Genomic DNA, 57,671 nt, shown 5'->3' with positions numbered 1-57,671 from the left:
TCCGTGCACAACCTGGACCGCGAGGCCCTGCTCCAGATCCTCATCGAGCCGCGCAACGCGCTGGTCAAGCAGTACCAGCGGCTCTTCGAACTCGACGGTGTCGAGCTGGACTTCGAGCGCGAGGCTCTCGAAGCCATCGCCGACCAGGCGATCCTCCGCCAGACGGGCGCGCGCGGCCTGCGCGCCATCATGGAGGAGGTCCTGATGTCGGTGATGTACGAGGTCCCGTCCCGCAAGGACGTGGCCCGCGTGGTCATCACCGCGGACGTGGTCCGCTCCAACGTCAACCCGACGCTGGTCCCCCGCATCGTCCCGAAGGACCAGGGCCCGCAGGAGAAGTCGGCGTAGCCGTCCAGACCGAGCAGAAGGGGCGCCCCCATCGGGGGCGCCCCTTCTTGCGTGTCCCGTGAGCCGCTACTTCTTGACGCGGGCGGTGTTGTAGAGCTTCGCGGCGAGGTCCGCGGCCTGCTCCTGGGTGTAGCCCGGCTTGCCGGCCAGGACGGAGGCCACGTCCGTGGCGCTGATCATGCTCAGCGTGCTGTAGTCACCCCAGATGCAGAACGGGAGAGTGGCCTCCTTCGGCCCCTTGGTGGTCGTGTCCTTCGAGGAGAACTTGATGTCCTGGCACTTCATGACGGCACCCTTGAAACCGGCCGGGCTCATCGTCTTGGGGCTGCCGATGAGTTCGACTTCGGACTTGCCGTCTTTGCCGGCCTCCAGCTTGGCCAAGGCGAAGTACGCGTCCACGGCCTTCTCCGGGTCAGCGATCTCGCCGTAGACGCCCGAGAAGTTGAGGCTCTTGGCCGACAGCGGGTTCTTCGGGTCGCCGGCCTGGTAGTCCATGCTCACCTGGGTGGGGTTCTTGACGCCCACACCCTCGGCTTCCTTCTTGTCCTTGTCGGAGAACTCCTTGGCCTTGTGCTTCGGGTTCTTCTTGAAGTCGTCCACCGACTCCGGGGCGACCAGCTTGTAGCCCTTGGTGTCGGACGCGATCGCGCTGCCCGAACCGCCGCCCTTCGTGAAGTACCAGCCCGCGCCCGCGACCACCGCTACCGCGACGACCACGCCGATGATGACGCCGGCCTTGGACTTCTTCGGCGGCTGCCCGCCGTACGGAGGCTGCTGCGGGTAGCCGTACGCCGGCGTCGGAGGCTGCTGCGGGTATCCCTGCGGCGGTACGCCCGGCTGCTGCGGGTAGCCGTACCCGGGCTGAGGGGCGGGCTGGCCGTACGGGCCGGGCGGCGGCGGGGGCTGCTGCCCGTACGGTCCCGGCTGCTGCGGCTGCTGCCCGTACGGTCCCGGCTGGTTGTAGCTCATCCCGCTGTCCCCCCATGAGGTTGCTTATACGTTCCACACATCCTGGCGGAAGGCGATGGCGACCGGGGCGGCGGGCCCCCTCATTACTGGTTTCATGACTGGACTGTTACGGCCGTAAACTGTGGCCCGTGACCGAGAACACGCAGACACCCAGCAGCCCCAACTCCGAACTGCCGACCGCCTACGCGCCGGCCGAGGTAGAGGGGAAGCTCTACGAGCGCTGGGTAGAGCGTGGGTATTTCGAGGCCGACGCGAAGAGCGAGAAGCCGCCGTACACCATCGTCATCCCGCCGCCGAACGTCACGGGCTCGCTCCACCTGGGGCACGCCTTCGAGCACACGCTCATCGACGCCCTGACCCGTCGCAAGCGCATGCAGGGCTTCGAGACGCTGTGGCAGCCCGGCATGGACCACGCCGGTATCGCCACCCAGAACGTCGTCGAGCGCGAGCTCGCCAAGGAGGGCAAGTCGCGCCACGACCTGGGCCGTGAGGCCTTCGTCGAGCGCGTCTGGCAGTGGAAGGGCGAGTCCGGCGGGCAGATCTCCGGCCAGATGCGCCGTCTCGGCGACGGCGTCGACTGGTCGCGTGAGCGCTTCACCATGGACGAGGGCCTCTCCGAGGCCGTCCAGACGATCTTCAAGAGGCTCTACGACGACGAGCTGATCTACCGCGCCGAGCGCATCATCAACTGGTGCCCGCGCTGCCTCACCGCGATCTCCGACATCGAGGTCGAGTACCAGGACGACGACGGTGAGCTCGTCTCCATCCGGTACGGGGAAGGTGACGCCTCGATCGTCGTCGCGACGACGCGCGCCGAGACGATGCTGGGTGACACGGCCGTCGCCGTCCACCCGGAGGACGAGCGGTACAAGCACCTCGTCGGCCGGGAGATCGAGCTGCCGCTGACCGGCCGCCGCATCCCGGTCGTCGCGGACGAGCACGTCGACCCCGAGTTCGGCACCGGCGCCGTCAAGGTGACGCCCGCGCACGACCCGAACGACTTCGAGATCGGCCAGCGCCACAACCTGCCGAACCTCGCCGTCATGGACGAGCACGCCATCATCACGGCCCACGGCCCCTTCCAGGGCCTGGACCGCCTGGAGGCCCGTTCCGCCATCGTCGCCGCGCTGCGCGCCGACGGCCGGATCGTCGCCGAGAAGCGCCCGTACACCCACTCCGTCGGCCACTGCTCGCGCTGCAAGACCACCATCGAGCCGCGCCTGTCCATGCAGTGGTGGGTCAAGGTCGGCCCGCTCGCGAAGGCCGCCGGTGACGCGGTCCGCGACGGCAAGGTCAAGATCCACCCGCAGGAGATGGAGAAGCGGTACTTCGACTGGGTCGACAACCTCCACGACTGGTGCATCTCGCGCCAGCTGTGGTGGGGCCACCGCATCCCCGTCTGGTACGGCCCGAACGGCGAGGTCGTCTGCGTCGGACCGGACGAGCAGCCGCCCACGGGCGAGGGCTGGACCCAGGACACCGACGTCCTCGACACCTGGTTCTCCTCGGGCCTGTGGCCCTTCTCCACGCTCGGCTGGCCGCGGCAGACCGAGAGCCTGGCGAAGTTCTACCCGAACTCCGTCCTGGTCACCGGCTACGACATCCTCTTCTTCTGGGTCGCCCGGATGATGATGTTCGGCCTGTACGCGATGGACGGCACCCCGCCGTTCCACACCATCGCCCTGCACGGCATGGTCCGTGACGAGCGCGGCAAGAAGATGTCGAAGTCCTTCGGCAACGCGGTCAACCCGCTGGACTGGATGGACAAGTACGGTTCCGACGCGGTCCGCTTCACCCTGGCGCGCGGCGCCAACCCGGGTGTCGACGTCCCGATCGGCGAGGACTGGGTCCAGGCGTCCAGCAAGTTCGCCAACAAGATCTGGAACGCCACCCGCTTCGCGCTCATGAACGGCGCGACCATCGAGGGCGACCTGCCGCCGGTCGAGCAGATGTCGGCCACCGACCGCTGGATCCTGTCGCGGCTGAACAAGACCGTGGCCGAGGTCGACGCGTTCTACGACGACTACCAGTTCTCGAAGCTGTCGGACGCGCTGTACCACTTCGCGTGGGACGAGGTCTTCGACTGGTACGTCGAGCTGTCGAAGACGACGTTCTTCGCGGGCGGCGAGGGCGCCAAGGTCTCCGGCCGGGTCCTGGGTGAGGTGCTCGACACCACCCTGCGCCTGCTGCACCCCGTGGTCCCCTTCGTCACCGAGACCCTGTGGACCACGCTGACCGGGCGCGAGTCCCTCGTGATCGCCGAGTGGCCCACGGACAGCGGCTTCCGCGACGAGGCCGCCGAGGCCGAGGTCGGCAGCGTCCAGGCGGTCGTCACCGAGGTCCGCCGGTTCCGCAAGGAGCAGGGGCTGCAGGACAACCAGAAGGTCCCGGCCCGCCTGGACCTCGGCGGGACCGCGCTGGTCGCGCACGAGGCCGCCATCCGGCAGCTGCTGCGTCTGCAGCCGGAGGGCGACTCCTTCAGCGCCACCGCGTCCCTCCCGGTCGCCGGCGCCACGGTCTCGCTCGACCTGTCGGGCACCATCGACGTGGCCGCCGAGCGCAAGCGCCTCTCCAAGGACCTCGGCGCCGCCGAGAAGGAGAAGCAGCAGGCGGAGGCGAAGCTCGGGAACGAGGCGTTCATCGCCAAGGCCCCCGACAACGTCGTGGACAAGATCAAGGGCCGTCTCACCAAGGCCGAGGCGGACATCGCCCGGATCCAGGCCCAGCTGGACGCGCTGCCGCCCGCGTAGCCGCCCGTGAGCGTGCGAAGGCCCCCACACCGTCGGTCGGTTTGGGGGCCTTCCCCGTATGCCCCATGCCCTCGCTGGACGTGCTCACGGCGCTCGGCTGCCTCGGTGTCGCCGGGGCCGGAGCCGGAGCCGGCAGGCCGCCCCGGGGTGGTCTCGGGACACCCGGGTCGGAAGTCCTGGGTGTCCGCGTCCGTAGACTGGCCTCGTGAGTGAGCAGCAGCCCGAGAGCCACGACCGCGACGACAGCGACGACCTCGCCGGCACCTTCGACGAGTTCGATCAGATCGTGGCGGAAGAGTCCGACCGCGACCCCGACCTGGCGGTGATCGAGGCCGGCAGCCGCACCCTGCGCGCCCAGGCCGGACCGCCCCAGGGCGACCCGGTACCCGCCCGGCCCCTCGACCCGGAGGTCGCGAAGGCGCTGCTGGAGGTGGAGCAGGAGCTCGCCACGCGCTGGGGCGAGACCAAGCTGGAGCCTTCGGTGTCGCGGATCGCGGCGCTGATGGACGTGCTGGGCGAGCCGCAGCGCGCGTACCCCTCCATCCACGTCACCGGCACCAACGGCAAGACCAGCACGGCCCGCATGATCGAGTGCCTGCTGAACGCCTTCGAGCTGCGCACCGGGCGCTACACCAGCCCGCACGTGCAGTCGATCACCGAGCGGATCAGCCTCGACGGGGCGCCGATCAGCGCCGAGCGGTTCGTCGAGACGTACCACGACATCAAGCCGTACGTGGAGATGGTCGACGCCGCCGAGGAGTTCCGGCTGTCGTTCTTCGAGGTGCTCACCGGGATGGCCTACGCGGCCTTCGCGGACGCCCCCGTGGACGTGGCCGTGGTCGAGGTCGGCATGGGCGGCAGCTGGGACGCGACGAACGTCATCGACGCCTCCGTCGCGGTGATCACCCCGATCAGCCTGGACCACACCGACCGGCTCGGCTCCACGCCCGGCGAGATCGCCCAGGAGAAGGGCGGCGTCATCAAGCAGGGCGCCACCGTGATCCTGGCGCAGCAGCCGGTGGACGCGGCGCAGGTGCTGCTGAAGAAGGCCGTGGAGGTCGATGCCACGGTGGCCCGCGAGGGCATGGAGTTCGGGGTCGTCGCGCGCGAGGTCGCGGTCGGCGGGCAGCAGCTGACGCTGCGCGGTGTGGGCGGGGAGTACGACGACATCTTCCTGCCGCTGTACGGCGCCCACATGGCGCACAACGCGGCGGTGGCGCTGGCCGCCGTCGAGGCCTTCTTCGGGATCGGCCAGGAGGGCGCCCGGGTCCTGGACCTGGACACCGTACGCAGGGCCTTCGCCTCGGTGACCTCGCCGGGCCGCATGGAGGTCGTGCGGCGCAGTCCGACGGTGGTCCTGGACGCGGCGCACAACCCGGCGGGCGCGGCGGCCACCGCGGAGGCGGTCACCGAGTCGTTCGGCTTCAGCCGGCTGATCGGGGTCGTGGCCGCGAGCGAGGGCAAGGACGTGCGCGGGGTGCTGGAGGCGTTCGAGCCGATCTTCGCGGAGGTGGTGGTGACGGAGAACTCCAGCCACCGGGCGATGGGCGCGGACGAGCTGGCGGCGGTCGCGGTCGAGGTCTTCGGCGTGGACCGGGTACAGGTGGAGCCGCGGCTGGACGACGCCCTGGAGGCGGCGATCACCCTGGCGGAGGAAGAGGCGGAGTACGGAGGGGCCGGGGTCCTGGTGACCGGTTCCGTGATCACGGTGGGCGAGGCCCGCCTGCTGCTGAAGAGGGGCTGAGGGATGCGCACGCTGTGTGCGAGCACGCTGATCGGCGAGTTCTTCGTGATCGGCTTCGCGGGGCTGGTGGCGATGAAGAACCCCGATCTGACCCAGGCCACGGTCTGGACGGTGTGCGGGGTGACGATGCTGCTGTCGGTGCTGCTGTGCGGGATGCTGTCGCGTCCCGGGGCGGTCCCGCTGGGCTGGGCCCTGCAGATCGGCCTGATCGCGAGCGGGTTCGTCGTGCCGACGATGTTCTTCCTCGGCGCGGTGTTCGCCGCCCTGTGGTGGTGCTCGGTGCACTACGGCCGCAAGATCGACGCGGTCAAGGCGCGCTGGGCGGCCGCGCAGGAGGCGTCCGGGGCACCCGGGGCGCCTGACGCCGCGTGACGGCTCGCCGGGGACCCGCCCGGCCGGTCGGGTCGGCGGGTCGGGCAGGGCCGCCCGGGCCGCCCGGGCCGACCGGCCGGGCAGGTCCGAATGGCCCTGTAGATTCGTCCTACCGCACCCGTATGCCGCAAGGAGCCGCAACATGACCCAGCGCACCCTCGTCCTGCTCAAGCCCGACGCCGTCCGTCGCGGTCTGATCGGCGAGATCATCGGCCGCATCGAGCGGAAGGCCGGCTGGACCATCCCCGCGCTGGAGCTGCGCACGCTGGACCAGGAGACCCTGGAGGCGCACTACGGCGAGCACAAGGGCAAGCCGTTCTACGAGCCCCTCATGGGCTTCATGGCCAGTGGTCCGATCGTGGCCCTGGTCGTCGAAGGGGAACGCGTGATCGAGGGTGTCCGCCAGCTGGCGGGACCCACTGACCCGATCGCCGCCGCGCCGGGCTCCATCCGGGGGGACTTCGGGACCATCGTCCGGGAGAACCTGATCCACGCCTCGGACTCGGAGGAGTCCGCCGAGCGGGAGCTGAAGCTCTTCTTCCCCGCTCTCTGAGCCACTCGGAGCATTCCTTCCTGACGCGACATCAGCCAAATAGCGCTCATGACCTGGGGCGACCGAAGTAATTTCGGTCGCCCTTCGGTATTTCCGGGCGAGAGCGGGAACGCCTGGCAAGGACAAGTCGTCACCACTAAGGGGGCGGGTATCCATTCCGGCGCGATTGCCGGAGTCCCGTCGCGCGGTGTCCGTACTCCCGGCACTACGATGGGGCCTCCACCCACACACCCACCTCGCCGACCTGACAGCAGCCGCTATCAACTGGAAGGCCAGACGCTCCTCATGGGGAACAAGGGGAACAACATGTCGTTCATCGGCCGTGACATGGCGATCGACCTCGGGACCGCCAACACGCTGGTGTACGTGAGGGGCCGGGGGATCGTCCTGAACGAGCCGTCCGTGGTCGCCATCAACACGAACACCGGCGGCATTCTGGCGGTCGGCTCGGAGGCGAAGAAGATGATCGGGCGCACGCCCGGCAACATCGTCGCCGTACGGCCCCTCAAGGACGGCGTGATCGCCGACTTCGAGATCACCGAGCGTATGCTCCGGTACTTCATCCTCAAGATCCACAAGCGCCGTTACCTGGCCCGCCCGCGGGTGGTGGTCTGCGTTCCCTCCGGTATCACCGGAGTCGAGCGCCGCGCCGTCATCGAGGCGTCCACGCAGGCCGGCGCCCGCCAGGTGCACATCATCGAGGAGCCCATGGCCGCCGCCATCGGCTCGGGCCTGCCCGTCCACGAGGCCACCGGCAACATGGTCGTGGACATCGGCGGCGGCACCACCGAGGTCGCCGTCATCTCCCTCGGTGGAATCGTCACGGCGCAGTCCATCCGGGTGGCCGGTGACGAGCTCGACAACGCGATCATCCAGCACATCAAGAAGGAGTACTCGCTCCTCCTCGGCGAGCGGACGGCCGAGCAGATCAAGATCACCATCGGGTCGGCCTACGACCTCGACAAGGACGAGCACACCGAGATCCGCGGTCGCGACCTGGTCTCCGGCCTGCCCAAGACGGTCGTCATCTCGGCCGCCGAGGTCCGCAAGGCCATCGAGGAGCCGGTCAACGCCATCGTCGACGCGGTCAAGACCACGCTCGACAAGTGTCCGCCGGAACTCTCCGGCGACATCATGGACCGCGGCATCGTCCTGACCGGCGGCGGCGCCCTCCTGCGCGGCCTCGACGAGCGGCTGCGCCGGGAGACCGGCATGCCGATCCACATCGCCGAGGACCCGCTCGACTCCGTCGCGCTCGGCTCCGGCAAGTGCGTCGAGGAGTTCGAGGCCCTCCAGCAGGTCCTGGACGCCCAGCCCCGTCGCTGACACACACCCCTCCCTGCCGGGAGGGGTCATGCGGAACACCAAGGATCCGCCGTACGGGTGCTACCGGGCCCGTGCGGCGGATCGTTGATATACAGGCAAAAGAGAATTCCGACGAGGAAGGCACGGCCGCCGCACGTGAGGGACACACGAGAAAGCCGGCTGCTGCTGGTGCTTCTGATCGCCATCGCGTTCGCATTGATCACGGTGGACATCAGGGCAGGCGAGGAGTCGCCGGTCGACGGTGCCCGGCAGGCCGCCGCAGCGGTCTTCGGGCCGGTCGAGAAGGGTGTGGCGACCGCGGTCGATCCCGTCGCCAACGCCATAGGGGCGGTACGGGACTCCGGCGAGCGCCACAACCGCATCGCCACGCTGGAGCGCGAGAACGCGGCCCTGAAGGTCAAGCTGGGCAGCGACGAGCAGACCCGCAGCCGCATCCACGAGCTCGACGAGATGCTCAAGCGGGCCGGCGCCGGGCAGTACGGCATCAAGGGCGCCGAGGTCATCGCGATAGGAGCGGCCCAGGGCTTCTCCTGGACCGTCACCATCGACGCCGGCAGCAAGGACGGCATCGAACGCGACATGACCGTCCTCAACGGGGACGGGCTCGTCGGCCGGGTCAGCACCGTCGGCCCCGACACGGCCACGGTCGTCCTCGCCAACGACCCCGACTTCACCGTCGGTACCCGCCTGGAGAAGACCGGCGAACTCGGCTTCGCCACCGGCCAGGGCGACCGCGCTCTGTCCGTCCAGATGCTCAACGGCAAGGCCAAGATCAGCCCCGGCGACCGGCTCGTCACCTTCGGCTCGCGCGGCAACAAGCCCTTCGTGCCCGGCGTGCCGATCGGCGAGGTGGTCAAGGTCGACCCCTCGCGCGGCGACCTGACCCGCACCGTCTGGGTGCGCCCGTTCGTCGGCTTCTCCCGCCTGGACATCGTCGGCGTCGTCGTGATGCCGCCGCGCGAGGACCCGCGCGACGCCGTGCTGCCGCCCAAGCCCGAGGCCCCCAAGCCCATTCCGACGGTCACCGTCACGGTCACCCCGTCGGGATCCGCCAGCGTGCCCGGCAAGCCGGACGACGAGTAGGAGCAGACCGCCCATGCCCTTCAACCGGATCCTGCTCTCGGCCACGCTCGTCGTGGTCGCCCTCGTCGTCCAGGTCACCGTCCTGGGCCGGCTCCAACTGCCCGGCGCCGTACCCGATCTGCTGCTGCTCACCGTCGTCGCCCTCGCACTCGTGTACGGGCACGTCAGTGGCGCCCTCATCGGATTCGCCGCCGGCCTCGTCGCCGACCTGGCCCCGCCCGCCGACCACGCCGCCGGCCGCTACGCACTCGTGCTCTGCGTCATCGGCTACCTCGTCGGCCTGGTCCGCCCCGACAACGGGCGCTTCCGCTCCGCCTGGGGCCCGATGCTCACCGTCGTCGCCGCCGCGATCGGCTCCACCCTGCTCTACGCGGGCGTAGGCGCCCTCGTCGGCGACACCGCCGCCCGCCACGTGGGTCTGACCGGGCTGCTGTTCACCGCGACCCTCTACGACCTGCTGCTCGCGCCGTTCACCGTGCCGTTCATCATGGCCCTGGCCCGGCGCGCCGAGAACGACCCGATGGCCGTCGAGGCCGGCGGCGGCCCCACCAACAAGGCCGCCGACGTCTCCGCCGGCTGGCTGGCCGGCGGTACGGGCCTGCGCATCGGCAGCCAGCGCGGCGGCCTGCGGATGAGGACCGCGCGTTCCCGGGCCAACAAGGCGGGCCGCATAAAGGGCGTCAAGGCCGTCAAGGGTGTGAAGAGCGTCAAAAAGCTGTGAGGGAGGAGCAGGCGTGACCAACGTTCCGGAGACCGGCCGCACCTCCCGGGTGCAGATCCGCCTCGTCATCATGCAGGTGCTCGTCCTCTCGATGCTGGTCACCCTCGGCGGCCGGCTCTGGTACCTCCAGATCCGCAACGGCGCGGAGTACTACCACGAGGCGAAGAGCAACCACGTCCAGCGAGTCGTACAGCCCGCGGTGCGCGGCTCGATCCTCGACGCCCGCGGGGTCCCGCTCGCCGACAACGAGACCCGTCTCGTCGTCTCGGCCAGCCGCACCGCGCTGATGAAGATGAAGGACAGGGGCAAGGCCGTCATGACGCGCCTCGCCGGCGTCCTGGACATGAGCCCCAAGGAGGTCATGGACAAGGTCCGCCTCTGCGACTCCCAGACCCCCAAGCCCTGCTGGAACGGCTCCCCGTACCAGCCGATTCCGGTGACCCTCGAAGCCACCACGCAGCAGGCGCTGCAACTGCGCGAACGCCCCGAGGACTTTCCCGGCATCACCGCGGAGCCCACCGCCGTCCGCCGCTACCCGGCCCCCGGCGGGGCCCGCACCGCACAGGTGCTCGGCTACCTCTCGCCGGTCACCGACGAGGAGATCCAGAAGGCGAAGGACACCGACTCGCCGCATCTGCGCTCCGATCAGGTCGGCCGCTCCGGACTCGAACGCACCTATGACAAGCAGTTGCGGGGCAAGGCGACGGTCACCTCGTACGAGGTCGACAACCTCGGCCGGGTCATGGGTCAGACCAAGTCCGACCCGGGCGTGCCCGGGTCCACCCTCGTCACCAGCATCGACGCCCGGGTCCAGTCCGTCGCCGAGTACGAGCTCCAGCAGGCGATGAAGACCGTCCGTCAGGAGACCGACCGGATCACCGGCCGCAAGTACGAGGCCGACTCGGGCGCCGTCGTCGTCATGGAGGCCAAGACCGGCCGCATCGTCGCGATGGCCTCCCAGCCCGACTACGACCCCAACGCCTGGGTCGGCGGCATCTCCGCCAAGGACTACGCCGCTCTCACCAGCAAGAACTCCAACTACCCGCTGCTCAACCGGGCCATCCAGGGCCAGGCCCCCGCCGGCTCCATCTTCAAGGTGGTGTCGGCGAGCGCGGCCGTGCGGGCCGGCTACGCCTTCGACAGCCACTACAACTGCAGCGCCTCCTACAACATGGGCGGCCGGAGCTTCGCGAACTTCGAGTCCAAGGGCCACGGCCCCATCACCCTCGCCGACGCGCTCAAGTTCTCCTGCAACACCGTCTTCTACGCCCTCGGGCACAAGGAGTGGCAGCGCGACGGCGGCCTCAAGCCCAAGAAGGACGCCCACGACTGGTTCTACCGGACCGCCCGCGAATTCGGACTCGGCTCCGAGACGGGGATCGACCTGCCGAACGAGGTCACCGGCCGCATCCCCGACCGCCAGTGGAAGAAGAGCTTCTGGGCGGCCAACAAGGACTCCTGGTGCAAGCAGGGCAAGAAGGGCGGCACCTACGTCGAGCAGATCGCCTACGAGAGCTGCCTCGAAGGCAACCAGCTGAAGGCGTTCGACAGCATCAACTTCGCCATCGGCCAGGGCGACGTCCTCGTCACCCCCATCCAGATGGCCACCGCCTACTCCGCCATCAGCAACGGGGGCACCCTCTACGACCCCACGATCGGCAAGGCCGTGATCAGCCCCGACGGCAAGCGCGTCGACATGATCAAGCCCAAGGCCCACGGCCGGCTGCCGATCGACGCTCAGACCGTCAGCGACCTCGACAGGGGCCTGCGGTCCGTCGTCGAGCCCGGCGGCACCGCCGCCTGGCGCTTCGGCGGCTGGCCGCTGGACAAGATCCCGATGCGGGCCAAGACCGGCACCGCTCAGGTCTACGGCAAGCAGACCACGTCGTGGCTCGCGACCTACACCGACGACTTCACGATCGTCATGACCATCTCCCAGGCCGGCACCGGCTCCGGGGCCTCCGGCCCCGCCGTCCGCAACATCTTCAACGCCATCTACGGTCTCGACATGACCGGCAAGCAGGACCTGAAGAAGGCCCTGCTGCTCAAGCCGGAGGCGAACCTGCCCAGGATCCACCCGGACGGCTCCATCGACTCCCCCGAGATCCGGCCGTACGTGCCGCCGTCCCCGGAAGAGCTGGCGGCGCCCGCGCTCGCCGGGCCGCCCGCCCCCGCACGGCACGACTGAGGACCGAAAACCGACATGCAGACCGCGAACAAGTTCTCCGTCTCCCGGTACGCGCCCCAGCGCGGGATGATGGCCCGGCTCACCGCCCGCGACTCGGTGGTGCGCCGGCTCGACTGGCCGATACTCCTCAGCTCGCTGGCGCTGTCCTTCATCGGCGCCCTGCTGGTGTGGTCGGCGACCCGCAACCGGACCCAGCTGAACCAGGGCGACCCGTACTACTTCCTCGCCCGGCACGCCCTGAACACCGGCATCGGCCTCGTGCTGATGATCGGCACCATCTGGCTCGGCCACCGCACCCTGCGCGGCGCGGTGCCGGTCCTGTACGGGCTCTCGCTCGTGCTCGTCAGCGCCGTGCTCACCCCGCTCGGCGCCACCATCAACGGCGCCCACGCGTGGATCGTCATCGGCGGCGGATTCTCCCTCCAGCCCTCCGAGTTCGTGAAGATCACGATCATCCTGGTCATGGCCATGCTGCTCGCGGCCCGGGTGGACGCGGGCGACCTCGACCATCCCGACCACCGCACGGTCGTCAAGGCGCTCTGCCTGGCGGCCGCCCCGATGGGCGTCGTCATGCTGATGCCCGACCTCGGTTCGGTCATGGTCATGGTCGTCATCGTGCTCGGCGTACTGCTGGGTTCCGGCGCGTCCAACCGGTGGGTCCTCGGCCTGATCGGCTCGGGCGCTGCCGGAGCCGTCCTGGTCTGGCAGCTCGGCGTCCTGGACGAGTACCAGCTCAACCGCTTCGCGGCCTTCGCCAACCCCGAGCTCGACCCGGCGGGCGTCGGCTACAACACCAACCAGGCGCGCATCGCGATCGGCTCGGGCGGGCTGACCGGCTCCGGGCTCTTCAAGGGCTCGCAGACCACCGGCCAGTTCGTGCCGGAGCAGCAGACCGACTTCGTCTTCACGGTGGCGGGGGAGGAGCTGGGCTTCGTCGGAGCCGGGCTGATCCTGCTGCTGCTGGGCATCGTGCTGTGGCGGGCCTGCATGATCGCCCGCGAGACCACCGAGCTGTACGGCACGATCGTGTGCGCCGGGATCATCGCCTGGTTCGCCTTCCAGTCCTTCGAGAACATCGGGATGACCCTCGGGATCATGCCGGTGGCCGGGCTTCCGCTGCCGTTCGTGTCGTACGGAGGCTCGTCGATGTTCGCCGTGTGGGTGGCGATCGGGCTCCTGCAGTCGATCAAGGTACAGCGGCCATTGTCAGCCTGATGTGCCGTTCACCCTGCCGCTGTGATCCGTTCAGGATTAAGTTCGGTCTATGGCGGACACCAAGCGTGAGATCGAGCGGAAATTCGAGTTCTCCAAGGCCGCAGCGGCCCGGCGCGGGGTGCCGGACCTGACGGGCACGGCCGCGATCGCGGCCGTCTCCGCCCAGGGCACCGTCGACCTCGACGCCGTCTACTACGACACCCCCGACCAGCGGCTCGCCGCCGACGGCGTGACCCTGCGGCGCAGAACGGGCGGGGCGGACGCGGGCTGGCACCTCAAACTGCCCGTCTCCCCGGGCGTGCGCGACGAGATCGGGGCCGCGCTCAGCGACACCGTCCCGGCCTCCCTCGCCTCGCTCGTCCGCTCCCGTGTGCGCGACGCCGGGCTCCAGCCGCAGGTCAGGCTGGTCTCCTCGCGCCGAGTCAGCAACCTGCTCGACGCCGACGGAGCCCTGCTCGCCGAGCTGAGCACCGACGAGGTCCTCGCCGAGCGGGGCGAGGCCACCGCCGCCTGGACCGAGGTCGAGGTGGAACTCGCCGACGGGGTGGACCCCGAACTGCTCGACGCCGTCGAGAAGAGCTTCCGCAAGGCCGGGCTCCGGGTGTCCGACGCCCCCTCGAAGCTCGCCCGGGCCCTCACGGAGACCGGCGCCGAGCCCCCCGCCCGGTCCGCGGACGACGGCCCCGAGGGCACGGCGGGCGCGCACGTCCTGGCGTACCTGCGCGAACAGCGCGACTCCCTGATCGCCCACGACCCGGCGGTGCGGCGCGACCTGCCGGACTCCGTCCACCAGATGCGGGTCGCCGCCCGCCGGCTCCGCAGCGCCCTGAAGTCGTACCGCAAGGTGCTGGACCGGGCCGTCACCGACCCGGTCGGCGAGGAACTGCGCTGGCTGGGCGGCGAACTCGGCGTCGACCGCGACCAGGAGGTCCTGCTGGAGCGGATCCGGACCCGGCTCGACGAACTGCCGCCCACCCTGTCGGCGGGACCCGTCGACGACCGCCTGCGCGCATGGAACGACACCCGCCGCTCCGCGTCGCGGCGCCGGGCCCTGGCCGTACTCGACACCGAGCGCTACCTCGCCCTCCTGGACTCCCTCGACGCCCTGCTGGACGCGCCGCCGCTGGGCAAGGCCGCCGCCCGCCCCGCGGAGAGCGTCCTGCCCAAGGCGGTGCTGCGCGACTACGAGCGCCTCGCCGGCCGGATCGAGACGGCGCTCTCCCTGGAGGCGGGCCATGAGCGCGACCTGGCCCTGCACGAGGCGCGCAAGGCGGCCAAACGCGCCCGGTACGCGGCGGAGGCGGCGGTGCCCGCGCTCGGCAAACCGGCGAAACGCCTGGCCAAGGCGCTGAAGAAGGTGCAGTCCCTGCTCGGTGACCACCAGGACAGCGTGGTCGCCCGCGACGCCCTGCGCGGCCTCGCCGTTCAGGCGGCGGACGCGGGGGAGCCCGGATTCACCTGGGGTGTGCTCTACGGCCGGGAGGAGGCGGCGGCCGAGCGGAGCGAACGGGAGCTTCCGGACATCTGGGTCAAGGCTTCCGCCCCTTCGCTGAGGTCGGCACTGGGATGATCATGTGGGTGGGGGCGGCCGAGCCTGGGGGTACGCTTGAGAGCTGCCCCCTGCCCGCTTCACGAAAGTCGCGTGATGACCGAGTCGGTCTTCCCTCAGCTTGAGGCCCTGCTTCCGCACGTGCAGAAGCCCATTCAGTACGTCGGCGGTGAACTCAACTCCACGGTCAAGGAGTGGGAGAGCTGCGATGTCCGCTGGGCGCTCATGTACCCGGACGCGTACGAAGTCGGGCTGCCCAACCAGGGCGTCATGATCCTCTACGAAGTGCTCAACGAGCGCGAGGGCGTCCTCGCCGAGCGCACGTACAGCGTGTGGCCGGACCTCGAGGAGCTGATGCGCGAGCACAAGGTGCCGCAGTTCACCGTGGACAGCCACCGCCCCGTCTCCGCCTTCGACGTGTTCGGCCTGTCCTTCTCCACGGAGCTGGGCTACACCAACATGCTCACGGCCCTGGACCTGGCGGGCATCCCGCTGGAGGCCAGGAACCGTACGGTCGACCACCCCATCGTCCTCGCGGGCGGCCACGCGGCCTTCAACCCCGAGCCGATCGCGGAGTTCATCGACTGCGCGGTCATCGGCGACGGCGAGCAGGCCGTCCTCGACATGACCGAGATCATCCGCGCCTGGAAGGCGGAGGGCCGGCCCGGTGGCCGCGAGGAGGTCCTCCTGCGCCTCGCGAAGACGGGCAACGTCTACGTCCCCGGCTTCTACGACGTCGAGTACCTGCCCGACGGCCGCATCGGCCGTGTCGTGCCCAACCGCTCCGGCGTGCCGTGGCGCGTGTCCAAGCACACGGTCATGGACCTCGACGAGTGGCCGTACCCCAAGCAGCCGCTGGTACCGCTCGCGGAGACCGTCCACGAGCGGATGTCGGTGGAGATCTTCCGCGGCTGCACCCGCGGTTGCCGTTTCTGCCAGGCCGGCATGATCACGCGCCCCGTGCGGGAGCGAAGCATCACCGGTATCGGCGAGATGGTGGAGCGCGGCCTGAAGGCCACGGGCTTCGAGGAGGTCGGCCTCCTGTCGCTGTCCTCCGCGGACCACAGCGAGATCGCCGACATCGCCAAGGGCCTCGCCGACCGCTACACGGACGACAAGGTGGGCCTGTCCCTGCCGTCGACCCGCGTGGACGCCTTCAACGTGGACCTGGCCAACGAGCTGACCCGCAACGGCCGCCGCTCCGGTCTGACGTTCGCCCCCGAGGGCGGCTCCGAGCGCATGCGCAAGGTCATCAACAAGATGGTCTCGGAAGAGGACCTGATCCGGACCGTCGCCACCGCGTACGGCAACGGCTGGCGCCAGGTGAAGCTGTACTTCATGTGCGGCCTGCCGACCGAGACCGACGAGGACGTGCTCCAGATCGGCGACATGGCGGTCAACGTCATCGCCAAGGGCCGCGAGGTCTCCGGCCAGAACGACATCCGCTGCACGGTGTCGATCGGCGGATTCGTGCCCAAGCCGCACACCCCGTTCCAGTGGGCGCCGCAGCTGTCGGCCGAGGAGACGGACGCCCGCCTGGGCAAGCTCCGCGACAAGATCCGCGGCGACAAGAAGTACGGCCGCTCCATCGGCTTCCGCTACCACGACGGCAAGCCGGGCATCGTCGAGGGCCTCCTCTCGCGCGGCGACCGCCGCATCGGCGACGTCATCCGCGCCGTGTACGAGTCGGGCGGCCGCTTCGACGGCTGGCGCGAGCACTTCTCGTACGACCGCTGGATGGAGGCCGCCGAGAAGACGCTGCCCGCGTACGGCGTGGACGTGGCCTGGTACACGACGCGTGAGCGCACGTACGAGGAAGTCCTGCCCTGGGACCACCTGGACTCCGGTCTCGACAAGGACTGGCTCTGGGAGGACTGGCAGGACGCCCTCGACGAGACCGAGGTCGAAGACTGCCGCTGGACCCCGTGCTTCGACTGCGGCGTCTGCCCCCAGATGCAGACCGAGATCCAGATCGGCCCGACGGGCAAGAAGCTGCTGCCGCTGTCGGTCGTGAAGTGACCTCGGGCTGACGCCGCCGCGTCGGCCGATGTGCCCCTCACCGGGAACGGTGGGGGGCATATTCATTCGAGGGGTGGCTTGAGGTTTCTGCCCTTGCGGTGCGGAGATATCCTGGTCATATAGATGGAGCGATACTCTGCCCCTGCTTCCAGGAGGTGGCCGGCATGGCCAAGACCGTGATCGACATTGACGAGGAAGCACTCGCGCTCGCCATGGAGGCCCTCGGCACCACGACGAAGAAGGACACGGTCAACGCCGCGCTGGGGGAAATAGGAGCGCGGGTCCGTCGGCAGCGAGCCCTGGCGGCCCTCGTCAAGCTCGACGAGGAGGGCGCTTTCGACAAGGGGCGTGAGGCCGGATTCAAGGCGGAGGTGCGTAAGTCGTGGGGGAGCTGACCGAGGGGGCCTTTCTGATCGACACCTCTGCTGTGCACCGGATCACCCTTCCGGGGCCCTTCTCCACGTGGCGTCCGGCGATGGCCGCCGGACGGATCGGCATGTGCGCCGTGACGGAGGCCGAAGCCCTGTATTCCGCCCGGTCGCCCGCCCAATACGCCGAAATGCGGCAGGCGTTCGCGGATCTGTACGTGTGGCACGAGATCCCGGACGACGTGTGGGACAGGATCGGTACCGCGCAGAGCGCTCTGGCCGAAGCCGGATGCGTCCGCTCCGCAGGAGTCGTCGACCTGGTCGTGGCGGTCACCGCCGCGCGCCACCGCCTGACGGTGCTGCACTACGACCGGGACTTCGAGACCCTCGCCGAGCACATCGACCTGCGGACCCGGTGGCTGGCGGAGCCAGGGTCCCTCGACTGAGCGGACGGCGCTCGCGGGGGTACTCCTCCCGTGGAACCGGCGAGGTCACGGGCGCGTACTCTGGGTAGTACGACAGCCGCAGGCAACACGCCCGCTCCCGAGATCTCCCTCCACGAACGGCAGGGGTGAGCCGGAGGCAGGGCGTGGCCCGCCGGCCCCCAGACGCTCAGGGCGACGCGCGAGCCGCGGAGCCCCGCACAAGGAGAAGAACCACTGGGCAAGCGACAGCCCGAAGGCCCGCCTCCCGCACCGGTGGTGCAGCGCATCCGACTGCGCTACACCAAGCGCGGCCGCCTCCGGTTCACCAGCCACCGTGACTTCCAGCGCGCCTTCGAGCGCGCCCTGCGCCGTGCCGAGGTGCCGATGGCGTACTCGGCCGGCTTCACTCCGCACCCGCGCGTCTCGTACGCGAACGCCGCCCCGACCGGGACCGGCAGCGAGGCCGAGTACCTGGAGATCGCCCTCGCCGAGCCCCGCGACCCCGAGAAGCTCCGTGAGCTGCTCGACGAGTCGATGCCGACCGGGCTCGACATCATCGACGCCGTCGAGGCCCGCACCTCGGGCCTCGCGGACCGGCTGACCGCCTCCGTATGGGAGCTGCGCCTGGACGGCGTGGAGCCCGCGGAGGCCGAACGGGCCGTGACGGCCTTCCTCGCCGCCGAGACCGTGGAGGTGCAACGCCGCACCAAGAACGGCATGCGGACCTTCGACACGCGCGGCGCGGTCGTGAGTCTGCACGCCCTTCCCGCCCCGGCTGATAGGCCCCTGGACAATGCCTGTGCGATACTGCGGCTGGTTGTTCGGCATCTGACACCTGCCGTGCGACCCGACGACGTCCTGTCCGGTCTCCGAGCTGTGGCCGACCTGGCGCCGCCGGTCCCCTCAGCGGTGACCAGGCTGGCGCAGGGGCTCTTCGACGAGGAGTCCGGCACGGTGACCGACCCGCTCGCGCCCGACCGCGAGGCTGACACGGCCGCCCCACCCACGGCCGCCGTAGCCGCCGACGCGAAGGCGCCGGAAGGTCCCGCCGCGTAAGGATCGTCGTCGTCGCGCAGCCCTGGCACTCGGGAGCCACCTGGGTCGGGCCGCGCACAGACCTGAAGACTTCCGCCAGGCCGTACGGACAACACGTACGGAACCGGCGGCCATGGACTACAGCTCCCGTGTGGCGAACGCGCCCCGGAGGCCGGTTCCGCGCTCAATGGCGCGGGGCCGTGCCGGACCGGAAGTCAGCCGCGGCGCCCGGGAGCGTGACGGGAGAACCGCCCGCAATGCTCAACAACGAAAACGACATCACCACCGCCGGTAACGCCGACAACGGCGGCCCCAGCGACAACCTGCCTCCGCGCAGGCGTCGCCGCGCCGCTTCCCGGCCCGCCGGTCCGCCCGGCGGGGCCGCCGCCGAGGCGACCCCGGTGACGGAGGCCGCTGCGGCCCCCGCCGAGGAGGCCGCCCCGGCCGCCGCACCCGCTCGTACCCGCCGCCGCGCGACCCGCGCCGTGGCCGCTCCCGAGACTCCGGCCGCCGCGGCCGTCGTCGTCGAGGCCCCGGCCGCCACGACCGTCGTCGTCGAGGCCCCGGTCGCCGCCGCCCCGGCCGCCGAGGAGCCCGCCGCTCCCGCTCCGCGTGCCCGTCGCCGTGCCACGCGTGCCGTGACGGCTCCGGAGGCTCCGGCCGCCGAGGCTGCTCCGGTGGTCGAGGAGGAGGCTCCGGCCGCTCCCGCTCCGCGTGCCCGCCGTCGTGCCACGCGTGCCGTGGCCGCTCCGGAGGCTCCGGCTGCCGAGGCCGCTCCGGTCGTGGAGGCGCCGGTGGTCGAGGCTGCTCCGGTGGTCGAGGAGGAGGCCCCGGCCGCTCCCGCTCCGCGTGCCCGCCGTCGTGCCACGCGTGCCGTGACGGCTCCGGAGGCTCCGGCCGCCGAGGCCGCCGAGGCCGCTCCGGTCGTGGAGGCGCCGGTGGTCGAGGCCGCTCCGGTGGCCGAGGCTGCTCCGGTGGTCGAGGAGGAGGCCCCGGCCGCTCCCGCTCCGCGTGCCCGTCGCCGTGCCACGCGTGCCGTGACGGCTCCGGAGGCTCCGGCCGCCGAGGTCGCTCCCGCCGCCGAGCCCGCCGTCGTGGAGGAGGCCCCCAAGGCCGCCGCCCGCGCCTTCACCGTCGCCGACGCCCTGGACTCGCCGAAGCGCGGCGGCCGCCGCCGCGCCACCCGCTCCACGGCCCCGGCCGCCGCTGCGCAGCCCGCCGCCGAGACCGAGGCGCCCGCCGCCGGCCGTGGCCGCCGCGCCGCGCGTCCGGCCGTGCCCGTGTTCCAGGCCCCGGTGTTCGCCGAGCCGATGTTCCAGACCCCGGAGACCGCCGCCATGGCCGCCGCGGCCGCTCGCGCCGCCGCCCCGGCCGAAGAGGTCGAGGAGGAGGAGACCGAGGTCGAGGCCGAGGTCGTCCAGGCCCCCGCCGCACAGCCCGCCGGCCGCCGCCGTCGCCGTGGGCGTGGCGCCGTCGAGGCAGCTCCGGTCGCCGAGTCCGCGCCGGTCTCCCTTCCCGAGGTGCTCGCGGAGGAGGAGCCGGAGGCCGAGGCCGCCGAGCTCGACGAGGAGGCCGCGGAGTTCGAAGAGGGCGACGAGTCGGGCGAGCGCCCCTCGCGCCGCCGTCGCCGCGGTGGCCGTCGCCGCCGCCGTGGTGAGGCCGCCGACCTCGACGAGGCCGCCGAGGAGGAGGCCGAGGCCGAGGCCGCCGAGCAGGAGGCCGAGACGGCCGAAGAGGCCGCCGAGTTCGACGAGGCCGACGAGGCCCTCGGTTCCAGCTCCAGCCGCCGTCGCCGCCGTCGCCGCCGCCGCAGCGGTGAGCCCGCCGACGTCACCGCCGAGGCAGAAGCGGTCGAGGAGGGCGTACGCACCGTCGTCAAGGTCCGCGAGCCGCGTCCGGCCCGCGAGAAGGCCGAGCCGTCCGACGAGGTCCAGTCCATCAAGGGCTCGACCCGCCTGGAGGCGAAGAAGCAGCGCCGCCGCGAGGGCCGCGAGCAGGGCCGCCGCCGCGTCCCGATCATCACCGAGGCCGAGTTCCTGGCCCGCCGTGAGGCCGTCGAGCGTGTGATGGTCGTCCGCCAGGCCGGCGAGCGCACCCAGATCGGCGTCCTCGAGGACAACGTGCTCGTCGAGCACTACGTCAACAAGGAAGAGGCCACCTCGTACGTCGGCAACGTCTACCTGGGCAAGGTCCAGAACGTGCTGCCGTCGATGGAGGCCGCCTTCATCGACATCGGCAAGGGCCGCAACGCGGTCCTGTACGCCGGTGAGGTCAACTTCGAGGCGCTCGGCATGGCCAACGGGCCGCGCCGCATCGAGTCCGCCCTCAAGTCCGGCCAGTCGGTCCTCGTGCAGGTCACCAAGGACCCGATCGGCCACAAGGGCGCCCGCCTGACCAGCCAGGTCTCGCTGCCCGGCCGCTACCTGGTCTACGTGCCCGAGGGCTCGATGACCGGCATCAGCCGCAAGCTGCCCGACACCGAGCGCGCGCGTCTGAAGACCATCCTCAAGAAGATCGTCCCCGAGGACGCGGGCGTCATCGTGCGCACCGCCGCCGAGGGCGCGAGCGAGGACGAGCTGCGCCGCGACGTCGAGCGTCTGCAGGCCCAGTGGGAGGACATCCAGAAGAAGTCGAAGCAGATCTCGACCTCTTCGCCGAGCCTGCTGTACGGCGAGCCGGACATGACCGTCCGCGTCGTGCGCGACATCTTCAACGAGGACTTCTCGAAGGTCATCGTCAGCGGCGACGGCGCCTGGGAGACCATCCACGGCTACGTGAACCACGTGGCCCCGGACCTGGCCGACCGGCTGTCCCGCTGGACCTCCGAGGTCGATGTCTTCGCGACGTACCGGATCGACGAGCAGCTCGCCAAGGCGCTCGACCGCAAGGTGTGGCTGCCCTCGGGCGGCTCGCTTGTGATCGACAAGACCGAGGCGATGATCGTCATCGACGTCAACACCGGCAAGTTCACCGGTCAGGGCGGCAACCTCGAGGAGACCGTCACCAGGAACAACCTGGAGGCGGCCGAGGAGATCGTGCGCCAGCTGCGGCTGCGCGACCTGGGCGGCATCGTCGTCATCGACTTCATCGACATGGTCCTGGAGTCCAACCGCGACCTGGTCCTGCGGCGCATGCTGGAGTGCCTGGGCCGCGACCGTACGAAGCACCAGGTGGCCGAGGTCACCTCGCTGGGCCTGGTCCAGATGACCCGCAAGCGGGTGGGCCAGGGTCTCCTGGAGTCCTTCTCCGAGACCTGCGTCCACTGCAACGGACGCGGTGTCATCGTGCACATGGAGACGCCGACCGCGATCGGCGGCGGCGGCAACGGCAAGCGCGCCAAGCGGCGTGCCGGCAAGGCGGAGTTCGACCAGCACGAGCACGAGATCGAGACGGTCGAGGTGGAGGGCTTCGAGTCCGAGGCGGAGGTGGCCGCCGAGGTCGCCGCGCCGCGGGCGCTGCCCGAGCCGGAGTTCGTCGCGGACGAGGAGCTCTACAGCAGCCCGGCCGAGGCCGAGGCCGCCGCGGGCCTGAGCGGCCGCCGCAACCGGCGCCGTGCCACCCGCAAGGCCACCGCTCCGGCGGGCGCCCCGCGCGGTGCGGTCGCCCCGGCGCAGGCTCCGGCCCCCGTGGCCGAGGTCGTCGCCGAGCCGGTGACCGAGCCGGCCGACACCGTCCTGGAGCCGGTCGCCGAGGTCGTCACCGAGGCCGTCGAGGCCGCGGAGACGGTCGAGGCCGCCCCGGCCCCGGTCGAGGAGGCCGCGCCGAAGGGCCGTACCCGTCGCCGGGCGACCCGTAAGGCCACCGCGCCGGCGGGCGCCCCGGCCCCCGCGGCCGAGGTGGCCCCGGAGCCGGTCGTCGTGCCGGAGCCGGAGCCGGTCGTGGAGCCGCAGCCCGAGCCCGTCGTCGAGCCGGAGCCCGTCGCCGTGGTCGAGGAGGCCCCCGTGGCGGAGGCCGCGCCGGCCCGTCCGCGCCGGCGTGCCACCCGTAAGGCCACGGCGCCCGCCGGTTCCCCGGCAGGCGCGGCGGAGGCCGCCGTGGTGGTCGTCGAGACCCCGGTGACCGAGCCCGCGAAGCCGGTCGAGGAGGCCGCCGCTGTCGAGGAGGCCGCCCCGGCCAAGAAGGCCGCCAAGAAGGCCCCGGCCAAGAAGGCGACCACGGCGAAGAAGGCCCCGGCCAAGAAGGCGGCGGCCGCCAAGAAGACCGTGGCCAAGAAGGCGGCCACGACCAAGAAGACCGTGGCGAAGCGGGCGACGAAGAAGACCGCGGCGGCGGAGCAGCAGACGCTCCCCTCCGTCTCGGCTCCGACCGAAGGCTGATTTTGACCTAGCGGTCCCTGCTCCACCCGCCCCGCCCGGCACCGGATTCCGGTGCCGGGCGGGGCTTTTCGCTGCCTGTACCCAGAAGTAACCAATCCGTTAGAAGACAAGACCGCCCGATGTCCGACATCGCCTCTTGTCCGGGCTCACCAGGCGAGGGATGGTTTGCCGACGCTTTAGGCGGCGGTCACGGGTGGGGGATCCCGGCAGTCGGGGGGAATGCGGACGCGTGCACACGGTCAGGTGCACGATTGTCCGGTTTTTCGCGCATGCACCATTTTCTGCTCCATCGAATTCCGGCCGTTTTTCAGCGACCCCGAATTCCACGGAGACGGAAACCCAAGGTGATCAGAACCAACCTCGCGCCACACGGCGCGGCCAGGCGGCGGTACGCCGCCAGAGGGATGCTGGCCGGCTCGGCCGCCGCCCTCGTACTGGCCCTGACGACCGGCCCCCTGCCGCTGGCCACCCCGGCGGCCGCGGCGACCGGTTGCAGCGGCGCCGAGTCGGACTTCAACGGCGACGGTGTCCGCGACACCGCGATAGCCGATCCGGAGGCGACCGTCAACGGCGTCTCCAAGGCCGGAGTCGTGCACATCGTGTACGGCGGAGGCAAGGGCAACCTGGAGCTGACCCAAGAGGCCGCCCAGGCCGGTCCGTCCGAGGCGGGCGACCGCTTCGGCTACGCCATGGCCGTCTACGACGCCGACCTCGACGGCTGCAGCGACCTCGCGATCGGCACCCCGCACGAGGACATCGGAGCCCAGGTCGACGCCGGCCGGATCGTCGTCGTCCACGGCTCGCCCACCGGCCTCGGCGCAGGCAAGACGACCGTCGAGCACGTCCAGGGCTCGGGCCTGCTGACCGGGATCGGCCCGGAGGCGTACGACTGGACGGGCTACTCGATCGCTGCGGGCAAGTCCGCGGCCGGAGTGCCCTTCCTCGCCGCCGGCATCCCCGGCGAGGACCTGTCCACCACCGTCGACGCGGGCGCCTTCCTCTACTTCGCCGGCTCGACCACGGTCACGGCCGCCTTCGTCACCCAGGACACGGCCACCGCGGGAGCCGTGCCCGACGTCCAGGAACCGTACGACCGCTTCGGCTCGGCCATGACCGCCACCCCGACGCACTTCGCGGTCAGCTCCCCGGGTGAGGCCCAGGCAGCCATCCCAGAGGCAGGCGCGGTGACGATCTTCAGTCACGCCCTCACCTCCGGCCAGCCCAAGCCGCTGAACGTCATCACCCAGGACACCCCGAACGTGCTCGGCGCCTGCGAGAACGGCGACGGCTTCGGCACGGCGCTCGCCGCGGTGCCCTACCGCGCCGCGGGGGCCACCAGCACCACGGAGTCGCTCCTCGTCGTCGGCAGCCCCGGCGAGGACCTGTCCACCACCGTCGACGCGGGCGCCGTCCAGGTGTTCAAGCTCGACGCGGCCGGGGCGTACACGGAGACCGTCTGGATCGACCAGAACTCGACCGACGTCGGCGGCGAGTCCGAGGCGGGCGACTACTTCGGCCAGCGTCTGGCCGCCATCAACACGGCCCCGGCGACCACCAGCACGGCGTCCACCGTCCGTCTCGCCGTGGGCGTCCCGGGCGAGGACGCCGCCAACGGCGTCGTCGACCGCGGTGTCGTGCAGATGTTCCCGCTGGTCGGAGCGCCCGGCGCCGACAAGATCCTGGAACCGGGCTCCGAGATCCCGACCCCGGAGGCGCCCCGCCAGTACGCCGGGATGAGCATCGGCGGCGGTACGGCAGGCCTCTACGTCGGCATGCCGTACGGCACCGCCGAGGGCCGTGCGGTCTACCTGTTCTCGTGGACGCTCAGCGGCACGGGCGGAGCGCCCGTCGAGACCTTCAAGCCCGGAGAGGGCGGGATCCCCGCCGGGGCCAACACCTTCGGAACGGTGGTCCGATGAAGGACGCGACGTACGACAAGACGCCCGGCGGCCTGCGCCGTACGGTGCTGCGGCGGGCCTCGCTCGCCGCGGTGACCGCCGGAGCCGTCGTGGCCACCACCCTCGGCCTGGACCTGGCCGGCGGGACCGACGCGGCCCGCTCCCCGGAGCCCGTCGCCGTCGGCACCCCCGTCCAGACGGAGAAGGAAGCCCTCGCGGCCGCCCGCAAGAGCGGCAAGCAGGTCGAGGTCCTCGGCCTGCGCACCGAGCAGCGCGAGATCTTCGCCGCGCCGGACGGCACGTACACGGCCCGCGAGTACACCGAGCCGGTGCACGCCGTGCAGAACGGCGCGTGGGTCGACATCGACAAGACCCTGGTCAGGCGGGCGGACGGCAGCGTCGGCCCGAAGGCGGCCACGGTCGGCCTGGTCTTCTCCGACGGCGCGGCGGGCAAGCCGTTCGTCACGCTGCGCCGCGGCACCCACGAGATGGCGCTGACCTGGCCCTACGGCAAGCTCGCCGCGCCCGTCCTCGACGGCGACACGGCCACCTATCCCGATGCCCTGCCGGGCGTCGACCTCAAGGTGCGCGCCGAGGCGAACGGCTTCGGCCACCTGCTCGTCGTCAAGACCCCCCAAGCCGCCGCCGATCCGCGCCTCCAGCGCCTGGACCTGGGCCTCAAGGCCAAGGGCCTGACGTACAAGAAGGACGTGAACGGCGCCGTCACCGCCGAGGACAGCGCGGTCGGCGGCACGGTCTTCCAGTCCGGTGCCCCGAGCATGTGGGACTCGGCCGCCTCGCAGGAGGCCGCCGCCCGCACCAAGGGCCCCAAGGCCGTCGCCCAGTCGCTGTCCGCGGCGCGCGCGGACGCGCCGACCGGCCAGGCGGCCGCCGAGGCGCTCGTCCCGGCCCTCGAAGGCCCGGGCGGCGGCGGCAAGGCCGCGCCCCTCGGCATCGAGCTGTCCGCGGACAAGCTGACCCTGGTCCCTGACCAGAAGATGCTGCGCGACGGCGCCACCGTCTTCCCCGTGGTCATCGACCCCATCGTGAAGACCGCCGACCGCTCCGGCTGGACCGCCGTCATGTCGGGCAAGCCTTCGATCGGCGAGTGGCGGTACTCCGGCAGCGCGGGCGTCGGCAAGTGCCCGACGGACTACAGCGCCGCCTCCTGCGCCGGTGTCGGCGTGCGCCGCGTCGCCTTCCAGATCCCGCTGTCCTTCTACAAGGGCAAGCAGATCCTGGGCGCGACCTTCAGCGCGCGCGTCCAGCACGTGTACTGGGCCGACGCCCGTGCCGAACCGATCCAGCTCCAGCGGATCGGGGGCAGCACCGCCCACATCGACAGCCTCAGCAACTGGACCAACACGCAGAACACCACGCTGACGACGCTGGAGACGCTGGACCAGAAGATCCAGCCCACCAGCTGCGAGTCCCCGGCCAACATGCACTTCAAGTCCGGTGCCACCGGCGGCCTGACCAACAGCGTGCGCACCGCGGCCAACGAGGGCTGGCCCTCGATGCTCTTCAACCTCCGGGCCCAGGACGAGAGCACCTTCGGCGGCTGGAAGCGGGTGTGCGGCAACGCGTACCTCAGCATCAGCTACAACACGCTGCCGGGTGCCATCAGCACCTCCGCCATGTCGTCCAACCCGGGCGGCGCCTGCGTCACCGGGACGGGCCGCCCCTACACCGACGTGCCGCCGGTGCTGCGCGCCATCGCGAACGACGCCGACCTGGGCGAGCAGGTCAAGGTCCGTTTCAAGGTCGAGTGGAAGGACGCGGCCGGAGTGGCCAAGTCCTACGAAGCGGACACGGCCTACAAGGCGCCGACCACCTCGACGCCGTTCGAGCACACCGTGCAGTCGACCATCCCCGAGAACACGGTGATCTCCTGGAGCGCCGTCACCCATGACGGCGACGGCTGGGGTCCGTGGAGCGGCAAGTGCGAGTTCATGTACGACAAGTCCTTCCCGGGCAAGCCGAACGTGATCTCCGCCCAGTACCCGGCCACCAACGAGTACCACGACGGCGTCGGCGCCCCCGGCACCTTCACCTTCTCGCCCAACCCGAACGACGCCGTGCCCGACACGGACGTCATCAAGTACCGCTACTCCTTCGACGGTGAGGTCTTCAAGGACGTCGCCAACACCGCGGCCGGCGGGCCCGCCTCGGTGAGCTGGACGCCCACCCGGCCCGGCCCGCACTGGGTCGACGTGGTGGCGGTCGACAAGGCCGCGCACCCCAGTGCCCTGGCCCGGTACAGCTTCTACGTGGCAGCGGGCGCGACCGCGGCGGCGCAGTGGAACCTCGGCGACGAGGTGGGGACCGACGCCGCCGATGAGGAGCAGGGCAAGTACCCGGCCGGCTTCGGCCCCGGGGTCACCTTCGGCGTCCCCGGCCCGGGCGGCACCATCGACCGGGCGGCGCGCTTCGACGGCACGGCGGACAGCTGGGTCGACGCGGGCAGCGGGGTGCTCGACACCCTCAAGGGCTTCACCGTGAGCGCCTGGGTCCGCCCCTCGGACCTGAGCCGCGACATGACGGTGGTCAGCCAGGACGGCACCGGCGAGCCGGGCTTCGTCCTCGGTTACGACGGCGTCGCCAAGACCTGGAAGTTCTCCGTCCCGGTCGGTGACGTGGAGAGCATCGGCGAGTGGAAGGCCCTGTCCACCGGGGTCGTCCCGGTCAAGGACGAGTGGGTGCTGCTGACCGGCCTCTACGACGGGGCCGCCGGCAAGATCCAGCTGTACGTCAACAACGAGCGCAAGGGCGAGACGATCCGTCGCTCCACCTGGAAGACGTACGGTGCGTTCCAGATCGGCCGTCACATCGACAAGGCGGGCTACGAGGACGCCTTCGCGGGCGACCTCGCCGAGGTCCGCGTCTTCAGCCGGCCGCTGCTGCCGGGCCAGATCACCGAGATCACCACGGTGAAGCCGGAACGCAAGGGCTACTGGCAGCTGAACGCCCTCCAGGCGAACACCACCCCGGAGGTCGCGGGCGGTCAGGCGCTGACGCTGGCGGGCAACGCCACCCTCTACGTCCCGGACCTCTCCGACCCGCTCGCCGACCCGCAGCCCGTCTCCCCCCTGGTCGGGGCCGGTCACCTGGTCCTCGACGGCAGCGGTGACTACGCCTCGACGGCGACCGCCCCGGTCACCGGAGCCGCGAGCTTCACGCTCTCGGCGCGGGTCCAGATGGGCTCGCTCGGCTCCACGGCCTCGCAGACCGTGTTCTCGCTGCCCGGCACGAACACCAACCGGGTCCAGGTCCGCTACCAGGGCGCCACCCAGCGCTGGGAGCTGACCGTGGCCACGACGGACACGGCCGGAGCAGTGGTGAAGAGCTTCTCCGACGACCAGACGCTGCCCGACACCAACCCGATCGGCCAGCACCTCGCCGTCGTCTACGACGCCTTCGCCGGTCAGATCCGGTTGTACGTCAACGGACAGCTGGCCTCCGCCCAGGGCGTCGAGAACACCACGTGGGCCGCCACCGGCGGCCTCCAGGTGGGCCGTTCGGCCCGCGGCAACGCCGAGTACTTCGCCGGAGCCATCGACGAGGTCCGTGTATACAACGGCGCCATCGACCCGACCGCGGTCATCCAGCTCGCCGGAACCGGAGAGCTGACCGACCGCTAGTCCCCTTCACCGGACAGGTGTGCCCGCCCCTCGCAGGGCGGGCACACCTGTCCGCTCCCGCAGTACCTTCCTGCCCCTTCCCTGTGGAGTGCACTGATGTCTCTACGCGGCCGATTGCTCAATCGGCGCATATCCCGGCGGACACTCGGGTCCGTCGTCCTCGGACTGAGCCTGGCCCTGTCCGCCTCGTCCGTCCAGGCCCTGGAAGCCGCCCCCGGCGGCACCAAGCGGCCCGGGGTCCAGGACTTCGGCGACCCCGTCAAGGGGACCGCCGCCAAGTCCAAGGGCCGCCCGGCGAACGCCACGGCCAAGGCGGCCGTCAAGAAGCTGGACAAGCCCGTCTGGCCCGGCAGCGGCAGCGCCGAGGTGGCCGTCCCGGCCGCCGGCGGCACCCCGGCGGCCCCGGTGAAGGTGGGCGGTCTGCCCGTCACCGTCACCGCCCCGAAGGAGGCCGGGGCCGCGGCGCCGGCCGCCTCCTTCAAGGCCGCCGCGGTCGGCGGGGCCAAGCAGCCCGCCAAGATCCAGGTCGACGTGCTGGCCGCCGACCGGGCCGCGAAGCTCGGCGCCGGCGCGCTCCTGCGCGTCCAGCGCGCCGACCAGGCCGGCGACGCCGGCCAGGTCCGGCTGAACGTCGACTACTCGGCCTTCGCCGACGGCTTCGGCGGCAGCTACGGCTCCCGCCTCCAGCTGGTCGAGCTGCCGGCCTGTGCGGCGGTCGCCGCCCCCGGCACCGCGGCCTGCCCCGAACTCCCCAAGCCGCTGAAGACCGTCAACAACCCGAAGACGAAGACCGTCTCCGCGGACGTGACCGCCCCGGCACGCGCGGCCGGCATGTCCACGATGGCGGCCGGTCCCGCGGCGAGCGGCTCGATGGTGGCCCTCACGGCCGGCGACTCCTCCGGGCAGGGCAGCTACGCCGCCACCCCGCTGGCCCCGTCGGCCAAGTGGAACGTGGCCACCTCCTCCGGCGGCTTCTCCTGGTCCTACCCGATGCGTACCCCGCCCGCCCCCGGCGGCCTGGTGCCGACCGTCGGGCTGGGCTACTCCTCACAGTCCGCGGACGGCCGTACCTCCGACACCAACAACCAGGGCTCGTGGGTCGGTGAGGGCTTCTCGTACGAGGCCGGATACGTCGAGCGCAGCTACAAGCCCTGTGCGAAGGACGGTCAGACGTCCTCCGCCGAGCAGTGCTGGGCCTTCGACAACGCGACCGTGATGCTCAACGGCACGTCCACGTCGCTGATCAAGGGCGACGCCGACGGCAAGTGGCGGTTCGCCGCCGACGACGGCTCCAAGGTCGAGCAGCTCACCGGCGCCGTGAACGGCGACAACAACGGCGAGCACTGGAAGATCACCACGACCGACGGCACCGAGTACTACTTCGGCAAGAACCGGCTGCCGGGCTGGGCCGCGGGCAACGAGGAGACCTCGTCCGTCTGGACGACCCCGGTCTTCGGCAACAACTCGGGCGAGCCCTGCTACAACGCGACCTTCGCGAGCGCGTCGTGCCAGCAGGGCTGGCGGTGGAACCTCGACTACGTCAAGGACCGCCAGGGCAACGTCATGTCGTACTTCTACGGCAAGGAGACGAACCACTACGCCCTGAACGGCAAGACCGACGTCAACGGCACCCCGTACACGTCCGGCGGCTGGGTCAAGCGCATCGACTACGGCCAGCGCGACGGCAGTGTCTACGCGGCGAAGGCTCCGGCCCGCGTCGTGTTCACCACGCAGGAGCGCTGCCTGCCGACGGACACCTTCGCGTGCCTGCCGGCCGACTTCAAGACGGCGAACGCGGCCCACTGGCCGGACGTCCCGATGGACCGGTACTGCCCCGCCGCCACCAAGTGCAACGCCAGCCAGGTCGCCGCGTCCTTCTGGACCCGGCAGCGGCTGACCGGCGTCACCACGCAGATCCGCAAGGACGCCACGACCTACGACGACGTGGACGCGTGGACCTTCACGCACCAGTTCACGGACAACGGCGACCAGTCGAAGACCCTGTGGCTGTCCAAGATCGACCACGAGGGCCGCAAGGGCGGCAGCGCCAGGGTCCCCTCGGTCGAGCTCATGGGCACCCAGCTGGCCAACCGCGTGGACGGCCTCGACGAATCCATTGCCCCCTTCCACCGCTTCCGGCTGTCCACCGTCCTGAGCGAGACCGGCGCCCAGCTGGACGTCAATTACGCCCCGGCGAACTGCACGAAGGCGGCCCTGCCCCAGCCGGGCGCGTCCACCCTGCGCTGCTACCCGGTCGTCTGGTCGCCGCCCGGCTTCCTCGACCCGATCACGGACTGGTTCCACAAGTACGTCGTCGCGCAGGTCATCGAGACCGACCGCACCGGCGGCGCCCCCGAGCAGGTCACGCAGTACGCGTACGAGGGCCCGGCGGCCTGGCGCAAGGCCGAGCCGGACGGCATGACCGAGGCCAAGTACCTCACCTGGGGCGGCTGGCAGGGCTACGGCAAGGTCAAGGTGACCACCGGCGGCCAGACCACCAAGCCGACCCGCATCGACTACACGTACCTGCAGGGCATGGACGGTGACAAGAACCCGGACGGCACCACCCGTTCGGTCGCGGTCACCGACTCCGAGGGCGGTACGCACACCGACCACGAGGAGTTCAGCGGCCACGAGCTGGAGGCCGCGACCTACGACGGCGACAAGCTCGTCTCCAAGGTCATCAAGACCCCGATGCGGCACCACACCGCGACGGACACCAACACCTGGGGCACCAGCCACGCCTCGCTCACCAAGACCGTCAAGACGCGCGGCTACACGGTGACCGAGGGCGGCGACGGCCGCCGCGAGACCGAGTCGAACACCACCTACGACCTGGCGAACGGCACGGGCCGCGTCCTCACCTCCGAGGACCTGGGCGACCTGTCCACCACGGCGGACGACACCTGCACGCGCACGACCTACGCGGACAACGCGGCTGCGAACATGCTCAGCCTGCCCTCGCGGGTCGAGACCGTCTCGGTCAGGTGCGCCACGACCCCCGACCGCAGGATCCAGGTGCTCTCCGACGAGCGCACCTCGTACGACAACCTCGCCTTCGGCGCCGCGCCCACCGTGGGCCACGCCACGAAGACCGAGCGCATGACGTCCCACAACGGGACCACGCCCGCCTACCAGGTCACCGGCACGACGGCCTACGACGGCTTCGGCCGCCCGACCAGCCAGACCGACGCCTCCGGCGCCGAGACCAAGACGGCGTACACCGACGTCAACGGCCTCATCTCCCAGGTGGCGGTCACCAACGCCCTCGGCCACGTCACCACCACGGAGTACGCCCCCGCGTGGGGTCAGTCCCTCGGCCAGACCGACCCGAACGGCAAGCGTAGCGACCTGGCGCTCGACCCGCTGGGCCGCCTGGTCTCGGTGTGGATGCCGGACCGCTCCAAGAGCGCGGGCCAGACGCCGAGCATCAAGTACAGCTACAACTTCCGCACCGACAAGCCGGTCTCCGTCAAGACGGAGAAGATCGAGATCGACGGCTCGTACGGCGCCGAGTACCAGCTGTACGACAGCCTGCTGCGGCCCCGCCAGAAGCAGACCGAGGGCCCGAGCGGCACCCGCATGGTGGCCGACACCTTCTACACGCCGACCGGCAAGGTCGCGAAGGTCAACGCCACGTACAACGCGGCGGGCTTGGCCTCCGACGAGCTGCTGATCGTCCGCAACGGCGACGTCGGCGCCCAGTCGCTGTACGAGTACGACGGCCTGGGCCGGACCACCGCCGAGATCTTCGCGGCGGCGGGCGGCGAGCAGTGGCGTACGACGTACGTCCACGGCGGCGACCGGGTCCACATCGATCCGCCGGTCGGCGGCACGCCGACGACCACCCTGACCGACGCGCAGGACCGTACGACGGAGGTCCGCCACTACAAGGGCGCCGCCCCCGTCCCGGCCGGGCCGACGACCGGGTACGACACCACGAAGTACGCCTACACTCCGGCGGGCAAGCTCAAGCAGCTCACCGACCCCGCGGGCAACGTCTGGTCGTACACCTACGACCAGCTCGGCCGCATGACGGAGGCCCTGGACCCGGACTCGGGCAAGCGGACCACCGCGTACGACGAAGTCGACCGTCCGGTCTCCACCACGGACGCGCGCCTCAAGACCGTCTCGACGGTCTACGACAAGCTCGGCCGCGTCGTCACTACGTGGGACGGTGCCGCGACCACCGGCACGAAGCTCACCGAACAGCGCTACGACAAGGTGGGCTGGCTCGGCAAGCAGTGGGCGTCGCTGCGCTACATCAACGCGACGGAGTACTTCGCGTCGATCGTCCAGGCGATGGACGAGTTCTACCAGCCGCTGAAGACCGCGTACACGGTCCCCGCCTCGTCGGGCACCGGCCTGGCCGGTACCTACGTGTACAGCAGCGCCTACAACCGTGACGGCACCAAGCAGAGCGACGGGCTCCCCGCCGCAGGTGGTCTTCCCGCCGAGGCCCTGGCCTACGGCTACGACGACATCCAGCGCCTGAAGAGCATGACGGGCACGACGTCGTACGTCACCAACGCCATCTGGTCCGGCCGGACCCTGCTCCAGCAGCTGGAGCTGAACACCGGTGGCAAGAAGGCCTGGCAGACCTTCCAGTACGAGACCGGCACCGACCGCCTGATGCAGTCGAAGGTCGACGTCTACGGCTCCACCACGGGCCCGGTCAAGGAGTCGAACTACTCCTACGACCAGATCGGCAACGTCAAGTCGATCGCGGACACGGCGGGCGCCGGCACGCCGGACCTGCAGTGCTTCGCGTACGACTACCAGAACCGCATGACGGAGTCCTGGACCCCGGCGACGACGAAGGCCGCGGCAGCCGCCGCCGGCACGGTCGGCAGCCAGGTCCCGGTCTCGGGCTCGGGCCCGGCGGCCTGCGCCACGGCCCCCGGCTCGGCCGCCCTGGGCGGTCCGGCCCCGTACTGGAACTCGTACACCTTCGACACGGTCGGCAACCGTCTGACCGAGACGGCGCACCACACCGGCCTGGACGCGACGAAGGACGTCAAGCGCACCTTCACCTACAAGGCGGGCACCCACCAGGTCGAGAAGGTCCTGGAGAACACCCCGACCGGCGACCGCCAGTACACCTACGGCTACGACGCGGCGGGCAACACCACCACGCGCACGATCGGAGGCAACACCCAGACCCTGGAGTACGACTCCCTGGGCGACCCGGTCCGCAACAGCCAGCCGGACAATGTCACGACCCCCGGCACGAACGAGGCGTCGGAGACGACCTTCCTCTACGGCCCGGGCGGCAACCGCATCCAGCGCAAGGACTCCACGGGCACCACGGTGTACCTGCCAGGCATGGAGCTGCGCCTGGACGCGGGAGCGACCACGGCCAAGGCGACGCGGTACTACGCCTTCGCGGGCCAGAGCATCGCCATCCGCACCCCGGACAACAAGCTGTCCTTCCTCGCCTCGGACCACCACGGCACGGGCGAGCTGGCGATCGACTCGACGACGGGTGCGGTCACCCAGCGCCGGATGGACCCCTACGGCAACAAGCGTGGCACCCCGCAGGGCACCTGGCCGGGGGAGAAGGGCTTCGTCGGCGGCACGATCGACGCGTCGACCGGTCTGACGACGATCGGCGCCCGTGAGTACGACTCGTTCCTGGGCAAGTTCATCACCCCGGACCCGGTCGTCGACACGAACGACGCCCAGCAGCTGAACGCGTACGCGTACGCCCACAACCGCCCGGTCACGGCGAGCGACCCGACGGGTCTGTACGACCCGGACGAGCGGGCGTACTGCCAGAAGCACCCGAGCAGCTGCACCAGCGGCAAGGTCAACACGAACACGACGCCGGATCAGCAGGACGTCAACGACGCCACGGACGACCTGAACCGCGCCGAGGGCAACCTCAACAGCGCCAAGGGCAAGGTCAAGAACGCCGTCAAGCAGATCACCAAGATCCTCATGGACGAGCTTGGTGTGACGGCGGCCCTGGACTGCTTCTCCAGCGGTGACCTGGGCGCCTGCGGCGAAACCGCGCTCAACATCGCGGGCAGCTTCGCGGGCGGCCTGGCGGGCAAGGTCCTGGTCAAGTACGGCGCTCCGTGGAAGTGGGAGAAGGCCGGACAACTGATCAAGCGCCTGGCCGGACTGGCGGGCGACCTGATCGACGGCGCCAAGGCTTGGTGGAAGGCCGCCGATGCCGTCGGCAAGGCCAAGGGCGCCTTGGCAGCCGCCAAGGCCAAACTCAAGTCGGCCCCAGGCCCGGCGTTCGACGAGGGAGCGCTGCTACAGCAGGCCAATGAGGCGCGGGACAGCGTGGTCGACGGGTTGTCCAAGGGGCCGGCATCCATGCGGTCGAAGCACGCGGTCGCCGTCGGTGCCTTCAACGTGAAGACGGGCAAGGTGGCGTCCGGCGTATCCTCCAAGCCCAAGGGCGACTTCCCGGGCGAATGCGCCGAGGCCTGCGCCGCGCGTAATGTCGGTGGGGACCTGGCGGACGTCCGCTTCACCCGGGCGGTCCGGCCGAGAGGTTCGGGCAATCCGCCCAAGGACCAGCCCGTCTGTGCGGCCTACTGCGAGCCCACCTACGGCAGGGGTGCGTTCCCCGACCCGGAGACCACGTATGCGTCCGATCTGGCGAAGGGCTGATCACGTGAAGAAGGAACAGGCGCGGCAGCTGGTGGCGTCGCTGGTCGATGCCCGGGACGCGGCTTCGGTCGGACGATGGGCGTACGAGATCGAAGAGCTGGTGGTGCCGGTCAACAGCTCCCTCCAGCCGGGAGCGGACGTGGTGGCCGCGTGCCTCGTGTCCGGTCTCGCGACCGCGACCGCCGAATCGCGGGCGGAGGTCCTGCACCTCCTGGTCCAGCTCGCCGCCTCCGTGGTCGAGGCCGACGATCCCGACTCCGTGCGCGAACTGCGTCAGGAGATCGAGCGGGGATTGCCGACGTTCGAGGCGGTAGCGGACTCGGGTTCCGGTGAGGAGCGACTGGTCTGTATCGACCTGTTCTCCACTTGTGCGCGGTTCAGCAGGTCTTGCTTCGACCAGTCGACCAAGGTCATGTCGAGGCTGGCCGAGGCGGGAGCCGACCTGCGGGCGAGAGCGACGGTCGAATTCGACGACCTGCGGGCGAACGGTTATCCCGCACGGTTCGAGCTGCCGAACCTCAGCGAGTAGTCGGCAGCGACGGTGCGTGAGCGGGCCCCGGTTTGATTCATCGGACCGGGGCCCGTAACCTAGGTCGCTGGCGTGTCTATGCGCACGCCGTCCACTGAGCACCTCACCTCCCGCACCGCCTGGCGGCGCGGGGGAGGCCGGTCTGCGGTTCATCGCGGGGCCGGCTGGCTTCAGGGGTTCCCGAATCGAGCGAGAGAGAGATCCGCGTGTACGCCATCGTGCGCAGCGGTGGTCGCCAGCACAAGGTTGCTGTTGGTGACATCGTTGAGGTTGACAAGATTTCCACTGCCAAGGTTGGCGACACGGTCGAGCTCTCGACCCTGCTCGTTGTCGACGGCGACGCCGTGACCAGCGACCCGTGGGTCCTGGCCGGCATCAAGGTCACGGCCGAGGTCGTGGACCACCACAAGGGCGCCAAGATCGACATCCTGCGCTACAAGAACAAGACCGGCTACCGCCGTCGCCAGGGTCACCGCCAGCAGTACACGGCGATCAAGGTCACCGGTATCCCCGCGGCTGCGAAGTAAGAGGGACTGAGACATGGCACACAAGAAGGGCGCATCGTCCACCCGGAACGGGCGCGACTCCAATGCCCAGCGGCTCGGCGTGAAGCGCTTCGGCGGTCAGGTCGTCTCCGCCGGCGAGATCCTCGTCCGCCAGCGCGGCACCCACTTCCACCCGGGTGCGGGTGTCGGTCGCGGTGGCGACGACACGCTGTTCGCGCTGCAGGCCGGTGCCGTCGAGTTCGGCACGCACCGTGGCCGCAAGGTCGTCAACATCGTTCCGGCCGCCTGATCCAGCTCCTGCTGATCAAGCGTTCGTAACTTCCCGAGGGCGGATCTCAGCTCTTTCCGGCGCAAGCCGGGAAGAGAGGTCCGCCCTCGGTGCGTTGTGACATAGACACGTTTCATGGGCAGCAAGGCCTGCCACCGGATTTTCCGGACTATTCCCGCTGTATCTGGAGGAACAACCATGACCACCTTCGTGGACCGCGTCGAGCTGCACGTCGCCGCGGGTAACGGGGGCCACGGCTGCGCCTCCGTTCACCGGGAGAAGTTCAAGCCGCTCGGCGGCCCCGACGGCGGCAACGGCGGCCGTGGCGGCGACGTCATCCTGGTGGTGGAGCAGGCGATCACCACCCTGCTGGACTACCACCACAGCCCCCACCGCAAGGCCACCAACGGCAAGCCCGGCGAGGGCGGCAACCGCTCCGGCAAGGACGGCCAGGACCTGATCCTGCCCGTGCCGGACGGCACCGTCGTCCTCGACAAGCAGGGCAACGTCCTCGCCGACCTCGTCGGCCAGGGCACCACCTACGTGGCCGCCGAGGGCGGCCGCGGCGGCCTCGGCAACGCCGCGCTCGCCTCCGCGCGCCGCAAGGCGCCCGGCTTCGCGCTGCTCGGCGTCCCCGGCACCACCGGCGACATCGTCCTGGAGCTCAAGACCGTCGCCGACGTGGCGCTGGTCGGCTTCCCGAGCGCCGGCAAGTCCTCGCTGATTTCCGTGCTCTCCTCCGCCAAGCCGAAGATCGCGGACTACCCCTTCACCACCCTCGTCCCGAACCTGGGCGTCGTCACGGCCGGCTCGACCGTCTACACGATCGCCGACGTCCCGGGCCTGATCCCCGGCGCCAGCCAGGGCAGGGGGCTCGGCCTGGAGTTCCTGCGCCACGTCGAGCGCTGCTCGGTGCTCGTGCACGTCCTGGACACCGCCACGCTGGAGTCCGACCGCGACCCGATCGCCGACCTCGACGTCATCGAGGAGGAGCTCAAGCTCTACGGCGGCGGCCTGGAGAAGCGTCCGCGCCTCGTCGTCCTCAACAAGGTCGACATCCCGGACGGCCAGGAGCTCGCCGACATGGTCCGCCCCGACCTGGAGGCGCGCGGCTACAAGGTCTTCGAGGTCTCCGCGGTCGCCCGTACGGGTCTGAAGGAGCTCTCCTACTTCCTCGCCGAGGTCATCGCCAAGGCCCGTGCCCGCAAGCCGAAGGAGGAGGCGACCCGCATCGTCATCCGCCCGAAGGCCGTGGACGACGCCGGCTTCACCGTCACCTACGACGAGGCCGAGGACGTCTACAAGGTGCGCGGCGAGAAGCCGGAGCGCTGGGTCCGCCAGACCGACTTCAACAACGACGAGGCCGTCGGCTACCTCGCCGACCGCCTCAACCGCCTCGGCGTCGAGGACGCGCTCAAGAAGGCCGGCGCCCGCGCCGGTGACGGCGTCGCTATCGGCTCCGACGAGAACGCCGTCGTCTTCGACTGGGAGCCGACCATGATGGCCGGCGCCGAGATGCTGGGCCGCCGTGGTGAGGACCACCGTATGGAGGCTCCGCGCCCGGCCACGCAGCGCCGCAAGGAGAGGGACGCCCAGCGCGGGGACTCGGCGCAGCAGGAGTACGACGAATTCCGGCCGTTCTAGCCCTCTCCCGAGGGAATTCCCCCCGCAGGGTTTGAAGGCGTCCTTATGTCGGTCGCCTAGGATCCTTCGGGTGAACAGCAGCAACCTCCCCACGGTCTCCGTCGTGGTCATCGCGTACAACGACGCCGGGCTCGTGGGCGAGGCCGTCTCCTCGGCTCTCGCCCAGGGCCCGGTGGTCGCCGAGGTCATCGCGGTGAACGACGCTTCGTCCGACGGCACCGCGCGCGTGCTGGACGAGCTGGCCGCCGTCCACCCCCGCCTCAAGGTCGTGCACCGCACGGAGAACAGCGGGGGGTGCGGCACCCCGCGCAACGACGGGATCGCCGCCGCCTCCGGCCGGTACGTGCTCTTCCTCGACAGCGACGACGTCCTGCCGCCGGGGGCGGCCGACGCCCTGGTGCGCACCGCCGAGGAGCACGGCACCCCGGTCACCGTCGGCGCGGCCGTACGGCGCGAGCTGCCCCAGCACCACGACGTGCCGTGGATGCCCGGGCTCTACACCCCCGGCGATGTGATCGAGCGGCCGGCGGACCGGCCCGAGCTCGTCCGCGACACGCTCTGCGTCAACAAGCTCTACGACCGCGCCTTCCTGGAGAAGCACGGCCTGCGCTTCCCCGACGGCCGGTTCGTCTACGAGGACTTCGTCTTCACCGCCCGCGTACTGGCCGCGGCCCCCCGCATCGCCGTCACCGGCGACCTCGTCTACGTCTGGCACGTGCGCCGCGGCGCCGTCCAGGTGTCGATCTCCCTGGACCGCAAGGACGTCGGGAACTGGCGCGCCCGCATCGAGGCCCACCGCACGGCCGCCCGGACCCTCGCCGCCGCCTCCCCGGAGCTGGGCAGCGCCTGCCAGGTGAAGTTCCTGGAGTACGACCTGCCCATGTACCTGCGCGAGCTTGGCAAGGACCCCGAGTACCAGGCCGCCTGGTGGACCCTCACCCGCGAGTACCTCGACACCTTCGCCGAGGCCGACATCGAGGCCGCCGCGCCCCACGCCCGCTGGATCGTACGGGTGCTGCGCGCCACCGCGACCCCGCCCGCCGACGTCGAGCGGCTCACCCGGCTGGCCGCCGAACCGCCGCGGCTGCTGCCCCCGTACGCGGCCGCCGCCGACGGGACGCCGGTGTGGAGCGAGGAGCTCCCCGTCGAGCTCGACGGCCTGCCCGGGCTGCCGATCGCCGAGCTGCCCGTCACCGTCGACGCCGGACCGGCCGGCCGCGGCGCCGTCCGGATCCACCTGCACGACCTCTACGGGCGCCTCGCCGAGGCCCGTCCCCGGACCGTGCGGCTGAGCTTCATGCCCCGCGCGGGAGGCGATCCGGTGCTCGCCCGGCCGGTGGAGCTGCGCCCCGACCCGAGCGGCGGCTGGACGGCCGTGCTGCCTTTCCATCTCGCCGCTCTGGCCGTCACGGGCCGCCGCCGGGGCCAGCGCAGGATGCAGACCTGGAACGTCGCGGTGGACGTCCAGTGCGCCGACGGGAGCTCCGTCTTCACCTCCCTGCGCCCCCGGGGCCCCCTGCTCCGCCGCCGGGCCCTGCCGAGCAGCCGGTACGGTGTTCTGCTGGCGCAGCCCTACCGGACGGGGGCCGGAGCCCTCGCGCTGCGCCTCGCGCCGGGCGCCGAGGGCGCCCTGTACCTCGTACGCAACCGCCTCCACCGGGCCCGGGCGGGCCACGGGGCCGGCTGAGGACCTCGTACCGCCGTGCCCGCCATCCCGAAGTCGGACAGGACCAAGGAGACACACATGACGTTTCTGATCACCGGTGGCGCCGGATACATCGGCGCGCACGTCGTCCGCGCGATGCTCCTCGCGGGGGAGAAGGTCGTCGTCCTCGACGACCTCTCCACGGGCGACGAGGTCCGCGTCCCGGAAGGCGTCCCGCTGGTGGTCGGCTCGGTTCTGGACCGGCTGATCCTGGACGAGACCATCGCCGAGCACAAGATCACCGGCGTGGTGCACCTCGCGGGCAAGAAGCAGGTCGGCGAGTCCGTCGAGAAGCCGCTGTACTACTACCACGAGAACGTGCAGGGCCTCACGGTCCTGCTCCAGGCCGTGGCGGCCGCGGGCATCCGCAACGTCCTCTTCTCCTCCTCCGCCTCCGTCTACGGCATGCCGGACGTGGACCTGGTCACCGAGGACACCCCGTGCGCGCCGCTGAGCCCCTACGGAGAGACCAAGCTGGCCGGCGAGTGGCTGGTCCGCGCGGCCGGCAAGGCGCACGGCATCTCCACCGCCTGCCTGCGCTACTTCAACGTGGCGGGCGCCGCGACCCCCGAGCTCGCCGACACCGGCGTCTTCAACCTGGTCCCGATGGTCTTCGAGCGCTACGACGCCGGCCAGGGCGCCAAGATCTTCGGTGACGACTACCCGACTCCGGACGGCACCTGCATCCGCGACTACATCCACGTCGAGGACCTCGCGGAGGCCCACGTGGTGGCGGCCCGCAAGCTCGCCGAGTGGGCCGCGGCCGGGGACTACAAGGACCTCACCGTCAACATCGGGCGCGGCGAGGGCGTCTCGGTCGCCGAGATGGTCGAACTCCTGAACAAGAACACCGGGCACGACTACGCCCCGGTGATCAGCCCGCGCCGTCCCGGCGACCCGGCGAAGGTCGTGGCCTCGGCCGACAAGATCGCCCGCGAGCTGGGCTGGACGGCCCGGCACGACGTCCCCGAGATGATCACCTCCGCCTGGGCGGGCTGGGAGTTCAACAAGGTGGCCCGCAGGGACGCGCACAAGGACGTCCACCAGCCCTGACCCGCCGACCGAGGCCGGACCGACGGAGGCCGGACCGACCGAGGCCGGACCGACCGAGGCCGGACACGAAGCCGCCCGCCCCGGACACGTCCGGGGCGGGCGGCTTCGTATGTCCCGCGGCGGGAGAGGTCAGCGCTCCAGGAAGGAGAACAGCTCTTCCCACCGGTCGGTGATCTCGCTGCTGGAGTAACGCTTCACCGAACGGAAGGCGGCGTCCCCGAGCCGGTCGCGCAGCTCCCGGTCGCTCATCAGCGCGTCCATGTGCCCGGCCAGCTCCATCGTGTTGCCCAGCCGGGCCAGCAGACCGTCCTCGCCGTGCTCGACGATCTCCCGTACGCCCGGCGCGCAGTCGAAGGCGGCCACCGGCACGCCCGCCGCCATCGCCTCCAGCAGGGTGATCGGGAATCCCTCGGCGCGCGAGGCCTGTGCGAAGACCGAGGCCCCGCGCAGCGCTCCCAGCACGTCGTCGGTGCTGCCCATCCACTCCACGGAGTCGTCCAGGCCCAGCGAGGTGCAGTGCGCCCGCAGCGCCGGCTCCTCCACGCCCGCCCCGTAGATCCGCAAGGTCCAGTCGGGGTGGCGCGGCGCGGCATCCGCCCACGCGTCGAGCAGCAGGTCGACGCCCTTCTCGAAGGCGAGGCGGCCGACGCTCGCCACGACCTTCTCCGTACGCGGAGCGGGGGAGTCCGGCATGAAGGGCAGCGGGTTCGGCATGCTGCCCACGTTCTCCATGCCGGCCCGGATCCACAGGTCCGCGTCCTCGGCGGTCAGCACCAGCAGCCGGTCGACCTCCGGGTAGAACCGGCGGACCCGCTCGCCCCGGGTCGACTTCCGGCTGGCCTCGAACGACTCGTGGCTCATCCCGATGACGGTGAACCCCTTGGTGTCGGCGAGCGCCACCCACTCCATGGCCCAGACCTGGGTGACGATGACCACACCGCCGGGCCGGGCCGCGCGCAGCAGCTCGCTCAGCTGTTCCGCCTTGACCCGCATCTTCGCCCGCCGGGCCGCCTGGCGGCGCCGCTCGGGTGCGTTCAGCCGGCCCTTGATCCCGCGCAGCCGGCGCGCCGACGGCGGGTGCGCGTCGTACAGCGTGGTCATCTCGTACGGCAGGTCCTGCGGCAGCTTCTGCCGGATCTCCTCGGCGACCGGGGCGATGCCGACGATGTGCACCCTGTGGCCGCGGTCGGTGAACTGCCGGGCCATCTGGTGCGACCAGGTGGTCACGCCGCCGATCTCGTCGACGTTGTTGGAGACGAAGAAGATGTCACGGCCGCCCGGGGTGGCGGTCTGCTGGCTCACTTGCCGCTCCTGGTGAAGAACTTCTCGACGATCTGACGGGCCGCGTCCCCGCGGTCGTACTCGCCGAACTCGGTGAGGAAACGCTGGCGCGCCTGGGCGTACTTGGCGTCCGCCTCCTCGAAGGCGGCCAGCGCCTGCAGGAGTTCGTCCGCCGTGGCCACCACCGGGCCCGGGGCCTTCTCCTTCAGGTCGAAGTACGTGCCGCGGATGTCGGTGGCGTACTTCTCGTAGTCGTACGCGAAGAACAGCATCGGCCGGTCCAGGACCGCGTAGTCGAACATCACGGAGGAGTAGTCGGTGATCAGCCCGTCGGCGAGGGCCAGCAGCGGGGTGATGTCGTGGTGCCGGGACACGTCGATGACCCGGCCCTCGACCGACGGCGGCAGCGAGACGCTGTTGAGGTAGTGGGTCCGCACCAGCAGCGTGAAGCGGTCGCCGAGCCGGTCCGCGAACTCCTCCACGTCGAAGGGGAAGGTGAAGCCCTCCACCGCGCCGTCCGCGCCCGCCCGGAAGGTCGGCGCGTACAGCAGCACCGTCTTGTCCGGGTCGATGCCGAGCTCGGCCGCGAGGGGTCCGCGCACCCGCTCACCGCTGTCCGCCTCGCTCCGGTACGCCTCGAGGAGGGCGTCGTTGCGCGGGTAGCCCGTGCGCAGCAGCACCTCGTCACGCAGCCGGAAGGCCTTGGCGAGGGTGCGGGTGTCGTGCTCCGAGCGGATCAGGAAGTGGTCGAAGCGGTCGACGGCCGCCTGGAAGCGCTGCTGGGCGGCCCGGCCCTGCGCCTTGGTGCGGGGCTCGTGGAAGCCCATCCGCTTGAGCGCGGAGCCGTGCCAGGTCTGGATGTACGTGGTTCCCGGACGCTTGGCCAGGGCCAGCGGGAAGCCCTGGTTGTCGACCCAGAACTCCGCCTGGGCCAGCGCCCGCAGGTAGGGCCAGCTCCAGCGCCGCACCAGGGTGGCCTCCTTGGGGAAGCCGGTGGGCCTGGCGCCCGCGTACGACCAGATCGCCTCGAACGGCACGCCCTGGCGCACCATCTCCTCGTAGATCGCCTTCGGGCTGTCGCTGTACTGCTTGCCCATGTGGCTCTCGAAGACGACCGTGCCCTTCTTGATCGGCAGCTTCGAGAAGACCTCGTGGTAGAGCTTCACCTTCTGCTCGCCGGAGCCGATGTTCCGGCGGACCCGCAGCGCCTTGCGCAGGCCCCGCTTGACCACGTTGGCCGCCTTGCCCTGTATGGCGTTGTTGATCAGCGACTGGGTGCGGACGGCGGCGGCGCCCTCGGCGGTCAGGACGTAGGAGAGGTTGCCCTTCTTGGTCATCTGCGGCGCGAAGCGGTCGGAGACCAGCCGGGTCAGCCGCGGCCGCACGCGCAGCCGGGCCGCAGGCTCCAGGTCGACCCCGCCGACCGAGACGCGGGTGGTGACTCGCTCGCTTCCGGCGGTCAGCTTGAGGCGGACGTCCCAGACGGCGTCGATGATGCCGAGGGGACGGACGGTGCTGCCGATGTCGGCGGTGCCGGTCCACTCGATCGTGTCACCGGCGTGGCGCACGGTTGCCACCGGGAAGCTGAAGGAACGCACGCCGATCTGCCGGCGGGCCCGGAATTCGAGCGAGGCCTTCAGCTCCGCGTCGGGCTCGATCCGGCCCAGCGGGTTCACGACGGCGCCGGAGAGCGTGACGGTGCCGCGCCCGTCGTCCTCGTAGGAGGTGAGGCGGTTGCCCAGCTGGAGGGAGGCGAGCGGGGTGGTGTGGAAGCCCTGCTCGGTGACATCCAGTATCCGGCGGGCCTCGGCGGCGTCCTCGGCGTCGGCGTCGTCGATGTGCCTCGCGCACCAGTAGACGCGGCCGTCGCGCTCGGCGAGGGGGGAGGAGAGCCGGCCCTTGTTGGTCATGGCGTCGGCGGCGGGGAGCAGGTTCTCCCAGTCCTCCTTGCCCAGCAGGTACGCGCAGATCGCCTGGAGGTAGGTGACGTTCTCGTACGCGGCCGGGTCGATCCCCGCGAGGTAGCCGTTGGCGAGGCGGGCGAATTCCTGGCGGTACTCGTCGCTCAGCAGCGGCAGGTCGCGCAGGTGCAGCACCAGGTCGTGCTTGAGGAACTTGGCGTCCTTCGCGGACTTGATGTCCGTGTGGCCCTTGGCTGCCAGCAGCTGGTCGACGCGGCGGTGGATCTCCATCCGGTGGACGAAGTTCGCGATCTCGTGGCGCCGGTTGCTGATCGACTTGGCCGCCGCCTTCTCGACCACGTTCCAGAAGTAGACGTGGTTGGGGATCAGCGTGATGCGGCGGGCGGCCACGTACGCCTGCGCGGAGAACAGCAGGTCCTCGTAGTGGATGCCGACCGGGAACTCCAGGCCCTGCTCCAGCAGGAACTCGCGCCGGTAGCACTTGTTCGTGGAGAGGGTGTCGTAGACCAGCAGGTCGGGGAACTCGGTGATCGACTCCAGCGTGCGCGTGCGCGAGTAGATCCAGGGGTACCACTCGGTGGTCTTCCCCCACCGGTTGTCGAGGTGCACGCGTACGCACATGCCCGAGACCAGGTCGGAGCCGGTCCGCTCGGCGGCGTCCAGCATGTTCCGGCAGGCGTTGCGCTCCAGCACGTCGTCACTGTCGAGGAACATGACGTACTTGCCGGTGGCCTGCTGGATGCCGTGGTTGCGCGGCGCGCCGCAGCCGCCGCTGTTCTGCGGCAGCTGGAAGGCGCGCACTCTCCCTGGATGCGCGGCTTCCAGTTCCTGGGCGACCGCGTAGGAGCGGTCCTTGCTGCAGTCGTCGACGATCACGACTTCGACACCGTGCAGTGTCTGGTCCAGCACCGATTGGACTGCTGTCGACAGACGCTCTGCGTCGTTGTAGACGATGACGACCACGGAGACGTCGGGCACGTGCACCTCGATCCCTTCGTTTCGTTGCGTTTCGTTCAGCTCATTCCGCTTATCTCGTCAAAGCTACCGTGTGCCGCCCTCGGCTCCGGCAGCCCGACTACGGCCCCACCCTCGCCGTGCATACTTCTAAGGAAGAGGTGTGAGGCGGGTGCGGTCGGTGACAATCACCCGTTCGGACCCAGCAGGAAGTGTTCATGACGAAGCTGTCCGTAGTTGTTCCTTGCTACAACGAAGAAGCCGTCATCGACCGTTTCGACGGGGAGATCCGCAGGGTGCTGGACACCCTCCCCGTCGAGTACGAGGTCTGCTACGTCGACGACGGAAGTCGCGACGGCACCCTCGAAAAGCTCAGGAAGATCGCCGTGGAGCACGGCGAGCGGACCCGCTACGTGTCCTTCAGCCGCAACTTCGGCAAGGAGGCCGGCATGCTCGCCGGCCTGCGCGAGACCACGGGCGACGCCGTAGTGATCATGGACGCCGACCTCCAGCACCCGCCGGAGCTCATCGCGACCATGCTGGAGCACTACCGGCAGGGCCACGACCAGATCATCGCCCGGCGTACGCGCGAAGGCGACAAGAAGCTCCGCTCCGCGCTCAGCCGCCTCTACTACCGGGGCGTCAACCGCTGGGTCGACGTGGAACTCGCCGACGGCGTAGGCGACTTCCGCATGCTGTCGCGTCCGGCCGTGGACGCCCTGCTGTCGCTGCCCGAGTACAACCGCTTCTCCAAGGGCCTGTTCTCCTGGATCGGCTTCGACACCGTCCACTTCGACTACCGCAACGCGCGGCGCGAGGCCGGCGAGACGAAGTGGAAGTTCGGCTCCCTGCTGAACTACGGCATGGACGGCCTGATCTCCTTCAACAACCGGCCGCTGCGGACCGGGATCTGGTTCGGCGTGTCGCTGGTCGCCCTGACCGGCCTGTACGCGCTGTGGATCACGATCACGGCGATCACCAACGGCGTCGAGTCCCCGGGATACGTCACCCTCGTGGCGATCATCACCGGCCTCGGCGGCGTGCAGCTGATCATGATGGGCCTCATCGGCGAGTACATCGGCCGCATCTACTACGAGACCAAGCGCCGGCCGCACTTCCTGGTGAAGGAATCGCACGCCACGCGGCCGCTCCCGGGGACCGGCCGGACCACGCCGGTGACCGAGCCGACGATCGCGGAGCGCAGCACCCGATGACCCGCAAGGACCAGCTCGGCCAGGTCTTCCGCTTCGCCCTCGTGGGCGGCGTCAACACCGGCACCTTCTTCGGCATCTACCTCCTCCTGCACCCGTGGATGCCGTACTTCGCCGCCTACTCCCTCGCCTTCGTCCTGGCGATGGTCGGCTCGTTCTTCATGAACACCTACTTCACCTACCGGACCCGGCCGACCTGGAAGAAGTTCTTCCTCTTCCCGCTGACGAACGTCACGAACTACCTCATCCAGTCCGCCGGCCTCTACGCCCTGGTGGCCTGGGCCGGGATGGACACCCGCATCGCCCCCCTGGTCGCGGCGATCGCCGCCATCCCGTTCACCTTCCTGCTATCCCGCAAGATCCTCGTCCCGGGCGCCGCCCGGGCCGCGGAGCCGGAGCCCGCGCGGGACGGGCCGTCCAGGGTCTGAAACCCCCGGGCGGCCGCAGCTGCCCACCCCGTAGATTGAGGTGGCAGGCATTTCGGCAAGGGGCAAGGGGAAAGACGTGTCAGCGGCTAGGCAAGGTGTCGTGGACGCCCGCAGGATCGTGGTCAAGGTCGGCTCCTCCTCCCTGACCACCGCGGCCGGCGGACTCGACGCCGACCGGGTCGACGCGCTGGTCGACGTGCTGGCCAAGGCCCGCAGCGGCGGCGAGAAGGAGATCGTCCTCGTCTCCAGCGGGGCGATCGCCGCCGGACTCTCCCCGCTCGGCCTGCGCCGGCGTCCCAAGGACCTGGCCCGCCAGCAGGCCGCCGCCAGCGTCGGGCAGGGGCTGCTCGTCGCCCGGTACACCGCCTCCTTCGCCCGGTACGGGATCCGCGTCGGCCAGGTGCTGCTCACCACCGACGACACCAGCCGCCGCGCCCACTACCGCAACGCGTACCGCACCCTCGACCAGCTCCTCGCCATGGGCGCCCTCCCGGTCGTCAACGAGAACGACACCGTCGCCACGGACGAGATCCGCTTCGGTGACAACGACCGGCTGGCGGCCCTCGTCGCCCACCTCGTCCGCGCGGACCTCCTCGTCCTCCTCTCGGACGTGGACGGCCTCTACGACGGCGACCCGTCCCTTCCCGGCACCACCCGCATCGACGAGGTCCGCGGGCCCGAGGACATCGCGCACGTCTCCATCGGCAGCGCCGGCAAGGCGGGCGTGGGCACCGGCGGCATGGTCACCAAGGTCGAGGCGGCGCGGATCGCGGCCGCCGCCGGCATCCCGGTGGTCCTGACCTCCGCGAGCCAGGCCGCGGACGCCCTGGCCGGACGGGGGACCGGTACGCACTTCCACGCCACGGGGCGCCGCTCGGCGGACCGGCTGCTCTGGCTCCAGCACGCGTCGACCCCGCAGGGCCACCTGGTCCTGGACGACGGCGCCGTCCGAGCGGTCACCCAGCGAGGCAGCTCGCTGCTGCCCGCCGGCATCGCGGCGGTCGAGGGCGACTTCGTCGCGGGGGACCCGGTGGAGCTGCGCTCCGCGGACGGCCGCGCCGTGGCCAGGGGCCTGGTCAACTTCGACGCCAAGGAGCTCCCGCAGCTCCTCGGCCGCTCCACGCGCGAGCTCGCGCGGGAACTCGGACCCGCGTACGAGCGGGAGGTCGTCCACCGTGACGATCTGGTCCTGCTGCAGGGCTGAGGTTCGGTAAAACCGCAGCGCGCGGGCCCGGGGACTGGTCAACTGTGAGGGGCGGGCGCACACGCGTAGCGGAGACAGGAGGCGGCTGGTGAGACGAGCGCTGACCAGCGTCGGTACGGGGGACGGCAGCGGTGGCGGGGACGGGCAGGATCACGCCTCGCGCCTGTGGCACGTGACCCTGAGCGTCTCCGGCAAGCCGGCCCCGTTGTCGGAGGTCCGGCGCGCACTGGAGCAACTGGCCCACGACCACCCCTTCCTGCTCACCAGCCGGTACGCCGACGACCACGCGGAGATCCGCTACTGGGAGGAGGCCCGCGACCTCCACGACGCGGCGGCCGTCGCCCTGCGCCTGTGGGGCGAACACCGCTCCTCGGCGCAGCTCCCGCCCTGGGAGATCGTCGGCCTGGAGGTCATCGACCGCGCCACCTACCACCTCCGCGTGGCGGAAGGCTACGGCCCCCCTCCCGCCCACCCGGTAGGCGTGCACCCCTATTGAACGCAGCCCTCTTGAACGCAGCCCTCGCACCGCTCGGCCCTGGCGGGCCTCCCGGGCTTCGGCCCGCTGCGCCGGACTCCGTCCGTCGACGGCGAAGCCCCAGGCCCCTTCGGGCCGTCGGGCTGATCCAGCCCCGCCCGGCGCTGATCCAGCCCCGCCGGCGCTGATCCAGCCCCGCCGGCGCTGATCCAGCCCCGCCGGCGTTTGAGGCGCGGGGTCCGGGGCGGAGCCCCAGGTCCTCCAGCCCGTCCGGCGTTTGAGGACCGGGTCCGGGCCGGACGGCGGGGAGCCGCAGCGCACCGGTGGTCACCGTCTCGCGGGGTGAAACCCCATCGGCGGGCACCCGCCCGGGTACTACCCTGGGCGGCATGACCTCGCTCGATGCCGCCACCTCGCCCGTCCTCGCCACCGCGCAGCGGTCCCGCACGGCCGCCGCCACCCTCGCCCCCCTCCCGCGGTCCGCCAAGGACACCGCCCTGCTGGCGATCGCGGACGCGCTGGAGGCCCGTACGGCCGAGATCATCGCGGCCAACGCCGTGGACACGGACAAGGCCCGCGCCGCCGGCACCAGCGAGACCGTCATCGACCGCCTCACCCTGACCCCCGAGCGCGTCGCCGCCATCGCCTCCGACGTACGCGACGTCGCCGCCCTCCCCGACCCCGTCGGCGAGGTCGTCCGCGGCAGCACCCTCCCCAACGGCATCGACCTCCGGCAGATCCGCGTCCCGCTCGGCGTCGTCGGCATCATCTACGAGGCCCGCCCCAACGTCACCGTCGACGCCGCCGCCCTCTGCCTCAAGTCCGGCAACGCGGTCCTCCTGCGCGGCAGCTCCTCCGCCTACTCCTCCAACACCGCGCTCGTCGCGATCCTCCGCGACGCCGTCGAGAGCGCCGGCCTGCCCGCCGACGCGATCCAGCTCGTCCCCGGCGAGTCCCGCGAGTCCGTCCGCGAGCTGATGCGCGCCCGCGGCCTCGTCGACGTGCTCATCCCGCGCGGCGGGGCCTCCCTCATCAAGACCGTGGTCGAGGAGTCCATCGTCCCGGTCATCGAGACCGGTACCGGCAACTGCCACGTCTACGTCGACGCCCAGGCCGACCTGGACATGGCCGTGGACATCCTCATCAACTCCAAGGCCCAGCGGCCCTCCGTCTGCAACGCCGCCGAGACCCTCCTCGTCCACCGCGACGTCGCCGACGCCTTCCTGCCGCGTGCCCTCGACGCGCTCGCCGACGCCGGCGTCACCGTGCACGGCGACGCCCGTGTCCTCGCCGCCGCCGAAGGCACCAAGGTCACCGCCCTGCCCGCCACCGACGAGGACTGGGCCGCCGAGTACCTCTCCTACGACATCGCCGCCGGCGTCGTGGACTCCCTCGACGACGCCGTCACCCACATCCGCCGCTGGACCTCCGGCCACACCGAGGCGATCGTGACCACCTCGCAGGCCGCCGCGCGCCGGTTCACCCAGCTGGTCGACTCGACCACGGTGGCCGTGAATGCATCCACTCGGTTCACCGACGGTGGGCAGTTCGGCTTCGGCGCCGAGATCGGCATCTCCACCCAGAAGCTGCACGCCCGGGGCCCCATGGGCCTTCCCGAGCTCACCTCCACCAAGTACATCGTCACCGGCGACGGTCACGTTCGGTAGTCGCCGCCTGAACACCGTGTGGCCGGAATTCGGCGCACACCCTGCCCAAAGACGCCCCCCAGGTCTAGGCTGGTCCCGTGCCGGACGACGTGGGGGGCAAGCCGTTCCCGGACGACGGGGAGCCCGACGACGACCGCGGAGGCGCGGATCAGGACTTCGCCTCCGTGGTGTTCGACGAGGCCTTCGTCCGGAACGCCGAGATCCATGAACCGAGCGCCGCAGAGCGCCAGCGGGCGGCCGACCGAGCGCGCGCGGAAGCGGAAGCCGCTCGCGCCGTAGCCGGCGGCTGGACGGGCGACGACGACTACGACGGCTACGGGTACGGCCGCTCCGACGGGTACGACGGCGACGACCACGGCTGGGACCACGACCGGGGCCACGGCCACCCCGACGGTCCGTACGGGGCCTACGGCGGCAGCCTGCGCCCCTACCGCGGCCGCTCACCGTGGCTGCGCCCAGTCGCCTGGGTGCTCGCCTTCGTGATGGGCCTCGGCATGGTCGCGCTCGCCTTCAGCGCCGTCTACCGCTCCGCCGCGGGCGGAGCGGACCCCGCCCCGGCGCCCACCAGCACCCCCCGGCGCGAAGTCACCGGCGTCGGCGCGTTTACGTACCCCTCCGTCCGCCAACCCTGAAGGTACGACCCCATTCGCACACACTGGAGCTGGGGGCTTCTCTGAAGCGGGGACAGCGGGAGAAGCGATGGCCGTGCCAGGAGATCCACCCAACGGCACCCCCGACGGTATCGGCGGGGGCGATGACGAGTTCCGGTCGGACGAGTACCGATCGGTGGTGTTCGACGAGGACTTCGTCCGGGCTGCCCGGCTCCAGGAGTACTCCGCGCAGGAACGCATGGGCGAACACGCCCGGGCCGTACGCAGCCGCTCCATCTGGTCGGGCGGCGGCCCCGCGTCCCGGACCAGTACCCCCGGCCGGGGCGCCCGGCAGGGCATGCTGCTCGTGCTGCTCATCGCCACGGCCTTCGCCGCCTCCGTCTACATGGGGCTGCGCAATCCCTACGTCCCCCCGCCCGGCGGCCCCGCCCAGACACTCAGCAGCACCGTCGTCCCGCTCGCGCCGACCGCCGCCGTGCCCGGCGGGCGACCCGTCGACCTGTACGCGAACAGCCCCGCCGCCGACTACCGGGTCGGGGCGGCCGGGATCACCATGCCCGCCGTGCGCCGCACGCACCACTTCACCGACGTCCAGGTCGTCACCGCGCTGTCCATCGCCAAGGACTACCTGGTGCAGTCCTCGCTGGACCCCGACATCCTGGCCGGAGCCGCATCCCGGCCGGTGCGCGTCCTGCTCGACCCGGACCAGCTGGCGCAGTTCGACCGCAGCATGACCTCGCCCGCCGGCGACGGCCGGCACGCGGCCACCGGCTGGCTGGTCCGCTTCGACCCGGCCACCGCCGTCGTGGCCGACTCCCGGGTCCGGGTGAGCGGAATCCTCGCCTTCGAGGAAGTGGCCCCCGACGTGCTGGAGGTGACCGCCGACCACACCTTCGTCTACGCCGTACGGCCGGCCACCGGAGCCCCTGCATCGGCCGACGGGGCCTCGCTCTTCACCGTCCGGCGTGAGCTGCGGCTGCGCTTCGACCGGGAGGACCTGGCCGCCCGGCGGCTGGAGCTGGCCTCGGCCCATGTGCTGGCCGGGCCGCAGGACTGCTCCGCCGACCCGGCCGGGGGCTTCCGCCCGCTCCTGGCCGGAGCCGGCCCGACCACGGTGGGCCCGGCCGCGAGCGACCCGTACGCCAGCGGCCAGCCGCGGCGCTCGGCCGGGCTGTGCGGCGTACTGGCGCCGCCCGCGACCCCGCAGGCCACTGAGCTCAGCCCTGCTCCGTAGCCCCGCCCTTGCCGCCGGAGCCGGTCCCGGTGGTCCCGGTGGTCCCGGTGCCGGTGAACCTGTCGCGGAGCTTGCCGCCCAGATCGCCCGCGCCGCCCGCGATGTCGCCCACCAGCTTCATCAGCGGATCCTTGCTGGTGCGCACCGAGTCGGCGTAGTGCGCGGCGGACTGCCGGAAGGAGTCGGTCACCGAGGTGTCCTTGTCCTCCTCCCGCTTCGGGTAGTGGCCGTCCATGATCCGCTGGAAGTCGCGGCTCTCCGACCACTTCTTCAGCTCGGCCGCCCGCACCGTGGTGAAGGGGTGCGTCCGGGGCAGCATGTTCATGATCTTCAGCACGGAGTCCCGCAGGTCACCGCTCGCCTCGTACTCCTCGGCCTGGGCCAGGAAGGCGTCCACGTTCATCTCGTGGAGGTGGTTGCCGCCCGCGATCTTCATCAGGCCGCGCATCGAGGCGTGCACGTCCTGCCCCACCAGCAGCCCGGCCCGGTCCGCCGAGAGCTCCGACTTGCGGAACCACTCCCGCAGCGCGGTCACGATCGCCATGATCGCCACATTACCCAGCGGGATCCACGCCACCTTCAGCGCCAGATTCGTCAGGAACAGCAGGATCGTGCGGTACACGGCGTGCCCCGACAGCGCGTGGCCCGCCTCATGGCCCACCACCGCCCGCATCTCCTCCTCGTCGAGCAGCTCGACGAGGCTCGTGGTCACCACGATGATCGGCTCGTCCAGCCCGATGCACATGGCGTTGGGCTTCGGGTCCTGCTGCACGTACATCTGCGGGACCTTCTCCAGGTCCAGGATGTGACAGGCGTCGCGGAGCATGGCGTACAGGTGCGGGAACTGCGTCTCGCCCACCCGCACCGAGTCCGACAGGAACAGCAGCCGCAGGCTCCGCTCCGGAAGCAGCCCGCTCAGGGCCTTGAACACCGTGTCGAAGCCGCTCAGCTTGCGCAGCGCCACCAGCGCGGAGCGGTCCGCCGGGTGCTCGTACGCCCGTGAGGAAATACCGGGGAACCTCCTGCGGTCCCGCGCCGGTGCCTTTTCGAACCCTGTCTCCGTCATAGCGCCCTCCCCTGGATCGACCTGCTTGACCGTGCGTCTATCCTCTCCAACGCCTGAGTCGGCGCGAGCGTGCCCCAGGCCCCCGCATACGATGTGAGCGAAGTCTCCGCCCGCTCCCCGACTCGATAGGTACCTGCCTGATGAGCCTCTCCTCCACCGCCCACAACCTGATCGTCCTCGCCTCGGAGGGGGCCGGCCAGCAGCACGGCGGCGAACACGACAGCCTCAACCCGTACCTCACCGGCGGTGGCGCGTTCGTCATCCTGATGCTGATGCTCTGGATCACCACCCGCCTGAACCGCGACCGCTAGACCGCCTGGTCCGCCGGGCCCACCGGGCCAGTAGGCTCTGCGCTCATGGGAGAGCAGGAGATGCCTACCGGTCCGGTCAAGCGCCGGCTCGGCGTGATGGGCGGGACATTCGACCCGATCCACCACGGACACCTGGTGGCCGCCAGTGAGGTGGCCGCCCTTTTCCACCTCGACGAGGTGGTCTTCGTGCCGACCGGCGAGCCGTGGCAGAAGTCGCAGCGGGCCGTCTCGCCCGCCGAGGACCGCTACCTCATGACGGTCATCGCCACGGCCTCGAACCCCCAGTTCTCGGTGAGCCGCATCGACATCGACCGCGGCGGACCGACGTACACGATCGACACCCTGCGGGACCTGAAGGCGCTGAACGATGACGCCGACCTCTTCTTCATCACCGGCGCCGACGCCCTCGCACAGATCCTGACCTGGCGAAACGCCGAAGAGCTCTTCTCCCTCGCCCACTTCATCGGAGTGACCCGACCGGGGCACATACTCACCGACGACGGGCTGCCCGAGGGCGGTGTCTCCCTGGTCGAGGTGCCGGCGCTGGCGATCTCGTCCACGGACTGCCGTGAGCGGGTCGCGGCAGGGGATCCTGTCTGGTACTTGGTGCCGGACGGCGTGGTGCGCTACATCGACAAGCGTGAGCTGTACCGGGGAGCCTGAGCTTCCGGAGAGAGGGGCCCCGCGGTGAACGACCGACAGGATCCGTACGACCCGTATGCCGCCCACGAGCAGCAGCTCATCGGCTACGACGCGTACGGGCGGCCGGTGTACGGCCAGGTGCCCGCGCAGCCCGCTCCGCCCGCCCCGCAGGCGCCGTACGAGCAGCAGCAGTACGGCTACGACCACCAGGGCTACGGCCAGCAGCAGCCGCAGCAGTACTATCCGCCGCAGCCGGCCGCCCCGGAGTACGGGCAGCAGGAGTACACGCAGGCGCCCGCCTACGGGTACGACACCCAGCAGACCCAGCAGTGGATCCCGCAGCAGGCCGCCCCGCAGCAGGAGGCCCCGCAGCAGGCCGCCCCCGAGCCCCAGGCCCCCGCAGGGCGACCGGCCGCCCAGGTCCCCGGACCGCGCCGGCCCGACGGCGAGTCCGAGGCGGGCCGCGACTACCGCACCGAGATGTTCGCGTTCATCGACCAGCCGGACGAGGACTCCGAGGACGTCATCGACTGGCTGAAGTTCACCGAGAGCCGGACCGAACGGCGCGAGGAGGCCCGCCGCCGCGGTCGCAACCGGGTCGTCGCCCTGATCGTCGTCCTCGCCCTGTTCGTCGTCGCCGGCCTCGGCTACCTCTGGTACGCGGGCAAGCTGCCGTTCCTCGACGGCCCCGGCGAGAAGAAGCCCGCTCGGACCGCCGACGCCGGGGCGCAGAAGCGCGACATGATCGTCGTCCACCTGCACAACACCAAGAAGGGTGGCACCTCCTCGGCGCTGCTCGTCGACAACGTCACCACCAAGCAGGGCGCCACCGTCCTGCTCCCGAACTCCCTCGGCGTCACCCACCAGGACGGGACCCCGACGGCGCTCGGCAAGGCGGTGGAGGAGGGCAGCCTCGGCACCCGCGAGGCCCTCGACTCCGTGCTCGGCACCCACATCGGCGGCACCTGGCGCCTGGACACCCCCTTCCTGGAGAACCTGGTCGAGCTGGTCGGCGGCATCGAGGTCGACACCGACACCGCGGTCCCGGCCGACGAGGCGGCCAAGGCCCCCGCCGTGGCCCAGGGCCAGAAGCAGAGCCTGAGCGGCCCGATGGCCGTCGCGTACGCCACGTACCGCGGCCAGGGAGAACCGGAGGCCAAGCAGCTGGAGCGCGTGGGCAAGGTGCTCCACGCGGTCCTGCGCAAGGTGCCGAGCGACCCGAAGGCGGCGGCCGTGACGGTCGAGAGCATCGGGCAGATCCTCGATCCCGCCCTGAACGCGCAGACCCTCGGAGCCCTGCTGGCCCGGCTCGGCGAGCACGCCAAGGTGGGCGCGTACCGCACCGACGTCCTCGCCGTGAAGGCGGACGGCACGCTCACGGACGACGCCAACAAGAAGGTCGTCAAGGAGGTGCTGGGCGGCTCCGTGACCCAGGCGCAGCCCGGCGCGGCCCCGCGCGTCGGACTCAAGGACGCCACCGGCGACGACAAGACGCAGGTCGCGGCGAAGGCGGCCCTCATGAACGGCGGCTACACCTTCGTGGACGGCGGCAAGGCCGACAAGACGGCGGCCGCCTCGCAGATCACCTACCAGGACGACGCGCAGCGGGACCGCGCGATCGAGGTCGCCAAGACGCTGGGGCTGCCCGAGACGGCCGTGAAGAAGGCCGAGAACGCCGTGAACGCCGAGGTCGTGGTGATCCTCGGCAAGGACTACAAGGCGTCCTGACCGGGCTCCGGCCCAGTCCCGGGGAGTGCCTTCGCCCGCGCGGGACGTTCCGCGCGGGCGGTGTCGGCGGTACATGAGACCCTTGTAAGGATCTGCCCGCCAACCCGAAAGCATGGCCAGTGACCGCCACGGACCGCTCCATCGAGCTCATCACCACCGCTGCCCAGGCCGCGGCCGACCGGCTCGCGCACGACATCATCGCGTACGACGTCAGCGACGTGCTGTCGATCACCGACGCCTTCCTGCTCGCCTCGGCGCCCAACGACCGTCAGGTCAAGTCGATCGTCGACGAGATCGAGGAGCGCCTGCTCAAGGAGCTCGGCGCCAAGCCGGTGCGCCGCGAGGGCGACCGCGACGCCCGCTGGATCCTGCTCGACTACATCGACATCGTCGTCCACGTCCAGCACAGCGAGGAGCGGGTCTTCTACGCGCTGGAGCGCCTGTGGAAGGACTGCCCCGAGATCGAGCTCCCCGAGGACGCCAAGCTCACCATCGGCAAGGCCGAGGAGCACGCCAAGCTGCGCGAGGCGGCCGGGGACGAGGAGCTGGACGGTGATCTGTTCTGAGCGCGACCATCTCGGGCAGGACCGGTAGGAAGATCGTCCTCTGGCGGCACGGCCAGACCTCGTGGAACCTCGAGCGGCGCTTCCAGGGCTCCACGGACATCGAGCTGACCGAGACGGGTGTGGCGCAGGCGCGCCGCTCCGCGCGGCTGCTCGCCTCTCTCAAGCCGGACGCCATCGTGGCCTCCGACCTTCGGCGGGCCTCCGCCACGGCGGCCGAGCTGGCCGCCGTCACGGGCCTGCCCGTGGCGCAGAGCCCGGCGCTGCGCGAGACGTACGCCGGCGAGTGGCAGGGCCTAACGCACGACGAGATCCTGGAGAAGTACGGCGAGCAGTACGCGGCGTGGAAGCGCGGCGAGCCGGTCCGCCGTGGCGGCGGTGAGCTGGAGACCGAGGTCGCCGACCGCGCCGCGCCGGTGGTGCTGGAACACGCCGACCGGCTGCCGCGCAACGGCACGCTCGTCGTGGTCAGCCACGGCGGCACCATCCGTACGACGATCGGGCGCCTGCTGGGCCTGGAGTCGTACTACTGGGAGGGTCTGGGCGGGCTCTCCAACTGCTGCTGGTCCGTCCTCGGCGAGGGCGCGCGCGGCTGGCGTCTGATGGAGCACAACGCCGGCACGCTGCCGGAACCGGTGCTCGGCGACGACGACTGAGCGGCTTCCCGCCGCTCCCTGCCGGGGCTGCCACCCGGATTTCACTTTCCGGCTGGTCACAGGCTAGAGTTCTTCTTGTTCGCAGCGCGGAACACCGGAGACCGGGGGGAGCGCGGCGGAGAGCGGGGCTATAGCTCAGTTGGTAGAGCGCCTGCATGGCATGCAGGAGGTCAGGAGTTCAATTCTCCTTAGCTCCACAATCAGGATCCCGTCCCCAATAGGGGGCGGGATCCTTGTTTTTGTACCCTTTGCGTTTGCTGACCTGGCCCGCACCGGCATGGCAGAATCGGACCGCCGGAGGGGTGAGACGACGGCCCGACGCGGGAGGGAGTCGCTGACGGATGGGTGCACACCGGCGCCGGTGCGACTGGTGCAACAACGGCACGCCGATTGTGCGGGACATGGACCCGGTCAACCCCGACTACCAGTACTGGTGCGAGGAATGCGCGCGGGCGCTGATCATAAAAGGCGACCCGATCGAGACGTACCGCGAGCTGGAGGGGGAGCCGATCTACGGCCGGCTGCTCGACGAGCACTGCACGCTCAAGCGGTTCTATCAGTTCGCGAGAGCGTGACAAGTTGGATCAAATCGGACATGGCCCGTGGTCGGCGGAAACCGATTTTTGGACCAGGGCCATGACCGTGTAATGTTTGGGACGTCGCCAAGGGGAACCGGCAAGGGAAACCGAAGCGGCAAGCGGAACAAGGGGCTATAGCTCAGTTGGTAGAGCGCCTGCATGGCATGCAGGAGGTCAGGAGTTCAATTCTCCTTAGCTCCACAGTGAAGAAGCGGGGCACCCCGATCGGGTGGTCCGCTTCTCTTTCTTCCCCCCCCCTCTGCGCCCCCCTCCCTTCCCTTCCCCTGC

General features: G+C 70.8%; 42 protein-coding genes and 2 tRNA genes (1 of these 44 only partly in view). 40 read left to right on the top strand and 4 right to left on the bottom strand.

The features are described 5' to 3' along the window. Positions 1 to 348, top strand: the end of a protein-coding gene (gene clpX / locus ACZ4TV_RS30195; RefSeq protein ID WP_468138298.1) for an ATP-dependent Clp protease ATP-binding subunit ClpX. The gene continues 939 nt to the left of window position 1, outside the view; the window shows 348 of its 1,287 coding nt (coding positions 940-1,287); the start codon falls outside the window, past its left edge; its stop codon occupies positions 346 to 348. 66 nt (positions 349 to 414) lie between these two features. Here the strand turns inward: clpX and ACZ4TV_RS30190 are convergent, their stop codons facing one another. Further along, on the bottom strand, positions 415 to 1,317 hold the full coding sequence (locus ACZ4TV_RS30190) for a hypothetical protein (protein WP_468138296.1): 903 nt from the start codon (positions 1,315 to 1,317) through the stop codon (positions 415 to 417). A 128-nt stretch (positions 1,318 to 1,445) separates the two neighbouring features. Between ACZ4TV_RS30190 and ACZ4TV_RS30185 the strand changes: the two genes are divergently transcribed. The 24 genes from ACZ4TV_RS30185 to galE all read left to right on the top strand — a co-directional run bounded on the left by ACZ4TV_RS30185 (position 1,446) and on the right by galE (position 40,852). Further along, a complete protein-coding gene (locus ACZ4TV_RS30185) occupies positions 1,446 to 4,067 on the top strand; it encodes a valine--tRNA ligase (protein WP_468138295.1) in 2,622 nt (873 codons plus the stop codon). Positions 4,068 to 4,272: 205 nt separating this feature from the next. Next, entirely contained in the window at positions 4,273 to 5,811 is a 1,539-nt protein-coding gene (gene folC, locus ACZ4TV_RS30180) for a bifunctional tetrahydrofolate synthase/dihydrofolate synthase (RefSeq protein ID WP_468138294.1), read from the top strand. Positions 5,812 to 5,814: 3 nt separating this feature from the next. Next, positions 5,815 to 6,183 carry a DUF4233 domain-containing protein gene (locus ACZ4TV_RS30175; RefSeq protein ID WP_468138293.1) on the top strand — a complete coding sequence of 123 codons (369 nt, stop codon included), beginning with the start codon at positions 5,815 to 5,817 and terminating at the stop codon, positions 6,181 to 6,183. 142 nt (positions 6,184 to 6,325) lie between these two features. After that, the gene (gene ndk / locus ACZ4TV_RS30170) at positions 6,326 to 6,736 is read left to right on the top strand and encodes a nucleoside-diphosphate kinase (protein WP_468138292.1); all 411 of its coding nucleotides are present in this window, start codon (positions 6,326 to 6,328) and stop codon (positions 6,734 to 6,736) included. 306 nt (positions 6,737 to 7,042) lie between these two features. Then, positions 7,043 to 8,062: a rod shape-determining protein gene (locus ACZ4TV_RS30165; RefSeq protein ID WP_008738981.1), complete on the top strand. Its 1,020-nt coding sequence runs from the start codon at positions 7,043 to 7,045 to the stop codon at positions 8,060 to 8,062. A 135-nt stretch (positions 8,063 to 8,197) separates the two neighbouring features. Continuing rightward, complete coding sequence (mreC, locus tag ACZ4TV_RS30160; protein ID WP_468138291.1) at positions 8,198 to 9,145, top strand: rod shape-determining protein MreC; 948 nt, start codon at positions 8,198 to 8,200, stop codon at positions 9,143 to 9,145. A 13-nt stretch (positions 9,146 to 9,158) separates the two neighbouring features. Further along, on the top strand, positions 9,159 to 9,866 hold the full coding sequence (gene mreD / locus ACZ4TV_RS30155; protein WP_468138290.1) for a rod shape-determining protein MreD: 708 nt from the start codon (positions 9,159 to 9,161) through the stop codon (positions 9,864 to 9,866). Positions 9,867 to 9,879: 13 nt separating this feature from the next. Continuing rightward, positions 9,880 to 12,054 carry a penicillin-binding protein 2 gene (gene mrdA / locus ACZ4TV_RS30150; protein WP_468138289.1) on the top strand — a complete coding sequence of 725 codons (2,175 nt, stop codon included), beginning with the start codon at positions 9,880 to 9,882 and terminating at the stop codon, positions 12,052 to 12,054. A 15-nt stretch (positions 12,055 to 12,069) separates the two neighbouring features. Beyond that, the gene (gene rodA / locus ACZ4TV_RS30145) at positions 12,070 to 13,269 is read left to right on the top strand and encodes a rod shape-determining protein RodA (protein WP_468138288.1); all 1,200 of its coding nucleotides are present in this window, start codon (positions 12,070 to 12,072) and stop codon (positions 13,267 to 13,269) included. 49 nt (positions 13,270 to 13,318) lie between these two features. Further along, positions 13,319 to 14,839, top strand: coding sequence for a CYTH and CHAD domain-containing protein (locus ACZ4TV_RS30140; RefSeq protein ID WP_468138287.1), 1,521 nt, complete (start codon positions 13,319 to 13,321; stop codon positions 14,837 to 14,839). Between the two features lie 72 nt (positions 14,840 to 14,911). Beyond that, positions 14,912 to 16,837, top strand: a complete 1,926-nt coding sequence (locus tag ACZ4TV_RS30135; RefSeq protein WP_468138285.1) for a TIGR03960 family B12-binding radical SAM protein — start codon at positions 14,912 to 14,914, stop codon at positions 16,835 to 16,837. A gap of 164 nt (positions 16,838 to 17,001) precedes the next feature. Next, positions 17,002 to 17,232: a type II toxin-antitoxin system VapB family antitoxin gene (locus tag ACZ4TV_RS30130; RefSeq protein WP_468138284.1), complete on the top strand. Its 231-nt coding sequence runs from the start codon at positions 17,002 to 17,004 to the stop codon at positions 17,230 to 17,232. Next, entirely contained in the window at positions 17,220 to 17,651 is a 432-nt protein-coding gene (locus ACZ4TV_RS30125; protein WP_468138283.1) for a PIN domain-containing protein, read from the top strand. The genes ACZ4TV_RS30130 and ACZ4TV_RS30125 overlap by 13 nt, the downstream gene beginning before the upstream one ends. 255 nt (positions 17,652 to 17,906) lie before the next feature. Then, positions 17,907 to 18,686 carry a TIGR03936 family radical SAM-associated protein gene (locus ACZ4TV_RS30120; RefSeq protein WP_468138282.1) on the top strand — a complete coding sequence of 260 codons (780 nt, stop codon included), beginning with the start codon at positions 17,907 to 17,909 and terminating at the stop codon, positions 18,684 to 18,686. Between the two features lie 236 nt (positions 18,687 to 18,922). Beyond that, positions 18,923 to 22,981, top strand: a complete 4,059-nt coding sequence (locus ACZ4TV_RS30115; protein ID WP_468138281.1) for an Rne/Rng family ribonuclease — start codon at positions 18,923 to 18,925, stop codon at positions 22,979 to 22,981. Positions 22,982 to 23,325: 344 nt separating this feature from the next. Next, positions 23,326 to 24,900, top strand: a complete 1,575-nt coding sequence (locus ACZ4TV_RS30110; RefSeq protein ID WP_468138280.1) for a VCBS repeat-containing protein — start codon at positions 23,326 to 23,328, stop codon at positions 24,898 to 24,900. Next, entirely contained in the window at positions 24,897 to 28,520 is a 3,624-nt protein-coding gene (locus ACZ4TV_RS30105) for a LamG domain-containing protein (RefSeq protein WP_468138279.1), read from the top strand. Before ACZ4TV_RS30110 ends, ACZ4TV_RS30105 begins: the two co-directional genes overlap by 4 nt. A 96-nt stretch (positions 28,521 to 28,616) precedes the next feature. Beyond that, positions 28,617 to 35,147 carry an RHS repeat domain-containing protein gene (locus ACZ4TV_RS30100; protein WP_468138277.1) on the top strand — a complete coding sequence of 2,177 codons (6,531 nt, stop codon included), beginning with the start codon at positions 28,617 to 28,619 and terminating at the stop codon, positions 35,145 to 35,147. A gap of 4 nt (positions 35,148 to 35,151) precedes the next feature. Then, positions 35,152 to 35,676 (top strand): hypothetical protein, encoded by a 525-nt coding sequence (locus ACZ4TV_RS30095; protein ID WP_468138276.1) that lies wholly within the window; start codon positions 35,152 to 35,154, stop codon positions 35,674 to 35,676. Positions 35,677 to 35,882: 206 nt separating this feature from the next. Next, on the top strand, positions 35,883 to 36,203 hold the full coding sequence (gene rplU, locus ACZ4TV_RS30090; protein ID WP_015033583.1) for a 50S ribosomal protein L21: 321 nt from the start codon (positions 35,883 to 35,885) through the stop codon (positions 36,201 to 36,203). Between the two features lie 13 nt (positions 36,204 to 36,216). Continuing rightward, positions 36,217 to 36,471 carry a 50S ribosomal protein L27 gene (rpmA, locus tag ACZ4TV_RS30085; RefSeq protein WP_069920265.1) on the top strand — a complete coding sequence of 85 codons (255 nt, stop codon included), beginning with the start codon at positions 36,217 to 36,219 and terminating at the stop codon, positions 36,469 to 36,471. Positions 36,472 to 36,648: 177 nt separating this feature from the next. After that, a complete protein-coding gene (gene obgE / locus ACZ4TV_RS30080) occupies positions 36,649 to 38,094 on the top strand; it encodes a GTPase ObgE (RefSeq protein ID WP_468138275.1) in 1,446 nt (481 codons plus the stop codon). A gap of 70 nt (positions 38,095 to 38,164) precedes the next feature. Then, a complete protein-coding gene (locus ACZ4TV_RS30075; protein WP_468138273.1) occupies positions 38,165 to 39,781 on the top strand; it encodes a glycosyltransferase family 2 protein in 1,617 nt (538 codons plus the stop codon). 57 nt (positions 39,782 to 39,838) lie between these two features. Beyond that, on the top strand, positions 39,839 to 40,852 hold the full coding sequence (gene galE, locus ACZ4TV_RS30070; protein ID WP_468138272.1) for a UDP-glucose 4-epimerase GalE: 1,014 nt from the start codon (positions 39,839 to 39,841) through the stop codon (positions 40,850 to 40,852). Positions 40,853 to 40,981: 129 nt separating this feature from the next. Here the strand turns inward: galE and ACZ4TV_RS30065 are convergent, their stop codons facing one another. Then, positions 40,982 to 42,154, bottom strand: coding sequence for a glycosyltransferase (locus ACZ4TV_RS30065; protein WP_468138270.1), 1,173 nt, complete (start codon positions 42,152 to 42,154; stop codon positions 40,982 to 40,984). After that, the gene (locus ACZ4TV_RS30060; protein WP_468138268.1) at positions 42,151 to 45,039 is read right to left on the bottom strand and encodes a bifunctional glycosyltransferase/CDP-glycerol:glycerophosphate glycerophosphotransferase; all 2,889 of its coding nucleotides are present in this window, start codon (positions 45,037 to 45,039) and stop codon (positions 42,151 to 42,153) included. The genes ACZ4TV_RS30065 and ACZ4TV_RS30060 overlap by 4 nt, the downstream gene beginning before the upstream one ends. 188 nt (positions 45,040 to 45,227) lie before the next feature. On the opposite strand from ACZ4TV_RS30060, the gene ACZ4TV_RS30055 reads away from it, so the two are divergent. The 7 genes from ACZ4TV_RS30055 (at position 45,228) to ACZ4TV_RS30025 (ending at position 51,839) form a co-directional block, all read left to right on the top strand. Then, positions 45,228 to 46,223 carry a glycosyltransferase family 2 protein gene (locus ACZ4TV_RS30055; RefSeq protein WP_468138266.1) on the top strand — a complete coding sequence of 332 codons (996 nt, stop codon included), beginning with the start codon at positions 45,228 to 45,230 and terminating at the stop codon, positions 46,221 to 46,223. Next, positions 46,220 to 46,648: a GtrA family protein gene (locus ACZ4TV_RS30050; RefSeq protein ID WP_468138264.1), complete on the top strand. Its 429-nt coding sequence runs from the start codon at positions 46,220 to 46,222 to the stop codon at positions 46,646 to 46,648. The genes ACZ4TV_RS30055 and ACZ4TV_RS30050 overlap by 4 nt, the downstream gene beginning before the upstream one ends. A 76-nt stretch (positions 46,649 to 46,724) precedes the next feature. Then, positions 46,725 to 47,852 carry a glutamate 5-kinase gene (proB, locus tag ACZ4TV_RS30045; RefSeq protein ID WP_468138262.1) on the top strand — a complete coding sequence of 376 codons (1,128 nt, stop codon included), beginning with the start codon at positions 46,725 to 46,727 and terminating at the stop codon, positions 47,850 to 47,852. A gap of 34 nt (positions 47,853 to 47,886) precedes the next feature. After that, positions 47,887 to 48,348: a hypothetical protein gene (locus ACZ4TV_RS30040; RefSeq protein WP_468138307.1), complete on the top strand. Its 462-nt coding sequence runs from the start codon at positions 47,887 to 47,889 to the stop codon at positions 48,346 to 48,348. 368 nt (positions 48,349 to 48,716) lie between these two features. Beyond that, the gene (locus tag ACZ4TV_RS30035) at positions 48,717 to 49,994 is read left to right on the top strand and encodes a glutamate-5-semialdehyde dehydrogenase (RefSeq protein ID WP_468138261.1); all 1,278 of its coding nucleotides are present in this window, start codon (positions 48,717 to 48,719) and stop codon (positions 49,992 to 49,994) included. Between the two features lie 77 nt (positions 49,995 to 50,071). Next, complete coding sequence (locus ACZ4TV_RS30030; protein ID WP_468138260.1) at positions 50,072 to 50,626, top strand: SCO2584 family spore wall biosynthesis protein; 555 nt, start codon at positions 50,072 to 50,074, stop codon at positions 50,624 to 50,626. A 67-nt stretch (positions 50,627 to 50,693) separates the two neighbouring features. After that, a complete protein-coding gene (locus tag ACZ4TV_RS30025; protein WP_468138258.1) occupies positions 50,694 to 51,839 on the top strand; it encodes an SCO2583 family membrane protein in 1,146 nt (381 codons plus the stop codon). Here ACZ4TV_RS30025 and ACZ4TV_RS30020 read toward each other — a convergent pair. Then, positions 51,823 to 52,905: a M48 family metallopeptidase gene (locus ACZ4TV_RS30020; RefSeq protein ID WP_468138257.1), complete on the bottom strand. Its 1,083-nt coding sequence runs from the start codon at positions 52,903 to 52,905 to the stop codon at positions 51,823 to 51,825. The genes ACZ4TV_RS30025 and ACZ4TV_RS30020 overlap by 17 nt on opposite strands. Positions 52,906 to 53,045: 140 nt before the next feature. Here ACZ4TV_RS30020 and ACZ4TV_RS30015 point away from each other — a divergent pair, with 140 nt between their 5' ends. From ACZ4TV_RS30015 to ACZ4TV_RS29980, 8 genes are all read left to right on the top strand, one after another. Then, positions 53,046 to 53,216: a hypothetical protein gene (locus ACZ4TV_RS30015; RefSeq protein WP_468138256.1), complete on the top strand. Its 171-nt coding sequence runs from the start codon at positions 53,046 to 53,048 to the stop codon at positions 53,214 to 53,216. A gap of 45 nt (positions 53,217 to 53,261) precedes the next feature. After that, positions 53,262 to 53,879 carry a nicotinate-nucleotide adenylyltransferase gene (gene nadD / locus ACZ4TV_RS30010; protein WP_468138255.1) on the top strand — a complete coding sequence of 206 codons (618 nt, stop codon included), beginning with the start codon at positions 53,262 to 53,264 and terminating at the stop codon, positions 53,877 to 53,879. Positions 53,880 to 53,903: 24 nt separating this feature from the next. After that, entirely contained in the window at positions 53,904 to 55,586 is a 1,683-nt protein-coding gene (locus tag ACZ4TV_RS30005; RefSeq protein ID WP_468138254.1) for an LCP family protein, read from the top strand. 119 nt (positions 55,587 to 55,705) lie between these two features. Further along, the gene (gene rsfS / locus ACZ4TV_RS30000; RefSeq protein WP_468138253.1) at positions 55,706 to 56,152 is read left to right on the top strand and encodes a ribosome silencing factor; all 447 of its coding nucleotides are present in this window, start codon (positions 55,706 to 55,708) and stop codon (positions 56,150 to 56,152) included. After that, positions 56,149 to 56,805, top strand: coding sequence for a histidine phosphatase family protein (locus ACZ4TV_RS29995; RefSeq protein ID WP_468138306.1), 657 nt, complete (start codon positions 56,149 to 56,151; stop codon positions 56,803 to 56,805). Before rsfS ends, ACZ4TV_RS29995 begins: the two co-directional genes overlap by 4 nt. 124 nt (positions 56,806 to 56,929) lie before the next feature. After that, a tRNA-Ala gene (locus tag ACZ4TV_RS29990) sits at positions 56,930 to 57,002 on the top strand. A gap of 144 nt (positions 57,003 to 57,146) precedes the next feature. Then, the gene (locus ACZ4TV_RS29985; RefSeq protein WP_008738908.1) at positions 57,147 to 57,380 is read left to right on the top strand and encodes a hypothetical protein; all 234 of its coding nucleotides are present in this window, start codon (positions 57,147 to 57,149) and stop codon (positions 57,378 to 57,380) included. Positions 57,381 to 57,511: 131 nt separating this feature from the next. Continuing rightward, positions 57,512 to 57,584, top strand: a tRNA-Ala gene (locus tag ACZ4TV_RS29980). Positions 57,585 to 57,671: the final 87 nt, after the last annotated feature.

This window comes from Streptomyces sp. NPDC028910 (assembly GCF_055564955.1).
Note: the sequence above shows the minus strand (reverse complement) of the source record. Positions and strands in the feature narration are given on the sequence as shown.

Bases quoted from the DNA above. Each gene is read 5' to 3' on its own strand.
- rodA (WP_468138288.1), top strand. From the start codon at position 12,070: ATGCAGACCGCGAACAAGTTCTCCGTCTCCCGGTACGCGCCCCAGCGC.
- mreD (WP_468138290.1), top strand. From the start codon at position 9,159: ATGCCCTTCAACCGGATCCTGCTCTCGGCCACGCTCGTCGTGGTCGCC.
- ACZ4TV_RS30035 (WP_468138261.1), top strand. From the start codon at position 48,717: ATGACCTCGCTCGATGCCGCCACCTCGCCCGTCCTCGCCACCGCGCAG.
- ACZ4TV_RS30115 (WP_468138281.1), top strand. From the start codon at position 18,923: ATGCTCAACAACGAAAACGACATCACCACCGCCGGTAACGCCGACAAC.
- ACZ4TV_RS30055 (WP_468138266.1), top strand. From the start codon at position 45,228: ATGACGAAGCTGTCCGTAGTTGTTCCTTGCTACAACGAAGAAGCCGTC.
- ACZ4TV_RS29985 (WP_008738908.1), top strand. From the start codon at position 57,147: ATGGGTGCACACCGGCGCCGGTGCGACTGGTGCAACAACGGCACGCCG.
- galE (WP_468138272.1), top strand. From the start codon at position 39,839: ATGACGTTTCTGATCACCGGTGGCGCCGGATACATCGGCGCGCACGTC.
- ACZ4TV_RS30175 (WP_468138293.1), top strand. From the start codon at position 5,815: ATGCGCACGCTGTGTGCGAGCACGCTGATCGGCGAGTTCTTCGTGATC.
- ACZ4TV_RS30025 (WP_468138258.1), top strand. From the start codon at position 50,694: ATGGCCGTGCCAGGAGATCCACCCAACGGCACCCCCGACGGTATCGGC.
- ACZ4TV_RS30140 (WP_468138287.1), top strand. From the start codon at position 13,319: ATGGCGGACACCAAGCGTGAGATCGAGCGGAAATTCGAGTTCTCCAAG.
- ndk (WP_468138292.1), top strand. From the start codon at position 6,326: ATGACCCAGCGCACCCTCGTCCTGCTCAAGCCCGACGCCGTCCGTCGC.
- ACZ4TV_RS30020 (WP_468138257.1), bottom strand. From the start codon at position 52,905: ATGACGGAGACAGGGTTCGAAAAGGCACCGGCGCGGGACCGCAGGAGG.
- obgE (WP_468138275.1), top strand. From the start codon at position 36,649: ATGACCACCTTCGTGGACCGCGTCGAGCTGCACGTCGCCGCGGGTAAC.
- ACZ4TV_RS30105 (WP_468138279.1), top strand. From the start codon at position 24,897: ATGAAGGACGCGACGTACGACAAGACGCCCGGCGGCCTGCGCCGTACG.
- ACZ4TV_RS30100 (WP_468138277.1), top strand. From the start codon at position 28,617: ATGTCTCTACGCGGCCGATTGCTCAATCGGCGCATATCCCGGCGGACA.
- ACZ4TV_RS30165 (WP_008738981.1), top strand. From the start codon at position 7,043: ATGTCGTTCATCGGCCGTGACATGGCGATCGACCTCGGGACCGCCAAC.
- nadD (WP_468138255.1), top strand. From the start codon at position 53,262: ATGGGAGAGCAGGAGATGCCTACCGGTCCGGTCAAGCGCCGGCTCGGC.
- ACZ4TV_RS30050 (WP_468138264.1), top strand. From the start codon at position 46,220: ATGACCCGCAAGGACCAGCTCGGCCAGGTCTTCCGCTTCGCCCTCGTG.
- ACZ4TV_RS30190 (WP_468138296.1), bottom strand. From the start codon at position 1,317: ATGAGCTACAACCAGCCGGGACCGTACGGGCAGCAGCCGCAGCAGCCG.
- ACZ4TV_RS30130 (WP_468138284.1), top strand. From the start codon at position 17,002: ATGGCCAAGACCGTGATCGACATTGACGAGGAAGCACTCGCGCTCGCC.
- ACZ4TV_RS30015 (WP_468138256.1), top strand. From the start codon at position 53,046: ATGAGCCTCTCCTCCACCGCCCACAACCTGATCGTCCTCGCCTCGGAG.
- rpmA (WP_069920265.1), top strand. From the start codon at position 36,217: ATGGCACACAAGAAGGGCGCATCGTCCACCCGGAACGGGCGCGACTCC.